General features: G+C 70.8%; 43 protein-coding genes (1 of these 43 running past the window's edge). 16 read left to right on the top strand and 27 right to left on the bottom strand.

All coding sequences use genetic code 11. The features are described from left to right. From V6U90_RS14235 to V6U90_RS14170, 14 genes are all read right to left on the bottom strand, one after another. On the bottom strand, window positions 1-1,277 hold a 1,277-nt coding region (locus tag V6U90_RS14235; RefSeq protein WP_334435598.1), incomplete at its 3' end, for a beta-ketoacyl synthase N-terminal-like domain-containing protein. A 749-nt stretch (window positions 1,278-2,026) separates the two neighbouring features. Beyond that, window positions 2,027-2,764 (bottom strand): ABC transporter permease, encoded by a 738-nt coding sequence (locus V6U90_RS14230; RefSeq protein WP_334435595.1) that lies wholly within the window; start codon window positions 2,762-2,764, stop codon window positions 2,027-2,029. An 11-nt stretch (window positions 2,765-2,775) separates the two neighbouring features. Continuing rightward, window positions 2,776-3,798 (bottom strand): ABC transporter ATP-binding protein, encoded by a 1,023-nt coding sequence (locus V6U90_RS14225; RefSeq protein ID WP_334435593.1) that lies wholly within the window; start codon window positions 3,796-3,798, stop codon window positions 2,776-2,778. A 277-nt stretch (window positions 3,799-4,075) separates the two neighbouring features. After that, entirely contained in the window at window positions 4,076-5,077 is a 1,002-nt protein-coding gene (locus V6U90_RS14220) for an LLM class flavin-dependent oxidoreductase (RefSeq protein ID WP_334435590.1), read from the bottom strand. A 55-nt stretch (window positions 5,078-5,132) separates the two neighbouring features. Continuing rightward, window positions 5,133-6,476: a condensation domain-containing protein gene (locus V6U90_RS14215; RefSeq protein WP_334435587.1), complete on the bottom strand. Its 1,344-nt coding sequence runs from the start codon at window positions 6,474-6,476 to the stop codon at window positions 5,133-5,135. Window positions 6,477-6,607: 131 nt separating this feature from the next. Then, window positions 6,608-8,839, bottom strand: coding sequence for an MMPL family transporter (locus V6U90_RS14210; protein WP_334435584.1), 2,232 nt, complete (start codon window positions 8,837-8,839; stop codon window positions 6,608-6,610). A gap of 51 nt (window positions 8,840-8,890) precedes the next feature. Next, complete coding sequence (locus V6U90_RS14205) at window positions 8,891-10,318, bottom strand: hypothetical protein (protein WP_334435582.1); 1,428 nt, start codon at window positions 10,316-10,318, stop codon at window positions 8,891-8,893. A gap of 1 nt (window position 10,319) precedes the next feature. After that, window positions 10,320-11,081 (bottom strand): class II aldolase/adducin family protein, encoded by a 762-nt coding sequence (locus V6U90_RS14200; protein WP_334435580.1) that lies wholly within the window; start codon window positions 11,079-11,081, stop codon window positions 10,320-10,322. A 7-nt stretch (window positions 11,082-11,088) separates the two neighbouring features. Next, window positions 11,089-11,790 carry a dihydrodipicolinate reductase C-terminal domain-containing protein gene (locus V6U90_RS14195; protein ID WP_334435577.1) on the bottom strand — a complete coding sequence of 234 codons (702 nt, stop codon included), beginning with the start codon at window positions 11,788-11,790 and terminating at the stop codon, window positions 11,089-11,091. Window positions 11,791-11,797: 7 nt separating this feature from the next. After that, the gene (locus V6U90_RS14190; RefSeq protein ID WP_208814264.1) at window positions 11,798-12,055 is read right to left on the bottom strand and encodes an acyl carrier protein; all 258 of its coding nucleotides are present in this window, start codon (window positions 12,053-12,055) and stop codon (window positions 11,798-11,800) included. A 5-nt stretch (window positions 12,056-12,060) separates the two neighbouring features. Continuing rightward, window positions 12,061-13,548 carry a class I adenylate-forming enzyme family protein gene (locus tag V6U90_RS14185; RefSeq protein ID WP_334435574.1) on the bottom strand — a complete coding sequence of 496 codons (1,488 nt, stop codon included), beginning with the start codon at window positions 13,546-13,548 and terminating at the stop codon, window positions 12,061-12,063. 1 nt (window position 13,549) lies between these two features. Continuing rightward, window positions 13,550-14,461 (bottom strand): alpha/beta fold hydrolase, encoded by a 912-nt coding sequence (locus V6U90_RS14180; RefSeq protein ID WP_334435572.1) that lies wholly within the window; start codon window positions 14,459-14,461, stop codon window positions 13,550-13,552. 228 nt (window positions 14,462-14,689) lie between these two features. Continuing rightward, window positions 14,690-17,824, bottom strand: a complete 3,135-nt coding sequence (locus tag V6U90_RS14175; protein ID WP_334435569.1) for a non-ribosomal peptide synthetase — start codon at window positions 17,822-17,824, stop codon at window positions 14,690-14,692. A gap of 45 nt (window positions 17,825-17,869) precedes the next feature. Next, window positions 17,870-18,700: a hypothetical protein gene (locus tag V6U90_RS14170; protein ID WP_334435567.1), complete on the bottom strand. Its 831-nt coding sequence runs from the start codon at window positions 18,698-18,700 to the stop codon at window positions 17,870-17,872. A gap of 574 nt (window positions 18,701-19,274) precedes the next feature. Between V6U90_RS14170 and V6U90_RS14165 the strand changes: the two genes are divergently transcribed. From V6U90_RS14165 to V6U90_RS14155, 3 genes are all read left to right on the top strand, one after another. Further along, window positions 19,275-19,826, top strand: coding sequence for a hypothetical protein (locus V6U90_RS14165; protein ID WP_334435565.1), 552 nt, complete (start codon window positions 19,275-19,277; stop codon window positions 19,824-19,826). Between the two features lie 279 nt (window positions 19,827-20,105). After that, window positions 20,106-21,548, top strand: coding sequence for an acyl-CoA carboxylase subunit beta (locus V6U90_RS14160; RefSeq protein ID WP_334435563.1), 1,443 nt, complete (start codon window positions 20,106-20,108; stop codon window positions 21,546-21,548). Between the two features lie 134 nt (window positions 21,549-21,682). Further along, window positions 21,683-22,042, top strand: a complete 360-nt coding sequence (locus tag V6U90_RS14155) for a hypothetical protein (protein ID WP_334435560.1) — start codon at window positions 21,683-21,685, stop codon at window positions 22,040-22,042. A gap of 412 nt (window positions 22,043-22,454) precedes the next feature. Here V6U90_RS14155 and V6U90_RS14150 read toward each other — a convergent pair whose 3' ends face one another. The 7 genes from V6U90_RS14150 to V6U90_RS14120 form a co-directional block, all read right to left on the bottom strand. Beyond that, the gene (locus tag V6U90_RS14150; RefSeq protein ID WP_334435558.1) at window positions 22,455-22,964 is read right to left on the bottom strand and encodes a flavin reductase family protein; all 510 of its coding nucleotides are present in this window, start codon (window positions 22,962-22,964) and stop codon (window positions 22,455-22,457) included. A gap of 113 nt (window positions 22,965-23,077) precedes the next feature. Beyond that, the gene (locus V6U90_RS14145; RefSeq protein ID WP_334435556.1) at window positions 23,078-24,160 is read right to left on the bottom strand and encodes an SDR family oxidoreductase; all 1,083 of its coding nucleotides are present in this window, start codon (window positions 24,158-24,160) and stop codon (window positions 23,078-23,080) included. Further along, the gene (locus tag V6U90_RS14140) at window positions 24,157-24,606 is read right to left on the bottom strand and encodes a type II toxin-antitoxin system RatA family toxin (RefSeq protein WP_334435554.1); all 450 of its coding nucleotides are present in this window, start codon (window positions 24,604-24,606) and stop codon (window positions 24,157-24,159) included. The genes V6U90_RS14145 and V6U90_RS14140 overlap by 4 nt, the downstream gene beginning before the upstream one ends. Then, the gene (locus tag V6U90_RS14135; RefSeq protein WP_334435551.1) at window positions 24,599-25,861 is read right to left on the bottom strand and encodes an aspartate aminotransferase family protein; all 1,263 of its coding nucleotides are present in this window, start codon (window positions 25,859-25,861) and stop codon (window positions 24,599-24,601) included. The genes V6U90_RS14140 and V6U90_RS14135 overlap by 8 nt, the downstream gene beginning before the upstream one ends. Before the next feature lie 31 nt (window positions 25,862-25,892). Beyond that, window positions 25,893-26,147 (bottom strand): acyl carrier protein, encoded by a 255-nt coding sequence (locus tag V6U90_RS14130; RefSeq protein WP_334435548.1) that lies wholly within the window; start codon window positions 26,145-26,147, stop codon window positions 25,893-25,895. Between the two features lie 11 nt (window positions 26,148-26,158). After that, window positions 26,159-27,145, bottom strand: a complete 987-nt coding sequence (locus tag V6U90_RS14125) for a hypothetical protein (protein WP_334435545.1) — start codon at window positions 27,143-27,145, stop codon at window positions 26,159-26,161. After that, a complete protein-coding gene (locus V6U90_RS14120; RefSeq protein WP_334435542.1) occupies window positions 27,142-27,768 on the bottom strand; it encodes a hypothetical protein in 627 nt (208 codons plus the stop codon). Before V6U90_RS14120 ends, V6U90_RS14125 begins: the two co-directional genes overlap by 4 nt. 409 nt (window positions 27,769-28,177) lie before the next feature. On the opposite strand from V6U90_RS14120, the gene V6U90_RS14115 reads away from it, so the two are divergent. The 3 genes from V6U90_RS14115 to V6U90_RS14105 all read left to right on the top strand — a co-directional run bounded on the left by V6U90_RS14115 (window position 28,178) and on the right by V6U90_RS14105 (window position 30,196). Then, on the top strand, window positions 28,178-28,492 hold the full coding sequence (locus V6U90_RS14115) for a DUF5988 family protein (RefSeq protein WP_334435539.1): 315 nt from the start codon (window positions 28,178-28,180) through the stop codon (window positions 28,490-28,492). Window positions 28,493-28,622: 130 nt separating this feature from the next. Next, window positions 28,623-29,477, top strand: a complete 855-nt coding sequence (locus V6U90_RS14110) for a metallophosphoesterase family protein (protein WP_334435536.1) — start codon at window positions 28,623-28,625, stop codon at window positions 29,475-29,477. Further along, the gene (locus V6U90_RS14105; protein WP_334435534.1) at window positions 29,474-30,196 is read left to right on the top strand and encodes a 4'-phosphopantetheinyl transferase family protein; all 723 of its coding nucleotides are present in this window, start codon (window positions 29,474-29,476) and stop codon (window positions 30,194-30,196) included. Before V6U90_RS14110 ends, V6U90_RS14105 begins: the two co-directional genes overlap by 4 nt. A gap of 66 nt (window positions 30,197-30,262) precedes the next feature. On the opposite strand, the gene V6U90_RS14100 is transcribed toward V6U90_RS14105, so the two are convergent. Further along, the gene (locus V6U90_RS14100; RefSeq protein WP_334435531.1) at window positions 30,263-33,037 is read right to left on the bottom strand and encodes a helix-turn-helix transcriptional regulator; all 2,775 of its coding nucleotides are present in this window, start codon (window positions 33,035-33,037) and stop codon (window positions 30,263-30,265) included. A 75-nt stretch (window positions 33,038-33,112) separates the two neighbouring features. Further along, on the bottom strand, window positions 33,113-33,451 hold the full coding sequence (locus V6U90_RS14095) for a hydroxyisourate hydrolase (RefSeq protein ID WP_334435528.1): 339 nt from the start codon (window positions 33,449-33,451) through the stop codon (window positions 33,113-33,115). A gap of 309 nt (window positions 33,452-33,760) precedes the next feature. On the opposite strand from V6U90_RS14095, the gene V6U90_RS14090 reads away from it, so the two are divergent. Continuing rightward, entirely contained in the window at window positions 33,761-33,928 is a 168-nt protein-coding gene (locus tag V6U90_RS14090) for a hypothetical protein (protein ID WP_334435525.1), read from the top strand. Between the two features lie 139 nt (window positions 33,929-34,067). On the opposite strand, the gene V6U90_RS14085 is transcribed toward V6U90_RS14090, so the two are convergent. Next, window positions 34,068-37,217 (bottom strand): AfsR/SARP family transcriptional regulator, encoded by a 3,150-nt coding sequence (locus V6U90_RS14085; RefSeq protein ID WP_334435522.1) that lies wholly within the window; start codon window positions 37,215-37,217, stop codon window positions 34,068-34,070. 739 nt (window positions 37,218-37,956) lie between these two features. Then, the gene (locus V6U90_RS14080) at window positions 37,957-40,206 is read right to left on the bottom strand and encodes a DUF262 domain-containing protein (protein ID WP_334435519.1); all 2,250 of its coding nucleotides are present in this window, start codon (window positions 40,204-40,206) and stop codon (window positions 37,957-37,959) included. A 178-nt stretch (window positions 40,207-40,384) separates the two neighbouring features. On the opposite strand from V6U90_RS14080, the gene drmD reads away from it, so the two are divergent. From drmD to V6U90_RS14065, 3 genes are all read left to right on the top strand, one after another. Beyond that, entirely contained in the window at window positions 40,385-43,627 is a 3,243-nt protein-coding gene (gene drmD, locus V6U90_RS14075; RefSeq protein WP_334435516.1) for a DISARM system SNF2-like helicase DrmD, read from the top strand. Next, the gene (locus V6U90_RS14070) at window positions 43,627-47,739 is read left to right on the top strand and encodes an Eco57I restriction-modification methylase domain-containing protein (protein WP_334435514.1); all 4,113 of its coding nucleotides are present in this window, start codon (window positions 43,627-43,629) and stop codon (window positions 47,737-47,739) included. The genes drmD and V6U90_RS14070 overlap by 1 nt, the downstream gene beginning before the upstream one ends. Window positions 47,740-48,113: 374 nt before the next feature. Next, the gene (locus V6U90_RS14065) at window positions 48,114-48,320 is read left to right on the top strand and encodes a hypothetical protein (protein WP_334435511.1); all 207 of its coding nucleotides are present in this window, start codon (window positions 48,114-48,116) and stop codon (window positions 48,318-48,320) included. Window positions 48,321-48,425: 105 nt separating this feature from the next. Here V6U90_RS14065 and V6U90_RS14060 read toward each other — a convergent pair whose 3' ends face one another. Both V6U90_RS14060 and V6U90_RS14055 read right to left on the bottom strand, forming a co-directional pair. Next, window positions 48,426-48,635 carry a DUF397 domain-containing protein gene (locus tag V6U90_RS14060; protein ID WP_442933584.1) on the bottom strand — a complete coding sequence of 70 codons (210 nt, stop codon included), beginning with the start codon at window positions 48,633-48,635 and terminating at the stop codon, window positions 48,426-48,428. Further along, the gene (locus tag V6U90_RS14055; RefSeq protein ID WP_334435509.1) at window positions 48,632-49,531 is read right to left on the bottom strand and encodes a helix-turn-helix domain-containing protein; all 900 of its coding nucleotides are present in this window, start codon (window positions 49,529-49,531) and stop codon (window positions 48,632-48,634) included. Before V6U90_RS14055 ends, V6U90_RS14060 begins: the two co-directional genes overlap by 4 nt. 144 nt (window positions 49,532-49,675) lie before the next feature. Here V6U90_RS14055 and V6U90_RS14050 point away from each other — a divergent pair, with 144 nt between their 5' ends. From V6U90_RS14050 to V6U90_RS14025, 6 genes are all read left to right on the top strand, one after another. After that, complete coding sequence (locus V6U90_RS14050; protein ID WP_334435506.1) at window positions 49,676-50,008, top strand: hypothetical protein; 333 nt, start codon at window positions 49,676-49,678, stop codon at window positions 50,006-50,008. 204 nt (window positions 50,009-50,212) lie between these two features. Continuing rightward, window positions 50,213-50,431 carry a hypothetical protein gene (locus tag V6U90_RS14045; RefSeq protein WP_334435504.1) on the top strand — a complete coding sequence of 73 codons (219 nt, stop codon included), beginning with the start codon at window positions 50,213-50,215 and terminating at the stop codon, window positions 50,429-50,431. Window positions 50,432-50,585: 154 nt separating this feature from the next. Next, window positions 50,586-50,873 (top strand): hypothetical protein, encoded by a 288-nt coding sequence (locus V6U90_RS14040; RefSeq protein ID WP_334435501.1) that lies wholly within the window; start codon window positions 50,586-50,588, stop codon window positions 50,871-50,873. 74 nt (window positions 50,874-50,947) lie between these two features. Beyond that, entirely contained in the window at window positions 50,948-51,292 is a 345-nt protein-coding gene (locus V6U90_RS14035; RefSeq protein WP_334435498.1) for a hypothetical protein, read from the top strand. An 82-nt stretch (window positions 51,293-51,374) separates the two neighbouring features. After that, window positions 51,375-54,887, top strand: a complete 3,513-nt coding sequence (drmA, locus tag V6U90_RS14030; protein ID WP_334435496.1) for a DISARM system helicase DrmA — start codon at window positions 51,375-51,377, stop codon at window positions 54,885-54,887. A 1-nt stretch (window position 54,888) separates the two neighbouring features. Beyond that, window positions 54,889-55,786 carry the 5' end (the start) of a DUF1998 domain-containing protein gene (locus tag V6U90_RS14025; protein WP_334435494.1) on the top strand. It continues 947 nt past the right edge of the window, so 898 of the gene's 1,845 nt are visible here — the first part of the coding sequence; the start codon lies at window positions 54,889-54,891; its stop codon lies beyond the right edge, outside the window.

The raw sequence follows: 55,786 nt of genomic DNA, 5'->3' as shown, positions 1-55,786 counted from the left end.
AGCAACTCCACCGCGCCCACCGACCAGTCGATGTGCGGCGACGGCTCGTCCACGTGCAGCGTCTTCGGCAACACACCGTGCCGCATCGCCTGGACCATCTTGATGATGCCGCCGACCCCGGCCGCCGCCTGGGAGTGGCCGATGTTCGACTTGATGGAACCAAGCCAGAGGGGCCTGTCAGCCGGCCGGTCCTGCCCGTAGGTGGCCAGCAACGCCTGCGCCTCGATCGGGTCACCGAGCCGGGTACCCGTGCCGTGGGCCTCGACCACGTCGACGTCGGAGGCCGGCACGCGGGCGTCGGCGAGCGCGGCGCGGATCACCCGCTGCTGCGACGGACCGTTCGGTGCGGTGAGGGCGCTGGACGCGCCGTCCTGGTTGATCGCGGTGCCCTTGACCACGGCGAGGATCGGGTGCCCGTTGCGCTGGGCGTCGGAGAGCCGCTCCAGCAGCAGCATGCCGACGCCCTCACCCCAGCCGGTACCGTCGGCTCCGGCGGCGAACGCCTTGCACCGCCCGTCCGGCGACAGGCCGCGCTGCCGGGAGAACTCGATGAAGGTGTCCGGGGTGGACATGACGGTGACGCCACCGGCCATGGCGAGGTTGCACTCCTCGCTGCGCAGTGCCTGGACGGCCATGTGCAGCGCGACCAGCGACGACGAGCAGGCGGTGTCGACGGTGACCGCCGGGCCCTCCAGCCCCAGGTGGTACGCCACCCGGCCGGAGGCGATGCTGCCGGCGCTGCCGTTGCCCAGGTAACCGGCCAGGTCGTCCGGTACGACCTGGACCCGGGTGCCGTAGTCGTTGTACATCACGCCGATGTGCACGCCGGTCTTGGTGCCGCGCATTGCGGCCGGGTCGATGCCGGCGGATTCGATGGCCTCCCAGGCGGTTTCCAGCAGTAGGCGCTGCTGCGGGTCCATGGCGAGGGCCTCGCGGGGTGAGATCCCGAAGAAGTCCGGGTCGAAGTCGGCGGCGTCGTGCAGGAAGCCGCCCTCCCGGGTGGTGCTGGTGCCGGGGTGGTCCGGGTCGGGGTGGTAGAGCGTGTCGACCTGCCATCCACGGTTGACCGGGAATCCGCTGACCGCGTCGGTGCCGCTGCTGACCAGCTCCCAGAGCTGCTCGGGGGTGGCGACGCCACCGGGGTACCGGCAGGCCATACCGACGATGGCGATCGGCTCGTGTTGTTTCTCCTCGACCTCACGCAGCCGCCTGCGGGCCTCGCGGAGATCAGCGGTCGCTCGCTTCAGATAGTCGAGAAGCTTTTCCTCGTTTGCCACCTACGCCACCCCTACCGACGTTGAATCAGCGTCGCCGCGACCCGCGCGCTGCGCTGGAACTGCCCGGAAATAGACGTACGGCCCAGAGTCGGTTGACCTGGACCACTATTTCTTGCCCACTTCCGACCGAAATTGGAATTCGTGGATCGTCACTATCCTGCAGTCTTCAATGTATTCGGGGCGGGTGGCCAGACAACCCCTACCGGACCCCCGTTGACGCGCTGACCAGCAGCGCGGTGACGCGGGGGAATAGGGGGCTACCGGGTCGTGGGTGGGGCCGGTGGGCAGCCGGGTCGGGGTGGGCGGCGGAACAGGGGCGGACGACGCGGCGACCCGCTGGTCGACAACCCGCAGTGGGACTACGGTTCGCCGCCTGTCGAGCTGCACCGTCTGTGCCAGCAGGTCAGGGTCGGCGGGCCGGCGGTCGCGCCGACCGCCCGGCTCGTTTTTTTGTTTTCCTGGAAGTCGGGGTGTCAGCCCGGCCGGACAGCCCGGTTTCCTGAAAACGGAATGGATCACGGGGGCCACCGAACCGGCCTAAGGCAGGTGGGTGCCCGGCTGGCACGGTGCCGCGACGGTACACAGCGGCGCCTTACCGGCCATGCCGTAGCGGGCCAGCGGTTGGTCAGCCAGGAGGCGTAGCGTCCCGGGGGCGGAACGGTGTCAGGCCCGTCCCGGGTGGGACGGGCCTGACCGGTCAGGGGTGGCGCTCCGGTGCGGATCGGTTCACCCGCTGCGCGTCGTACGGGTCAGCTGACCCGCTCCGCGCCGCGCTGGTACCGCCAGACGACCAGGGCGCCGGCGGCCACCGACCAGGCAGCCAGCACGATGGCGGCCATGCCGAGTTCGGTGTTGCCGAAGAGCGGCCCACGGCCGATCTCGCCGATCCAGTACGTGGGCAGCGCCTTGGCCATGTTCCGCATCCAGTCCGGGAAGACCGCGATGGGGATGAGCAGGCCACCGAGCAGGGAGGTCAGGGTGAGGATGCCGTTGACCGCGGTGGGCAGGTTCTGCGCCGAGACGAACTGGCCGACGACCAGTCCGATCAGGGCGAAGGGCAGGGTGGCCAGCCAGGTGCCGAGCACGATCTGGGCCCAGTCGGCGGCGGAGAACTGGACGCCCTCGACGAACCGGCCGAGCAGGCAGATGACCGCGATCGGGGTGATCGAGATGAACATCGCGATCAGCACCTTGGTGGCCAGGTACTCGAAGGTGCTCAGTGGGGTGAGCCGGAGCTGGCGCTGCCAGCCGGTGGAGCGTTCCACTGCGGTTCCGGCGGTGGAGGCGAGCGCGGCGAAGAAGGCGCCGAGCGCGGCCAGGGTGGGTACCAGGTAGGCCGAGAACGGCTTGTCGGTGCCCTCGATGTTGCCGGGGAAGATGTTGACGTAGATGAAGAACAGGATGGTCGGCATGCCGACCGTGAAGATCAGGTAGCGCGGGTTGCGCAGGGAGCGCTTGCCCTCCAGGGCGAGGTAGCCGAATTTCATGGTTCCTTCTCCTACTGGTCCGGGGTCGACCGGGTCAGGGCCAGGAACGCTTCCTCAAGACCCGCCGCCCTGATCTCGATGTCCCGGGCCTCGGGGTGGCGGGCGGTGAGTGCCCGGATCGCGGCGTCCGAGTCCGAGCAGGCCAGTTCGACCAGGTCGGCGCGGATGTCGACGGAGGCGACCCCGGGCAGCGCGGCGAGCGCCTGCGGGTCGGCGCCGGGCAGGCAGGTCTTGATGATGCGGTTGGAGACCAGGGCCTTGATCTCGGCGACCGAGCCGTCGGCAGAGATTTGGCCGGAGCGCATGAAGACCACCCGGTCGGCGAACTCCTCGGCCTCGGCCAGGTAGTGGGTGGCGAAGAGTACGGTCTTGCCCCGGGTGGTGAACTCCCGCATGGAGTCCCAGAACGCGCGCCGGGCGCTGACGTCCATGGCGGCGGTGGGCTCGTCGAGCACCAGCAGGTCGGGGTTGCTGACCAGGGCGATCGCGAAGCGTACCCGCTGCTTCTGGCCGCCGGAGAGCTTGGTGCAGCGGCGCTGGGCGAGGTCGGCGACGCCGGCCAGGCGCAGTGCCTCCATGACCGGCAGCGGCCGGTGGTGCAGGGAGGCGATCATGTGCACCGTCTCGAAGACGGTGGAGTCCTCCAGCAGGTGGGCGTCCTGGAGCATGGCGCCGATGCGGCCCTTGACGACTGCGCCGCGCGGGGTGTCGCCGTAGACCCGGACCTCACCGGCGTCCGGGCGGGTCAGGCCGAGCAGCATGTCCACGGTGGTGGACTTGCCGGCACCGTTGGGCCCGAGCAGCGCGACCACCTGGCCGGCGGGGATGGTCAGGTCGATCCCGGCGACCGCCAGGACGTCGCCGTAGCGCTTGGTCAGGCCGGTCAGCCGGAGCGCGGGCGGTCCGGCGTCGGCGGGGGTGTCGACGGTGACCGCCGCCGGGGCGGTCACCTCGACGAACTCGGGTACGGAATTGTCACGGTCAATTTCTGCCAGTGCACTGTTGCTATTGCCAGCGCGTCCACGGTCAGCCATGGGAACCATCTCGCAGCCTGTCAATCGATTCGCAGCGCGAATGATCGGTGTGACCAGGGCGCTTTATCGAAAGCTGCCACTGATCCGGAACGTCTTTCCGCCCGAGAATAGGGGATTTCGTCGCTTCCCCGGACCCCTTGCGGACCATTATCTCCGGTCTCCCGGACCCCTAGCCGCGGCTACCGCCCCAGCCAAGCGGCGGCAGCGGTCGTCCGCGTCCAGCCACGCGACAGCAGCGGTCGCCCGCGTCCAGCCACGCGACAGCGGTCGCCCGCTGCTAGCCGCGCAGCAGCGCCAGGACCCGGTCGACGTGCTGGTAGTCCTCCTGGCTGTAGACCGAGCCGAGCATGATGGTGCGGATGCCCAGGTCCAGGTAGCGGGCGAGGTAGCCGGCGACCTCCTCGTAGCTGCCGACGAGCAGCGGGATGGAGCCCTTGTCGCTGCGGTACGCGCCGGTCCAGTAGACGTCGTCGTAGGTGTCCCCGTCGGTGGCCAGGGTGGCCAGTCGGCGGCTCCACTCCGAGTCGGACTTCTTGCGCATGGCCATCTTCAGCCGGGTGTACCGGTCCTCGACGTAGCGTTCCCGGGCGATCTCCCAGGCCGCCTCGCTGCTGTCGCGGGCCAGCAGACCCACCCGGATACCGACGGCCGGGCCGCCCTGGCGGGGGGCGAGGAACTCGGCGGCGAACTTCTCCACCGGCTCGGGGTGGGTGACGGTGATGTCACCGACTGCCTCGGCTGCCTTCCGGGCCGCCTCGGAGGCACCCGCGACGAACACCCGGGGCATCAGGTCCGGCGGCAGGGCGGTGTGCGAACGCAGCCCCTGGAACCGGTAGAAACGGCCGTCGTGGTCGAGGGCCTCGTTGGAGGTGAGCAGGGTACGCAGCACGGTCATGTACTCGACCGCCCGGTCGTACCGGTCGTCGTGGGCGACGCTGTCGCCGACCTGGAGCAGCTCGTCGGGGGCCGCACCGGTGATCAGGTTCAGGTCGATCCGGCGGCCGTGCAGGGTGCTCAGGGTGTGGATCAGCTTCGCGGCGGTGAACGGCGGCAGGGCGTACGGCTGGAGGGCGACCAGCGGCACCAGCCGGGTGGTGGCGTGCAGCAGCGTCGTACCGATCAGCCACGGGTCGAGGTTGCGGTGGTTGTAGAAGGCGAGCAGGCCCTCGAAGCCGTACTTCTCGGCCCGCTGGAACGCCTCGGTCAGGTTGGGCAGGGTGTTGCGCTCGTCGGGGTGCGGTTCGAGGGCGGTGCCGTAGACGTCGAAGTCGTAACGCACGTCGGTGTCCTCCTGGTCGGAAGCGGTAGATCGGAAGCGGGAGAGGTGAACGGGGTCAGACGGTCGGGGCGAGCACGGTCGCGGCGGCGTCGGTCAGCGCGCCCACGCTGACCTCGGGGCCGTCGTCATGGGCCCGCCGCAGGACGGTCTCCATGGCCAGCAGCAGCGGTTCGCCGAGCGCCCGGTCGACGTAGGCGGTGTCCAGGCGGACCGACAGGGTCAGTGACTCGCCGGGCTGGCCGGCGGCGGTGACCGCGCAGCGTCCGCCCTGGTACGGCCAGCCGGCCAGCGGTCGCAGGGCGAAGTCCCGGCCCGGGTCGGGGGCCACGTCGGGCACCCGGGGCCAGGGGCCGCGCGCGTCGTTGAAGGTGAACGTCGCACCGAGTACGCCGTCGGCGCTGCGCCCGTCGGCGCGCAGCCCGACGTCGAGGTCGGCCGGGGACCAGTACGCGCTGCGGTAGGTCTTCAGCGACTGTTCCTGCACCCGGCGGGCCAGGGCGGTGAACGGCTGGTCCGGGTCGAGGTCGGTGACCAGCGGCCCGAGCTGGGCGAGCACCCCCACGTAGTCGGCCATCCGGGGCAGGTGCCGGTTGGAGGTGACGAGCTGGAGGAAGAGGTCACGTTCGCCGACGGCCGCGCCGAGGGCCACCGCGACCGCGCCGAGCAGGAGCGCCGAGGAGTTCAGTTCGGTCTTCTGGGCCAGGTTCTCCAGCCGGGCGGCGGCCGGGGCGGAGGTGAGGGCAAGCTGGTACGCGCCGTGGTCGGTGCCGGGGCGGGGTACGGCGAACGGCAGGGCCGCCCGGGCGGCCTCGGCCCGCCAGTACGCCACGGCCCGTTCGCCGCGCCGCCGGGTGACCGGGTCGGCCTCCTTCAGGGCCAGTTCGCGGGGTTGCAGCGGCGCCGGGCCGGATTCCACCGCGCCGAGGAGCACCCGGACGGCGGAGGCGTCGACAGCGAGGTGGGAGATGGCCGCGACGACCCGGTACGGGCGGTTGTCGCGGGTGACCACGGCGGCGCCGAAGGGCAGCCCGCCGGTGAGCGAGAGCGGCGTGGCCCGCAGCCGGTCGACGACCTGCGCGACGTCGGCGTCGGGCCGGTCCCCGGCGGGGACGATCTCGACCGGGAACTCTCCGTCGGCGAGCAGCCGCTGACGCAGCAGCCCGTCCGGACCGTCGGTGAGGATGGTGCGCAGCCCCTCGTGCCGGGAGACGGCCGCGCCGATGGCGGCGAGCACGTCGGCGAGTTCCGTGCCGTCCGGTACCGGCCAGGACGGGACCGCGTTGCCGTACCAGCCGTCCTCGGCGTAGCGGCGCAGGCCGTCGCGGAAGCCCTGCTGTCCCCAGGTGGCCGGCCCCTCCCAGGCTTCGGTGCCGGTGAACCGGGCTGACTCGTGGTGCATGACGCGGACCTCCGGGTGGCGTCGGACGGGGATCGAGGAACGGACGGGGATTCAGGACGGACAGGAAGTCAGGACGGACAGGAAGTCAGGACGGGCGGGATTCAGCGCGGGCAGGGGCAGGACTGCCGGGATCAGCGGTGGCCGGCGGGTTGCGGGACCGGCTGCCCGGCCGGCTCGGTGTCGCTCTCCCGCAGCCCGAAGCGGGCGTGGAAGCGGCGCAGCGGGCCGGGGGCCCACCAGTTGGCCCGGCCGGCGAGCCGCATGAACGCCGGCACCAGGGCCCCCCGGACCACGGTGGCGTCGAGCAGGACGGCCAGGGCCAGCCCCAGGCCGAGCATCTTCATGAAGATGACGTCGGAGCTGAGGAAGGAGAGGAAGACGATGCCGACCAGCAGGGCGGCGGCGGAGACGATGGAGCCGGTGCGTTCCAGGCCGTGCGCGACGGCGGCGGTGTTGTCGCCGCCCGCGTCGTACTCCTCCTTGATCCGGGAGAGCAGGAAGACCTCGTAGTCCATGGAGAGACCGAACGCGATGCAGAAGATCATGATCGGCATGGTCACCACGATGTAGCCGGTGACCACGAAGCCGCCGAGCGCCTCGACCAGGTGCCCGTCCTGGAAGATCCAGACCATCGAGCCGAAGGTGGCGCTGAGACTGAGCAGGTTCAGCACGAACGCCTTGAGCGGTACCACGATGCTGCCGGTGAGCAGGAAGAGCAGCGCGAACAGGCTGACCGCGATCACCCCGAGGGCCCAGGGCAGCTTCGCCAGCAGCCCGTCGACCGCGTCCTCGAGTTGGGCCGACGGCCCACCGACGGCGACGTCGAACGGGGCGTCGGTGGCCCGGACGTCGCGGACCAGTTGCCGGCCGGCGTCGGTGAACGGTTCCACCGAGGGCACCACGGAGAGCCAGGTGGCGTCGGCGGCGGCGAACCGGGCGGTGGCGGCGGCACCGTCGGTACCGGTCAGCGGGGCGCCGTCGACGTACGAGCCGGCCAGCGAGTCGACCCGGGTGACGTTGGGCAGCCGGGACAGCGCGGCGGCGTACCCGGCGAGGTCGGTGCGCCGGCCGGCGGGGTCGCCGGTCCGGTCGGCCACCACGGTCAGGCTCTGCGCCTCCCGGCTGGGGTAGTCGTCGGCGAGGATGTCGTGGACCCGGTGCGAGCCGGCGTCGCGGGGCAGCGCCTGCGCCCCGGCGAAGCCCACCTTGATGCCGAGGAACGGCCAGGCGAGCAGCGCCAGCAGCGCGATGACTCCGGTGGCGACCGGCAACGGCCGGCGCATCACCACGGTGGCGATCCGGTGCCACATGCCCCGCTCGACCGGTCGGGGGGCCCGGCGGCGCAACGACCACCGGTCGACCCGGGGGCCGAGCAGGTACAGCACCGCCGGGAGCACGGTGACTGCGGCGACCATGGCCAGCAGCACCACCGCGATACCGGCGTAGGCGAACGAGCGTAGGAAGTACATCGGGAAGAGCAGCATGGCGGCCAGGCAGAGGATCACCGTGACGGCCGAGAAGACCACGGTACGGCCGGCGGTGCGCAGCGTCGTCCCGATGGCCTCCCGGGGGCTCGCGCCCCGGGCCAGTTCCTCCCGGAACCGGCTGATGATGAAGAGGCTGTAGTCGATGCCGAGACCGAGGCCGAGGCCGGTGGTCATGTTCATGGCGAAGACGGAGACGTCGGTGAACCAGGTCAGCACCCGCAGCACGGCGAGCGTGCCGACGATCGACAGCAGGCCGAGCAGCAGCGGCAGGGCGGCCGCGACCAGTCCCCGGAAGACGATCACGAGGACGATCAGGGTGACCGGGATGATGATCAGTTCGGCGCGTACCAGGTCCCGCTGGGTCTGGTCGGTGGTCTCCACTGAGACCGGTCCCCGGCCGCCGTAGCTCAGCGACAGCCCGTCGTAGCCGGTGCCGTAGTCGGCCATCAACTCCCGGGTGGCGTCGATGACCTCGCTCTCGTCCCCGCGTAGCTGCACGAAGACCAGCGCCGAGTCGCCCCGCTCGGAGCGCAGCGCCGGTGGCCCGCCCAGCGACCAGTACGACGTGGCCTGGCTGACCCCGGCCCGCGCGGCCAGGTCGGCGGTGAACCGGGTACCCCGGTCCCGGGTGGCCGGGTCGTCGGCGCCGGCCGGTGTCCCGACCACGATGACGACGCTCGGCTCGCCGGAGCCGAACCGCTCGGCCAGCAGTTCCTGCGCCCGGGTCGATTCCGCCGAGGGGACGACGAACCCACCGGGCAGCAGGTCCTGCTTGACCCCGGCGCCGAGGAGCCCGGCGGCGACGCAGAGGAACAGGGCCAGGCCGAGAACGATCCGGCTGCGGTCCGTGGCCCAGCGGGTGCAGTGGCCGATCACGGGGATTCCCTTTCGCAAGGTTCGGGGTCCGGGTCAGGGCCGGAGGATGCCCTAGGGGATCGCCGGACCGGAGCGGGCGTTCGCCAGCCAGGTGGCCGCGACGGTGTCGTTCTTCTCGTCGCGGGCGGATTCCGAGGAGTTGCCGAAGGCCTGCACCACCAGGGGGATGAACCGGCCGTTGGCCAGGTCCGCCACCCGACGGTCGTCGTACCCGCCGAAGATGGTGGTGGCGCAGCCGGCCTGGGCGGCCAGGTGGTGCACCCCGGCGCAGGTCACCCCGGCGGTCAGCAGCATCTGCCGGTAGACCACCGGGTTGCCCTGGGTGCCGGCCTCACCACGCATGCCGAGGATCATGAACGCGGCGGCCTTCGCCGCCAGCGGCTGGTCGCCGAACATGTCGATCAGCGCGGTCGGTTCCGGGTCCGGGATCAGCCTGGTGAGCCAGCGGTCGTTGGCCTGGTCGAACCAGCGGGACTGCCAGCGGCCGTCGCGCCTGGCCACCAGCCGCAGTTCCAGCTCCCGCCACACCGGGACCGGGGTGGCCTCGGTGACCCGGTGCAGGAACGCGTCCAGCACCGCCAGCATCGACGGGTCGAGTTCCGTACCGTCGAAGGCGCGGGCCGACCGGCGTAGCAGGATGTTCTCCACCGCCTGGTCGGCGGTGTGGCCGCCGAGCATGGCCCGGAAGTTGAGCCGGTGCTGCCGGCCGGGGTCGGACGCCCGGTGCACCCGGCGGATCCGTTCCATTGCCGGGGTCAGCATGGGTGCCTGCTCGGTGCCGAAGAGCCGGCTGGTGTCCAGCGACTCCAGCGGGGTGCCGACCTCCAGGTCCGGGATGCTGTCGGCGAAGTCGCCCTCGACGACCGCGGCGCCGAGCAGCAGCTCGTCCCGGGTCAGCCCCAGCTCCTGGTGGATCAGCTCGTGCGGGATGCTGTCCGGCAGGTGGATGTACGCCCCGGCGGCGACCACCACCGACGCGACGTTGCCCAGCACGTTGCCCGCGTCCAGCAGGCAGTACCGGTAACCGCGTACGCCGTACCGCTGGATGGTCCGCCAGGCGACCCCGACCAGCAGCAGGGCGTGCTGGCGGGGGGCCAGCCGCAGGGCGGTGGCGGCCTGCTCGGCGGAGCGGCCCAGGTCCACGCAGCCCTGCTGACGGGCGTCGAAGTACTGGAAGACCCACCGGCCGTCGACCTGGGTGATCCACACCATCTCGACGGGGTACATGGCGCCGGCCGAGGGCGCCCGGCGGGCCAGGCCACGCGGGGTGACCCGGTAGCCGAAGGCCAGGTCGGAGAGGCGGCCGAGCAGGTCGGGGTTGCGGGTCGGGGCGGGGCCGGTGGACAGGTCCGGGGTGAGGCTGCACGGCACCTGCCGGCAGAACCGGTTCACCGCCGAGGCCGGGTGCTCCAGCTGCTGGAGTTCCTGCACCCGCCGCATGAGCGCGGTGGAGCCGAACACGTCGGCCGAGTCGGGCATGTCAGGCCCCCCATTCCGCGGATTCGGGGTGCCGGACCTTCACGGCCCGCACCGCGTGGTCCCAGTAGCTGCGCACGGACAGATCGCTGTAGATGTACTGCCGCTTGCCGGGGATGTCCTCCGGCTTGGACACGTGGAACGGCCGGCCGGTGGAGAGCGCCATGATGTGCAACTGGCAGCAGCGCTCCAGGACGTGCGCGCCGACGGCGGCGTGCCGGATCGTCTTGCCCACCGCCACCCCGCCGTGGTTGCGCAGGAAGGCCGCCGGGTTGTCGCCGAGCGCCTCGGCGACCGCCTGCCCCACCTCGTAGGTGAGGATGGTGTTGCTGGTCAGGGTGAACCGGGGCACCTGGTCGAAGAAGAGCGCCCCCTCGTGCGAGAGGGGCAGCAGCTCGGTGTCGAGCGCACCGAAGACCAGGGTGTTCGGCGCGTGGCTGTGCACGATCGCGTTCACGTCCGGCCGGGCGGCGTAGATCGCCTGGTGCAGCGGGAGTTCCGGGGGCGCCATCGGGTGCGGCTCGATCCGGTGGTCGACCGCGGCCACCACCACGTCCGAGGGGGTCGCCTCGTTGAAGCCGCAGAGCGCCGACTTGATCAGGAAGGTGTCGCTGCCGGGGATGCGGGCGGACACCTGACCCTGGTTGAAGTCGTCGTGACCGCCGTCGGAGAGCATCCGGGAGGCGAGCGCCACCGAGACCGCGAGCTTCCGCTCCGCCCGGGACATCCCGGTGGTCGCCGGGGCGGCCACGTCCAACACTGTCATGGGAATTTCACTCCTTTCCGTCGTCCGTAGCCGACGTGGTGAGTAGCCACGTGTAGAAGTCGTCCATCGAGTGCAGGGCGGCCGGCCGGTCGGTGAGCCAGAGCGCGGCCCGGACCGCGACCGGGGCGTACGCCGCCCAGTCCCGCACGGCGTGCCGGACCACGAGTTCCTCGTCGCCGAGGGCGAGCCGGACGTCGTGCTCGCAGACCGGCATGCCGGCGCGGATCGATTCGATCCGGACGTCGAGCGCGCCGTCGGCTCCCCCGGTGGCCCGGTCCGCCAGAGCGAGCGCGGTGGCGCTGGGCCGGTCCTTCTTGTACGTCGGGTGCCGGTCCACCACGGTCACCGAGCCGAGCCCCTCGGCGTGCAGCCGGCCGAACATCGGCCCGAGGTGGCTGGTCAGTCCGCGCTGGATCCAGTTGCCGAGGCTGAGGTTGTCCGCCCGCAGTACGGGGATCAGCTCCGCCAGCGCCGCCAGCCCGGCCCGGTGTTCCGGGGTCAGCCCGGAACTGGCGCTGAGCAACGGAACCTTGTTGGTGTGGCAGTAGCCGAGCACGTCGGGCAGGGCCGGGGCCAGCGAGACGTCGACCAGCACGTCCGGTACCCCGCCGGTCCACGCGGCCCGGGTCCCCCGCAGGGTGACCTCGACGCCCATGGTGCCGGCGGCGGCCACGATCCGGCTGCCGAGCCGTCCGCCGGCCCCGATCACCCCGAGACTAGGCATACTGGACGTCGCGCTGCTCCGTGATGTACCGGGCCATCTGCTCGAAGCTGCCGAGCACCGACTCCGGCAGGTCGTCCTCCCACTCGATGCCGAACATGTCCTCGACGGTGACGAGGAAGTTCAGCATGCGCAGGGAGTTGAGCCCGAGGTTGCGGATGGAGTCGTCACCGGTCTGCGCCGGGTCGGGCTGCACCTCCCCCTCGGTGATGTCGGTGACGACCTTCATCAAGTCCGCGATGATCTCGTTCATTTCCCCTACTCACCAATAGTCGACAGGGCGGAAGAACTGATTTTTCCGGCGGCGTTGCGCGGCAGGCTCCCCGCGATCGTGATGCGCTGCGGGAGCTTGTAGACCGCCAGCCGGCCCCGGCAGTGCTCCACCACCGCGGCCCGGTCCACCGTCGTGCTCTCCACGTACGCGGCCAGCAGCTCGCCGGAGGCGGACTGCTCGCCACGGACCACCACCTCGGTCACCCCGGGCAGTTCCCGGATGACGTTGGCCACCTCGGTGGGGTCGATCTTGCGGCCGGCCACGTTGACCACCTGGCCGAGCCGGCCGACCAGCCAGAGCCGACCCGCCTCGTCCAACCGGCCCAGGTCCTTGCTGCGCAGGAAACCCTCGGCGGTGAGGCTGTCGGCGAACACCGGTTCCCCCTCGTCCAGGTACCGCGAGGCCATCGACGCGGTCCGGACCAGTACCCGGCCCCGGCCGTCGGCCTCGTCGACCCCCGCCACCGGCTCGATGACGATCTCCACGCCGTGCAGCGGTACGCCCACCGAGCCCGGCGCGGAACTGTCGTTGAAGGTGACCGGGCCGACCTCGGCCAGGCCGTAGTAGTCGCAGATCCGCAGCCCGGTCAGGTCCTGCCAGGCGTCGGCGGTCTCCGGGGACAGCGGGGCCGCCGAGCTGACCGAGAGCCGCAGGCCCCGGCCGAGGTCGCTGCTGCCCCGGACCAGCCCGTCGAAGACGAACGGGAACGCGGTCAGCACGGTCGGTTCGACCTTGCGGATCGACCGGGCGATCGACGACGGGATCGGGCGGCCGGCGTGCAGCACCAGCGTGGCGCCGGAGAGAAAGACGCTGAGCAGGGACGTGTTGAAGGCCAGCCCGTTGTTCAGGGTGGCCAGGCAGAGCACGGTGTCCCGCTCGGTCAGCTCGGCGCTGCGCCGCCAGGCGTTCGCGGCGTTGACCGCGGCCTGCTGGGTGAAGCCGAGGCAGCGGGGCATACCGGTGGTGCCGCTGGTGAACCGGCCGAAGCCGATGCCGTCGAGCCGGTCGTTGCGCCGGGTCGGGCCCAGTTCGGACCACCAGAGCTTCGGCCACGGCGAGTCGGTCGCCGGCATCGTGGTCCGGTCCAGCGCGGAGTCCACGCTGGCCAGGACCGCGCTGGCGCCGGTCGCCTCGGCGATCCGGGCGCACTCCTCGGCGGTCCAGGTCTTGTCCGCGACCAGCGGTACCGACCCGCCGGTGATCGCCGCGTAGAGGGCCACCACGTCGTCCGGGCCGTTGCCGGGGACGAAGAGGACCGGCGGTCGGGGGTCCCGGCCGTGGAACCACGCGGCGCCCGCCTCGATGGCGGCCAGGAACTCCCGGTACGAGTAGCCGGCCCCCGTGCTGTCCACCACGGCCGGCTTGTCGCCGTACGTGGCTGCGGCGGCCCGCAGGACGTCCAGGATCGCCGAGCCGGTGGCGGCCTCCGCAGTGGCCGGCTCGGCGGTGAGTGTGCTGTCGAGGGTCGACACGTCAGCCCCTGGCCCCGGCGAGTACGACGGTCGGCTCGTCCGCCACCGCGTGCCGGGCCTCGATCTCGGTGACGAACTCGGCGATCAGCCGCTCGAACTCCTCGGTCGCCTCGAAGTAGGGCAGGTGACCGACCGACGGGACGACCACCGCCCGGGAGTCCGGGATGATCCGGGCCAACTCGTTCAGGGTGTTGCCGCTGGTGTAGAAGTCCTGCTCGCCGGCCATCAGCAGGGTCGGGCAGGTGATCGAGGTGAGCTTGCGCCCGTCGTCCTTGGTGGTCAGCGAGGCGCGCAGGTTCTTCGCCGCCTGGGCGGGCGAATTCAACGCCAGGAAACGTTCCCGCAGGGCCAGGTAGGTCGCACTGCCGCCGGCCTCGATGGTGCGGTCGGAATAGATCAGCGGGTACATGACGTCGAAAAGCGAACGAACGCCGCCGGCTTCGACGGCGTTGATCCAGGATTTGATGATGTACTTGCGCCGCCGGCCGCCGAACGGGTTGAACATCGGGCCGACGGAGACCATCCCGCGCAGTTTCTCCGGGTGGGTCACCGCATAGTCGCGGGCGATCAGCGTGGCCACCGACGTACCGACCAGATAGACCTGGCCCAGATCCAGCTTCTCGATGAGTTCGCCGAGATCCGAGATGTGCGTCTCGATCCCCAGGTCCTCCTTGGCCCGGCTGGACGCACCCTGGTTGCGCAGGTCGTACGTCACCACCCGGAACTTCTCGGCCAGGCGCGAGGTGAAGTTCTTCCACAGCGGGCAGATGATGAAGAAGTTGTTGACGAAGACGAGGGTGGGAGCGTCCTGCGGCCCACGGGACTCGTAGTAGAGCTTGGCCCCGTCCGACGTCTCGATTGCACCTCCGGCGTCGTAATCGACCTGGAGGCCTTCCACTTCCTGAATTTCCATGAGCCGCGTCGCCCTTTCCGGTTTGTACGCTCCCCACTCTCCTTCGAGGAAAGGCTAGGGAGCGGCACCACAGGGCGGACACCCCACATGTCCGGCGGCTCACCCCTATCTCAGGGGGCCACCCCGACCACGCGACAACGTCGGGGATATTGCCGTTGACCAGCGTGTGGACGCGGCAATATCCCCGACGTTGTCGATGAACCAGGGTCGAAGGTCCCGTATCTGTGCCTACTCCTGCCCGGCCGCCCGGACCAGCCCGGCGAGCGCCGTCGGGGTGGGGTTGGCGAAGAGGTTCGCCAGCCGGAGGGAGACCCCGGTCTCCTCCTCGACCCGCTGGATCAGCTTGGCACCGAGCAGCGAGTGCCCGCCGTGGGCGAAGAAGTTCGTGTCGGCCAGTACGTCCGACCGGCCGAGCAGTTCCCGCCAGATCCCGACCAGCCGGCCGACCAGTTCGTCGTCGTACTCGGTCGGCGTGACCTCGACCGACGACTCGGTACGCCGTTCGGCGGCCAGCCGGGTCAGCGTCGGGTAGTCGACCTTCTGGCTGACGTTGGTGGGCAACGCCTCGATCACGAAGAACTCCTGCGGCACGCTGGACTGGGGTAGCTGCTCCCGGGCGTGTTCCCAGAGCGAGTCGACGATCTCCTTCTCCGCCTCGGTACCGGCGGCACCGGACTCGATCCAGGCGACCAGTACGCCGTCCGCGCTGGGGTCACCGACCAGCACCACCGCCGCCGCCTTCACCTCCGGGTGCGCGGCGAGGACCACCTCGACCTCACCCAGCTCGATCCGGTTGCCACGCAGCTTGATCTGCCGGTCCCCCCGGCCGAGCACCTCCAGGGTGCCGTCGGGCAGCCAGCGGGCCAGGTCACCGGTGCGGTAGTACCGGCCGTAGTCGGGGTGCTCGCCGAACCGCTCGGCGTTCAGGTCGGGGCGTTCGTGGTAGCCGATCGCCACGCCCGCCCCGGCGATGCACAGCTCACCGCGTACCCCGACCGGCAGTTCCCGTCCGGCCGGGCTGGCGATGAAGACCTGCGTCTCGCGCAACGGCCGACCGACCGTGACCCGGTCGAGTCCGTCGGTGGTGACCTGACCGGAGGTCGACCAGATGCAGGTCTCCGTGGGGCCGTACACGTTGCGCAGGTCCACGCCGGTGTGCGCCAGCCGGCGGGCCAGCGCGGCCGGCAGGGCCTCGCCGCCGCAGAGCGCGATGCGGCCGTCGAGCGCGTCGGCCGCGTCGTCGACCACCAGCCGCCAGCTGGTCGGGGTGGCCTGGGCGATCCGTACGTCGTGCCGGCGCAGCAGCTCGGCCAGGACGCGGCCGTCGGTGCGGGCCGGGTCCGGGGCGACCACCAGCCGTCCGCCGCTGACCAGCGGCAGGAACAGCTCCAGCATGGAGATGTCGAAGGTGAACGTGGTGCTCCAGAGCACGCCGTCACCGGGGGCCACGGCCAGCTCGTCGACGAAGTGCGCGATGAGGTTGGCCAGGTTCCGGTGCGACAGCAGCGTGCCCTTGGGCTTGCCGGTGGACCCGGAGGTGTAGATGAGGTACGCGCAGCCGGCCGGGTCGGGTTCGCTGAACTCCCGCACCGGCTCGTCGCTGCCAGCGGTCACCGGCTGCATCGGCAGCACCGTGCAGTCCGGGCCGACCGGGAGGGTCACCCCGGGGGCGACGAGTGCGGCCCGGGCGCCGGCGTTGGCCAGCGTGTAGGCGATCCGCTGTTCCGGGTGGCCGGGGTCGATCGGCAGGTACGCGGCACCGGCCAGCCAGACCCCGAGCACCGCTGCGGCGAGTTCCGGGCTGCGCGGCGCGGCCACGCCGACCACGTCCCCGGTGCCGGTACCGGCGGCGACCAGTGCCTGCTGCGTGGCGGTCGCGGCGGCCCACAGGTCGCGGTAGACCACCGACCGGTCGCCGTCCTCCACGGCCACCGCGTCCGGGCTGGTACGGCAGCGGTCCGCGACAGCGGTCAGCACGTTCACCGGTTCCGGCAGTCCACCGGTACGGTTGGCCGCCCCGATCACCGTACGGTCGGTGTCGCTCCAGCCGCTCAGCTCGCGGACCGGACGGTTCACGTCCTCGGCGACCTGGAGGAAGAGCGCCTCGTAGCGGCGCAGCAGCAGGTCGACCTCGGTCCGGTCGAACGCCCCGGTGTGGTACGCGGCCCGGATCGTGATGTCGGTGTCCGAGGGGAGGATGAAGAATTCCAGGTCGAACTTGGAGAAGCCGTTCTCGACCGACAGCCCCTTCAGGCCGGCCTGCTCGAAGCGGGACGGGTCGACCCCCTTGGCGTAGTTGAACACGTGCTGGAACAGCGTGTTCCGCCAGGACGAGCCGGCTCCGCGCGGCACCTCCAGCAGCAGGTCGTCCACGGGTACGTCGGCCTGCGACAGCGAGGTGAGGAAGGTGCTGCGGGCCTTGCGGACCAGCTTGGCGAAGCTCTCCTCGACGTCCAGCTTGAGGCGCAGCGGCACCACGCTGACGTGGTAACCGATTGCCTTCATCTCGGTCGGCGGCCGGCTGTTCACCGGGGAACCGACCACCATGTCCGGACCGGCCCCGTGCTGGGCCAGCAGCAGGTAGTACGCGGCGAGCAGGATGACTGCCTCGGGCGCGCGCAGTTCCTTCTGGAGCCGCCGGACGATCTCGACGGCGGCGGGTGGCAGCGGCCGGGTGATCGTCTCACCGATCAGCGTCGGGTCGTCGTCCGGCTCGTTACCCACCCAGAGCCCGAACTCGGTCTCGTCGAAGTTCTGCAACTGCTTGCGCCAGAACTCCAGGCTGGCTGCGGTCGGCTCCACGTCGTGGGTGATCGGTACCGGCCCGAGCACCTCCGGCGGCAGCGGGTTGCCGCGCTTGAAGGCGATGTAGACGGCGGAGAAGTCGCCGAGCAGCACCCCGGAGGAGAGCGCGTCGAAGATCAGGTGGTGCACCGCGAGGCAGAAGACGTCACCCTGCTCGGTGCGGAAGACCCGGGCCCGCAGCAGCGGCCTGCCGGTGAGCGCGAAGGCCGCCCCGACGAACCGGGTCACCGCCGGCTTGACGTCCGCACGGGCCACCTCGACCTCGTCGAGGGCGATCTCCAAAGACCCGGCGGGCATGATCCGCTTGGTCAGTCCGGCGCCGTGCTCCTCGAAGACGGTACGCAGGATCTCGTACCGGTCGAGCAGGAAGTCCAGGGTCCGGCGCAGGGTGGGCAGGTCGAGGCGCCACTCCGTGGAGAAGGCGAAGGAGAGGTTGTTGACACCCGTCCCCGGGACCATCTTCTCCAGCAGCCACAGGGCTTCTTCCTTGCGGCTGGCCGCGACCCGGTCCGGCGCCGCCGCCACGGCCACCGACGGGTGGCTCTCTCCAGGTGTCATCGGGTGTATCTCCTCTTTCCCGGCTCGGCTCGGCGACTGTCCGGCTCAGCTCAGCAACTCGACGATGGTGCGGGCGACCTCGGGACTGCTCAGCAGCGTGGCGTGCGGGATCTCGAAACGGATCTCCTTTGCCACCAGGGCGGCCCGCTGCTCCTCGGACACCAGGTTCAGGCCGTTCGTCGGGGTGTTCGAGCTGATGGCGATCGGCTTGCGCTCCTCCTCGCCCACCGGTCCGGCGGCGGCCCGCACCTGGGCGCCGGCAACCAGGTAGCGGGCGAACGCGTCGAAGGCGACCAGCAGTTCGGCGCCGTGCCGGGGGTCGATGCCGGCCCGCTCGAAGCCGATGTGCCCGATCTCCTGGAAGACCGTGCTGATTGCCGCCTGGAGGGCGGTGATGTCGTGCGAGTTCTCCTGGTAGAGCCGGTCGGCGGTGCCGAAGGCACTCTGCCGCTCCGGCTCGGACAGCAGTGGCGCGAACCGCTCCAGGGCCCGCTGGAACTGCATGTGCAGGGTCATCGGGACGGGAATCTCCGGGTCGACCAGGATGATCGTCGGGATGTCCTGCTGCCATTCCCGGATGCCCCGGGCGATGGCGGGTACGAACGCCGCGCCCGCGCAGAAGCTGAGAATGCCCCGGATGTGCTTGCCGCTGCGCTTCAGCTCGGCCAGCCAGTCCCCGACGTAGGCGGCTCCGGAGACCTCACCGGTGAGGTCCATCGACGGCATGGTCTCCCACAGCCCGAACCCGTCGCCGATCAACGGCGCCAGGTCGACGAAGCCCGCCTCACCCCGACCGGTGATCGGAAAGTCGATCCCGATGACGATCGAGTCCGACTTCCCGTCCGAATACACAACCCACGAGTTTGCGCCCTGCATGATTCCCTCCCCGGGAAGCAGATTCAACGTCGCACGTCATCCGGGCCCACATACCACCGGCCGGCCCACTGCGACACCGCCTCCGGGTGCCCGGTCGACCGGTGATCAGTTGTTCCCGGTCAACCGATCCGGTTCGTGAAGCCGGTTCGGCGGAAGTAACGACGGCAGCAATTTGCCGGTCGACGCTCCGACTGTTTCCGACATTCGCGAATGATGGCCTGGGTGTCTACGATCGGTCACTGTAGTCAGCGGTCCGGGAAGCCGTACACCCCTACTCGGCGCACCGGACCCGGCGCACCCCTACGCGTCGTGACCAGCCAGTCCGGGTCGGGACGGGCACTGTGGACCGGTGGTCGGGACGGCGGCCCGGACCAACGGTCGGGCGGCGCCGGCGGGGCACCGGGCCGGACCTGCCGGACGGCGGCGGAACGGCCGGTCCCTCCGGGGCACCCCGACGCCGCACAGGTTCCACCGTCCGGGTGGAATTCGCAAGGCCAAAGACATTGAGGGGTTGCCGGACCGCCGGTTCATTTCGTACGGTTTCCCCTATAGCGCGCCGCCACCCACCGGTGGTATGGATACGGCGTTCACGACCACCTCCACTGCCTTTCTTCAGATCGGGGCGACCACGATGAACGAGACCCACCACGCGGCACACAGAAAGTCGAAACGCTATTTCATCCAGCATTTCGTCGAGATGTGCATCGCGATGTTCGTCGGGATGGTCGCGCTCGGTCCGCTCTGGACGGTCACCTTCTCGGCGCTCGGGTTGCCCCGGCTGCACGACAACGCCGAGCTGCACGCGCTGGTGATGGCCACCAACATGACCATCGGCATGTCCGCGTGGATGCGGTTCCGGGGTTGCAGCTGGCCGGCGATCGCGGAGATGGCGCCCGCCATGTACGTGCCGTTCGTCGCCCTCTTCCCGTTCATGTGGGCGGATCTGATCAGCCGGGGGACGATGTTCACCCTCGGGCACGTGCTGATGCTGCCGGCCATGTGGCTGGTGATGTTGCGTCGCAAGGACGAGTACATGCACAGCCACAAGCACCACAAGCAGCAGCGGCGCGCGGCAGCCGAGCCGGCCGTCGCCCCGGAACCGACCGCGCAGCAGGGATCGGCGTAGCCGCCGACGGCGGCCGGAGCGGATCGGGGGCGGTGCCCCCGGGGCCGCCCCACCTGGGGTCGGATAAGGGTTTCCGCCGCTCCCGGCCGACCGTAACCTTCCGGATCACGACGTGACATGTCGCTTCGGTGACCGGATACCCGCCGCACTCCACCGGGCGACGCCGACCGGCCGACGCCCCGCCGGTGCCCGGCAGCCGCCGAACTGACTGATTCCCTGGAGGACCCCCGTGTGCACAGACCTGCGTTCCGCACCCGCCGAGCCGTGGGGCGAGCGGCGATGACGGTGCTCAGCAGCGCGGTCGGCGTGACCGGCCTGCAGGACACCGACCTCGACCCCCGGCACCCGGGCGTACGGCTGGCGCAGCTGCTCGACTTCGGCACGTTGCGGTTGATGCACGAGCCCGACGACAGCGGTGTCACCGCGGTACGCGGACAGATCGCCGGCCATCCGGTGATCGCCTACTGCACCGACGCCACGATCATGGGTGGGGCGATGGGTGCCCGGGGCTGCCGACACATCGTGCACGCCATCGACGTGGCGGTCCGCGACCGGGTACCGGTGATCGGCCTCTGGCACTCCGGTGGCGCCCGCCTCGCCGACGGGGTGGAGTCGATGGACGGCGTCGGGCGGGTCTTCTCCGCCATGGTGCGCGCCTCCGGTCGGGTGCCGCAGCTCTCGGTCGTGCTCGGTCCGGCGGCGGGCGCCGCCGCCTACGGCCCGGCGCTCACCGACATCGTGGTGATGTCCAGGGGCGGCCGGATGTTCGTCACCGGTCCCGAGGTGGTCAGGAGCGTCACCGGCGAGCAGATCGACATGGAGGCGCTCGGTGGCGGTGACGCCCACTCCCGCAGGTCCGGGGTGGCGCACATCGTGGTCAACACCGAGGAGGAGGCGTACCGGCAGGCCCGGCACCTGGCCGAGCTCTTCGCCCGACCCGGCCGGTTCGACGTACCCACCACCGACGGCGACGCCGACCCCTCGGCGCTGCTGCCGGACTCCCCCAAGCGCGCCTACGACGTACGGCCGCTGCTGAAGCACCTGCTGGACGCGTCGGAGACCGGGCCCACCCTGATCGAGCTGCAACCGAAGTGGGCGTCGAACATCGTCATCGGCCTGGGCCGGCTCGCCGGCCGGACGGTCGGGGTGATCGCCAACAACCCGCTCCGCAAGGGCGGCTGCCTGGACTCGCTGAGCGCCGAGAAGGCGTCCCGTTTCGTGCGGATGTGCGATGCGCTCGGCGTACCGCTGGTCGTGGTGGTCGACGTACCCGGTTACCTGCCCGGTGCCGACCAGGAGTGGGACGGGGTGATCCGGCGCGGGGCGAAGCTGCTGCACGCCTTCGCCGAGTCGGTGGTCCCCCGGGTCACCCTGGTCACGCGCAAGTCGTACGGCGGCGCGTACATCGCCATGAACTCCCGGTCCCTGGGGGCCACGGCCGTGTTGGCCTGGCCCGACGCGGAGGTCGCGGTGATGGGTGCGGAGGCCGCCGTCGGCATCCTGCACCGGAGGAAGCTGGCCGCGGCCAGCGAGGAGGACCGTCCGCAGCTCCTCACCGAACTGGTGGTGGAGCAGCAGCGGATCTCCGGCGGCGTACGCCGCGCACTCGACCTCGGCGTCGTCGACGAGGTGATCCAGCCGGTGGAGACCGTCCGGCGGATCGCCGAGGCGCTGGCCGCCGCTCCGGCCGGCCGTGGGCATCACGGCAACATCCCCCTGTGACTCCCGGCGGCGGAGACCGGGACGCCGGACATGGCGGACAATCGGGTGAGGTGCGCTCCCGATGGTCGCTCCGGTGTACCCAGCTCCGCCGCCGGGTCATCAGCGCCGTCGGGCCGAGAACCGGAGGGGAATACGTGCGAGTACTACCGGTACCGGGTCTGACCCCGACGGTCCTGGCCGACGGCCAGCTGGAGCTGCGCTCCGATCTGACCGGCGAGTCCCTGCGCTGCCATCCGGCCTGCACGGCCATCTGGATCGCGTTGCGCCAGCACGACGGCGACTGCGTCGCCGCGGCCGAAACCCTCGCCCGTGCCTGGGAGACCGACATCGAGACCGTCCGGTCCGATCTGGACGCCTGGGTCGACCTGCTGCGGGCGGCCGGTTTCGTGCGCTACTGGGAGACGGCCGAGACGAGGGCCCCGGCCGCGCCGGTGGTCCGGCGGACCGGACCGGCGCGCCGGCGCCGCCGCCCGCACGTCCCGCCCCGGCCCTGACCGCTGCCGGCCTGGCCGCTTCTCCCTGCGGGCCACCACGTCACTTCGTAACGCGGAGTAGGGGCCAGTCCGGCGGTCGCCAACCTGACCCTCGACGCTTTGCTCTGCTTCAACAACGGAAACACCTGCGCTGAGCTGGGGTTCTGCTATCCCGGTCGGTCCGGCGGGGCGGCGAGCCGGTGACGGAAGGTTACTGTTGCCTCCGCTGAAGCAGAGCAAAGCGGGCACAGGTGGGTGGGTGACCGCGATGGCCGCGACCGCCCGTAGGGCCAGCCGGCCACCCGGTGGGGCATCATCGAACCACCAGCGACTGGCGGCACGCGCCGCCGAACGCGCAAGCCGGTAGGCCGTACCAACGATCCGGCCCGGTCGAGGCGATCGACCGGGCCGGGCAGGTGGTGCGGTGGGGCACTCAGTGGGCGGGCCGGGTGTAGTGCCCGTCGTGGTAGAGCAACGGTTCGCCGGCCGGCTCGTGGCTGCCCAGCAGCGGGGCGGCGATCACGATGGCGTGGTCGCCGGCCGGGACGAACTGGGTCACCCGGCAGAGCAGCCAGCCCAGGGCCCCGTCGAGCAGCGGCACGCCCCGTGGGCCGTACCGCCAGTCCCGGTGGGCGGCGAACCGGTCGATGCCGTGGGTGGCGAAGGTGCCGGCCACCGCCGACTGGTCCGCCCCGAGCAGGTGTACGCCGATGTGCCCGGCCCGGACCATCGCCGGCCAGCTCGACGAGTCCCGGTTCAGGCAGACCGAGACCAGCGGCGGGTGCAGGGACAGCGAGGTGAACGAGGTGGCGGTGAAGCCGGCGGGGGGATCGCCGGCGACGGTGACCACCACGACACTCGACGCTTGGCGCCGGAACCAGGTCCGGAACAGCTGGTCGTCGACCGGCTGACCGATGGGTGCTTCGATCTCCACGGTGGTCATTCCACTCCCACCTGGTTCCGATGCTTCGGCATGGGGGCTCCTTTGCGCAGACGGTGGCGGATCGGCGACGGTGGCGGCACGACAGCGGGCCGGGAGGGTCCGACCGCCGCGCCTCAGACCGTCGAGAGCTGACGCTCGTCCCGGCGGGACCGGTCGAGCCAGAACGAGATGACCGGGTCCAGGTAGTCCGCGTACGCCGGGACCGGCGCCGTGGTCCCGGTGGGCGGGAGCACGTTGCCGTCCTCCAGGTACGGACGGTAGGTAGCCATCACCCGGTCGAGCACCCGGGGATTCGGCATCCGCACGTTCCCCACCTGCCAGCTGTCCAGCGACCGCCGCAGGAAGTCGTACTGGCGCATGCCGAGCACGGCGACCTGACTCATGATCGGCCGGCCCTCGATCAGCCGGTGCCGGTTGAGCACCGCCACGACCTGCGGCACCAGGTCGGTCATCAGCGGTGCCGCCGACCCCGCCGAGGCGACCACGTCCCGGGGTCCACGACCGGCGAGCTGGTCCACCATGAGCTGGAACAGTTCCTCGGCCACCCAGTCGACCGGGACGATGTCCATCCGGTGGTTCCGGCCGGCCGGGATGACCGGGAGTTCGTACCGCTCGATGAGGCGCACCAGCGGGTAGATGCCGTGGAACCGGGAGATGCTGCCGGTGCGGCTGTGCCCGACGACCAGACTGCACGCGAAGACCGAGAGGGTCAGGTCGGCGAAGTCGGCCCGGAGCATCCGCTCGGCGGCGGCCTTGGACTCCTCGTAGGTGTTGCGATAGCGCCAGTTCTCGGTGGCGGTGAACGCCGAGGAGACGTAGATGAACCGGGTGGCCGCCGAGGTTCGCCGGGCCAGGGTGGCGACGTGACGGGTCACGTCGACGTTGGCGCGTACCGCGTCGGCCAGCGGCAGGGTCCAGCTCACGTTCGCCGCGACGTGCGCGACCAGAGTGCGGTGTACCCGCCCCAGCCGGTTGGCGAGGGCGGCGACCGCGGTGGCGTCGCTGAGGTCGCAGACCTCGGCGCGGAGTACCACCCGGAGCACCGGGTCGGCCCGCTCCAGGAACCGGTCCCGGGACCGGTTGCTGGAGAAGACCCCGACCAGTTCGGCGTTGCCGGCGAGTGCGGTGAGCCGCTGGGCCAGTTCGCTGCCAAGCGCCCCACCGAGGCCGGTGACCAGGATCCGTCCGCCGCTCATGCGACCTTCTCAAGGGCGGTGAGCTGCTCGCCGATCGCGGCCAGCATGCCCCGTGAGTTGGCCTCGATGGCCTGGGCGCCGAGCGGGTCGAGGACCGCCGAGAGCGACGGGATGCCCAGGTCGAACTCCAGGGTCAGCTCGACCCGGACCCGGTCCCCGAGATCGGTGAGTTGCCAGTCGCCCCGGAACACCGCCAGGTCGCCGTCGACCTGGTTGAAGGTGATCCGGTGCGGCGCGTCGAAGACGTCCCGCTCCTCCCAGGTCATCTCGGTGCCGTCGAGCAGGACCCGCCAGGCGCTGACCGCCTCGCGGCCGGACCGTTCGAGGATGTCGACGCTGAGCACGTTCGGCATCACCGCCGGGTAGCGCTCGAATGCGGACACCACGTTCCACACATCGTCGATCGCCGCGCCCCGGATGTCGTGTGCGGCGTGAACTCTAGGCATGGTCACCTCTGTCTAAGCTCGGAGAAGTCGCCGCCGCAGCCGGCAGCGACGCGGCATTCACCGCCCCGACGAAGGCGTCGAGGCCGTCGATCAGCTCGGCCCGGTCGATGACCACCGGCGGGTAGATCCGGATCACGCTGGGGCGGCTCAGGCAGAAACTGATCAGCAGGTTCCGGCGGGCCGCCTCGATCACGACGTTGCCGGCGAGCGCCGGGTCGTCCAGTTCGACGCCGATCATCAGGCCCTCACCCCGGACCTCGCGGACCCGGGGGTTGCCGGCCAGCCCCTCGGCCAGCCTGGTGCGGGCGGTCAGCCCGAGGTCGCGTACCCGGTCCAGCAGATGCTCGTCGCAGACCAGGTCGACGACGGTCTCGCCGACGGTGGCGGCCAGGGCGCCACCGGCGAACGACGAGGCGAGCACGACCGGGTCGGTGGCGGTGGCACCGATGGTGGCGCTGCTGAACACCACGGCCGAGACCGGTAGCAGGCCGCCGCCGAGGGTCTTACCGACCAGGAGCAGGTCCGGCCGGCAGTCGTCGGCGGAGCGCCAGCGCCGGCCGCACCGGCCGAGGCCGGTCTGGATCTCGTCGAGGACCAGCGGCGTGCCGGTGGTGGTGCAGACCTGGCGTAGCTGCTCCAGGAACTCCCGGGCCACCGGGCGGATACCGCCCTCACCCTGTACCGGTTCGATGAAGACACCGGCGATCCGGCCGGTGGCGAGCAGGTCGCGTACCGGGCCGATGTCGTCGGGTTCGAGGAAGTGGACCTTGTTGCGCAGTCCGAACCGGTCCCCGCCGCCGGCCGCGTCGGAGAGGCTGAGCGCCCCCATGGTCTTGCCGTGGTAGGAGCGGCGGAAGGCCAGGAACTCGTCCCGGCCGGTGGCCAGCAACACCATCTTGACCGCCATGTCGACGGCCTCGGCACCGGTGTTGGCCAGTACTGCCCGGTCCAGGTTGGCCGGGGTGGCGTTGATGAGCGCCTCGGCGCACCGGGTGGCGGCGTCGTTGCCGAGCACCTTGCCGGAGAGTCCCATCAGGTCCAACTGCTTGGTCGCTGCGGCGGTCACCGCGGGATGCCGGTGACCCAGCAGGTGCAGCCCGAAGGAACCGAAGTCGAGCCAGCGCCGGCCGCTGGTGTCGACGATCCAGGCGCCCTCGGCAGCCACCTCGCCACCGAGCAGGCCGGAGAGGCGGCGCATCAGCGCCTCGGACCTGCCGAAGGCGGCGGCGTAGCGGGTCAGAAAGCCGGTGCTCACGGTCGACCGTGCTCCTTCGGTGTCCGGGGTGTCACGCGGGTTGCCCGGCACCGGCGGTGTCGAGTTCGCGGGTGAGGAGGTCCACGACGGCGGTGTCGGAGACCAGGGCCGGTACGACGTCCGGATCGATCTCGATGCCGAACTCGTTCTCCAGTGCGATGACGAAGCGCAGGTGGCGCAGTGAGGTCCAGCCGTCGACCGTCTGCGGGTCGAGCCGCTCCGGCAGGTCGGCCAGCGCGCGGTCGAATACGGATGCGAAGACTTCGCGGACGCGTTGCTGGATCATCGGTCTCTCTCCTACAAGCTGACCTTGGGCAGGATCTTGGTGGTCAGACGGGCGGGTACGGTCCGCCCGCCGCAGCTGTGCCGGGCCAGCGGCTCCCCTGCCGCCAACGCGGTCGGCACCAGCCGGTTGGTCCGTAGCGCCTGGTCGGGGTCCCGGAAGACCGGATTGGCGCCGGGGACCATGGCGGCGAAGAGGGCGAAGATCGGGTCGAGCACCTTGGTCAGTCCGTCGGTGTCCTCGATCTCGACCCAGGCGTGCACCATCTCCATCCCGACCACCCAGCCCATCCGGGTGGTCGCCGGGACGCCCGCCTCGACGCAGAGCTGCCGCAGCCAGCGGCTGGCCGACGCGCAGCTGGCCACCCTCCGGTCGAGCATCAGGTCGACGTCCGCCTGGAGGTCCTCGGGCAGCTTGACCCAGCGCAGGTCGGTGCCGAGGAACTCGCGCATCGCCGCCCGGGCCCCGGCGGACCGCAGCGGCAGCAGTTCCCCCCGGGTCTGGAGGGTCGCCGAGATGCCCAACGCCGGGCTGGCGGAGACGACCGTCTCGTCGTCGCCGGCGTCCGCCGGTTCGGTGGCGTAGTCGGTGAGGTCGCCGTCGTACTCCTTGGGCAGTGGCCGGGCCAGCACGCTGCGTGGCGCGTCGCCGCACCCGTCCGGTGCGTCGCACTCGACCCGGGCCGAGAAGGCTGCGGTACGCGGGACGAGTTGCGCCTCGGTACGGGCCCGCATCCAGCGCAGCGCGAAGACGAAGACCTGCTCGGACATGCTCTGGCCGGTACCGGCGTAGAGGCCCAGGTTGAACAGGTCACGGGAGTCGAATCGTTCCCGGCCCAGCTCACCGGTGCCGGGGAGCCCGTGCCGGACGAGGTCGGTCAGGGTGGCGTCGTCGCAGCCGAGCAGTTGCCCGGCCTCCGCCCGCCCGGTGTCCGCCCGCCGGTGCCGGGCCGGGATCGGGTAGAGCAGGGCGAGTGAGCGGTGCAGCCCTTCGGCGCTCATACCCGGCTCGGGCAGTCGCGCCACATGGTGGTGACCACCGCGCCGGTCGGCAGTGTGTACCGCTCCCGGACCCGCCAGCCGAGCAGTTCCTTGACCTCGGCCATCTCCGGTGAGGTCGCCTCCAGGTAGCCGGGCCGGCCGATCCGGTCGATCCGGGCGGTGGCGGCGCGCATGAGCAGATAGCCGGCGCCCAGCGAGTCGGGCCGGGAGCCGATCAGCCAGAAGTGGGCGTGCGCCTGCTTCGGGTGCAGCCGGTCCAGCGCGTTCGACACCGTCAGGCTGCGCGCGGTGACCCGGGGACCGGCCAGGATGATCGCGACCGACCGGAGTACCCAGCCCCACCAGGGCAGTCCCCGCTCCCCGTCCGGGAAGACGATGATCACCCCGTCCAGCCGTTCCCCCCGGTACGCGCCGAGCAGCACCGCCTTCCGTCCCCGGGCGATGAGCACCTCGGCGTAGTAGAGCGCGGTGAGTACCAGCCGACGGTGCCAGGACCGGGTCGGACCGGTCGCCTGCCAGATCGGGTCGTCCATGAACGCGGCGGTGAAGACGCGGGCTGCTGCAAGATTGTCGCCGCGATCCAGATCGCGGGCCTTCAGTTGGTTTTCTGTCGCCACGCTCATCGGGTCCCCTGACTCCCTGACGTGTCGTTCGCAGGGCGCCGGATTCAATGTCCTGCTGGTCCTGCTACTTTTCGGGTGAGCAGCAGAACATCACCGCGTCTGATGCGTGTCAACGAAAAGGCATTCGTTTAGGGGCCGGGGGCCGGCTTTCCGGGGCGATTGTTAGGGGTCATTCCACTGCTCCGGAGGGCCACCCGGGAGACGATTTCGTCACCGTTGGTGACGGAACGGGCACGGATACGGTACCGGGGGGCGGGCTTTTCCGCCGAAGGCGTCAGGGGTGCCTAGGGGATGTCTCCCGCCGCCAATTCCGGTGATCCTTGACACAGGTGGGTAGTGGCCAGGCGACCCTGCCGGCACCCGCCCTACCGAGGTAGTCGAGAAACCATGCGACGCGAAGGCGGTTCCCATGCCCGAAAGTAGCAGTTTCAGCTCGTCGGCCCCCACCTCCACGCTACTGGCACCGCCCCGGGCCGGCCAGCTCGGCGCCAACCGGCCGGCGGACCAGGTGGCCGCCGCCCGGCGGATCGACGGGGTGTCGGTGGTACTGGAGGGCGGCCCGGCCGGTCTGCCCCGCACCCTGGTGGTCACCGCACCGCTGGCCGCCGAGGGCCGGCTGCGGATCAGCCACCACGGGGGATACGAACACTTCGAACGGGTCTTCACCCCGGGCGGACGGTCCAATGTGTTCCGCTGGACGAGTCGGACGAAAATCGCCGAGTAACACCGATCCGATCGGGCCGGGGATACATGGAAAAGGCGTCGACCCCTAACCGCCCTTAATGTCGGCCGGGCCACCCTAGAACCAAATTGCAGCCGTTCCGGGGCAATTTTTCGGCCCATACGCTCGCCCGGTGAGTACCAATGACGCCAAGGGCGGCAACCTGCTGGCGATCAGTGACCTGCACGTCGGTTATCCCGCAAACCGGGAGATCGTCGCCGGCCTACGCCCCACCTCCGACCAGGACTGGTTGATCGTGGCGGGGGACGTCGGCGAACACGTCGCCGACGTGGCGTGGGCCCTCGGCCTGCTCAGGGAACGGTTCGCCACGGTGGTCTGGACACCCGGCAACCACGAACTCTGGACCCCCCGGGACGACCCGGTCCAACTGCGGGGCGAGCAGCGCTACCAGCACCTGGTCGGGCTCTGCCGTGACCTCGGGGTGGTGACGCCCGAGGACCCGTACCCGGTGTGGACCGGTCCGGGCGGCCCGGTCGTCGTCGCCCCGCTCTTCCTGCTCTACGACTACAGCTTCCGGGCGGCCGGCACCAGCAAGCAGGAGTCGCTGGCCTGGGCGCACCGGTCGGGGGTGGTCTGCACCGACGAGTTCCTGCTGCATCCCGATCCGTACCCGGACGCGGACACCTGGTGCGCCGCCCGGGTACGCCAGACCGAGCGCCGGCTGGACGCCCTGGATCCGGCGCTGCCCACCGTACTGGTCAACCACTTCCCGATGACCCGGGAGCCGACGGAGGTGCTGCGCTACCCGCAGTTCGCCCAGTGGTGCGGCACCACCCGGACCGCCGACTGGCACCGGCGCTACCGGGCCCGGGCCGTGGTCTACGGACACCTGCACATCCCGCGTACGACCTGGGCCGACGACGTCCCGTTCGTGGAGGTCTCCCTCGGTTACCCGCGGGAACGCGAGATGTACGGACGGCATGGCGACCACCTCAGAGTGGTCCTCCCTGCGGAGGAGAATGCATGATCGAATCCATCCTTCCGGCCTACGTGGTGGCCGTCGACATGTTCGACGACCCGCCTGACGCCCGACTCTTCGACGCCGAGGAGCGGGTGGTGAGCCAGGCGGTGGAGAAGCGCCGCCGGGAGTTCACCACCGCCCGGTTCTGTGCCCGGCGGGCCCTGGCGCTGCTCGGCCGGCCACCGGCACCGATCCTGCCGGGGCAGCGCGGTGAACCGCGCTGGCCGATGGGGATCGTCGGCAGCATCACCCACTGCGCCGGCTACCGGGGCGCGGTGATCGGCGAGGCCGAACGGGTCCGGACCATCGGCATCGACGCCGAACCGAACGCCGCGCTGACCGAGGGTGTGCTGGAGGCGGTCTCCCTGGGCGCCGAACGCGACGACATCCGGACGCTGGCCCGGGAGCATTCCCGGGTGCACTGGGACCGGCTGCTGTTCAGCGCCAAGGAATCCGTCTACAAGGCGTGGTACCCGTTGGCCCACCGGTTCCTGGACTTCGAGGAGGCACTGATCAGCATCGACCCGTTGGCCGGTACCTTCTCCGCCCGGTTGCTGATCGACGGGCCGATGGTCAACGGCCGGCAGTTGACCGGCTTCACCGGCCGGTGGCTGGCCTCGGACGGCCTGCTGCTGACCGCGATCGTGGTGCCCACCATGCTGGCGGCCCGGCACTCGCCGGTCCGGCTCACGCCGGCCACGCCGGTCGTCCCGGCTCCGGCCTGAGCCGGACGGGTGGTACGCGCCGGACGGGTGGTACCCGTCCGGCGCGTACCGCTGTGCGGAGGACTGTCAGCCCGCGCCGGAGAAGTCGAGTTCCAGGTCGGCCGGCAGTTCACTGCGCCGGGTCACGTTCAGCTTCCGGTACGTCCGGGTCAGGTGCTGTTCCACCGTGCTGATCGTGATGTAGAGCTTCTCGGAGATCTCCCGGTTGGTGTAGCCCACCGCGGCCAGCGCGGCGACCCGCCGTTCGGCGTCACTGAGCAGGGCGGTGACCCCACCGGGGGCGGGTTGCTGCTGCGCCGGGTTCGGGCCGTCGTCCCAGGCGGCGTTGCGGGACAGTACCCGGATCAGCCGCTGGGCCTGGCACTCCTCGGCCAGGGCCCGGCCGCGTCGACCGATGGTGCCGGCCCGCCGCGACTCGCCGAGGGCGTAGTAGGCCTCGGTCAGGTCGACCAGGGCGCGGGCCATCTCGTACCGGTCGCCACCGGCCTGGAGCAGGTCCGCCGCCTGGCGGAGCAGCATCGGCCGGTGCCGGACGTGACTCACCGAGGCGAGCTGCCGCAGGGTGATCCCGTGTACCCGGGCCATCTCCTTGCCGCACCGGCCGAGCTGGTCCTCGATCAGCCGGCGGGCCTCGTCCGGGCGACCCATCCGCAGGTACACCTCGGCGGCCTCGGTCCGCCAGGGCACCAGCCCCGGCACGTCCAGCTCCCAACCGCCCATCAGCTTGCCGCAGAGCTGGAAGTCGCGCAGCGCCAGCGGCAGGTGCCCGGCGGCCAGGCTGTACCGGCCCCGCGCGTGCAGGTAGTGCAGGCCGTACCGGGTCTGGAACATCGCCTCCGGTACCGGCTGGTCGAGCTGCTCGCGGACGTCGTCGAAGCGGCCCATGGCGGTCGCGGCGAGCATCAGGTTGGCCAGCGGGAGGCCCACGGCCACCCCCCAGCTACTCGGCGGCATCAGCCGCAGCGCCTGCCGGGCGTACCGCTCCGCACCGGGCAGGTCCCCGAGCCGCATCGCGATCTCCGAACGGACCGCCAGCAGCCGGGCCTGCCGGCTCGGCGCGCGCCGGTTCTGCGCCTCCTCGACGAACAGGTCGCACCAGGGCGCGGCGCGTTCCGCCTGCCCGCCGTAGACCAGGGAGAGCAGGGCACTCTCCACGGTGTCCAGGGTCATCTCGTCGAGTCGGGAGCCGCGCAGGATCCGCTCGACCTCGGTGGCGAGTTCGCCGGTCAGGCCCTTGGTCAGCACGGTGGCCAGGGAGCTGGCGGCCTCCAGCCGACGACTGGCGGCCACCGTGGTCACCGCGGCCGGGGCCTGCCGCAGGTGGGTCAGGAACGGCGGGTACGAGCAGCGCAGCCAGGGCCGGGTGATGGCCAGTTCGGCGACGGTGTCCGGGTCCAGGCCGATGCCGGTGTCGTTGAGCTTCTCCAGCACATCCCGGGCCTCGGCGAACCGGCCGTGCCAGAGCAGCACCTTGGCCAGGACCACCGTGTCGCCGCCGCGCAGCAGGCCACGCCGCATGGCGTCGATGAGCTGCGGCAGGTAACCGGCGGCCAGGCTCGGGTTGATCCGCCACTCGGCACGGACCAGGGTGGTCATGATCCTCGCCTGCCGCTGCTCGTCGACACAGGACCGCCAGGCGAGCTGGAGGCACTCCACGGCCGACGGGACCCGGCCCTCGCGCAACGCCTGCCGGGCCGCGTCCTCCAGCACCGCGATGCCCCACGGCTCGCCGACGTGACCGGCCCGGACCAGGTGCTCCGCCACCACGCAGGGCGCGGCGCCCCGGTCGTAGGCGAGCACCGCGGCCCGGCTGTGCAGGGCGATCCGCTCGTCGTTGTCGAGTTCGGCGAGGACCGCAGCCCGGGCCGCCGGGTGCCGGAACCCACCCGGGGTGAGCACACCGGCCGCCGCGAGCGCCCGTACCGTGCGGACCGCCGACTCGGTGTCGACGTCGAGCAGCCGGCTCAGCGAGTCGGACTCGCCGAGCACGGCGACCCCCCGGGCCACCCGCAGCACGTGCGGGCCACCCCGGTGCAGGCAGGCCACCACGGCCTGGGCGTACCGGTCACCGACCGCCACCTCGGCCGGCGGGTCGGCGTCGGCACCGGTGGCCTGCTGGTGGTCCTCCAGCAGGGCGCCGAGCAGTCGCGGGTTGCCGCCGCTGAGGGCGTACCACTCGGCGGAGAACCGGGCGGCGGCGGCCTGGCCCACCACCGACTCGGCGGTACGACGTACCCCGCCAGCGGTGAGCGGGGCCAGCCGGATGGTGCTGCTGTAGCCGGGGCGGAGCAACTCGTCACGGAGCAGCGGCTCGCCCGGTTGGCCGTACTCGGCCCGGCTGAACAGCATCAGCACCCGGGCCCCGCGCACCCGGCGGGCCAGGTAGGACAGGCACACCATGGAGGCCTGGTCCGCGTGGTGCAGGTCGTCCACCACCAGTACCAGCGGGCTCTTCTCGGCCAGGTCGAGCAGGACGGTGCAGAGCGCGTGCACCGTCTGGATGTCGATCTGCCCCCCGTCCGGCTGACCGGTCCGGGTGGCGCCCCGGATCCCCTCGGCGAGCAGTTCCATCGCCCGGGTGCGCTCCTCGGCCCGCAGCGGGGCGTCGTGCACCAGCTGGCTCAGCACCCCGAACGGCAGGTCCCGTTCGGTACGCGCACCGGCCGCCGTGACGGCCAGGGCCCCCTGGTCGACCGCCTGGTCGACGAAGGCGCTCAGCAGTTCGCTCCGGCCGGTCGCCACGGCGCCGGTGACCATGGCCACCCGGCCCCGACCCGCGATCACGGCGGACAGTAGTTCGTTGAGGGAGGAGACTGCCTCATCCCGCTCGACCAGTCTCAACCTGTGCCTCCTTGGCAACACGATGTTGTCCGACTCGTTGTGGTGGGGGAGCTTCGACTCAGGCGGTGCGGTAGGTCACGCACGCGTGCCGAAGTACATGGAGTACGAGTACGGCGTGAGCAGAACCTGGATGTGACAGGTACGTGCTCCGCTCCGGGCGCGGAAGATGACCGCGATCTCCGGGTAGGCCGCGTCGATGCCCAGACATGCGAAGTACCGGTCGCTGTCGAAGACGATCCGGTACGGTCCCCCCTCCATCTGTTCCCGCGTCCACTCGTTGATCTGACCGTCGGTGTCTGTCTCGGCCGTACTGATGTGCTCCCATCCCGCTTCGGCCGTGCGTTCCAGCCGGGCCCGGATGCCCACCGCTGGTCGACCGTAGATACCGTCCAAAACCTGGGCGGAGACGCTCATCTGCACTCACTTGACTTGTCCGACCCGCCGGTACGGCGGCCATCATCAACGAACGGGCGAGCCGGACCTTCCGACTCTCTACGTCGTACAGACTTCGGTGTCCCCTTATCGGTGCGCCTTCAAGGGGCTATCCGGGCGTGAAGGGGTTGCGCCGGGGCGGCCGGTCCACGGGTGGGGTCGGCACGCGCCGGATGCCATGAGTTAAACCCAGGGATAACCGATCGATTAGCTGATGACCTACGTTGGTACACAGCGACGGCCAGGCGCCTGTGGCGCGGGGCCGGATCGGACCTAGGAGAGTAGGCAGGAATGCGACGCACCACCCCCAAGGCCGCAATCAGGATCTGCGCGATCATCGCCGCTGCGGCTGCCGCCTTCACCCTTGCCGGCACGACTGCGGCTTCGGCCGACCCGACCTCGCCGACCTCGACCGTCACCAGCCCTCCACCGCAGAGGGACAACACCCCCTGGGGGTGAGCAGCGCAATAGGTCCGATGTGGACCGTCGCTACCCGGTACGCACGGGTGGGCGGCGGTCCACAGTCGTATCCAGGAGCCGGCCATCGTCGGGTTATCCGTCGGCCATCCCCCGGGTTATCCGGCCACTGATCCGCAGGTCAGGGGGTTGCGGGTCGGCCCCGGTCCACCACACCCGACCCGACGTTCGCCCCCTCCGGGTCGCCCGGCAACTGCCGGGGCAGGACCGGGATACGCAGCTCCCGGCGGCGGTCCAGCGGCCGGACCGCCGCTGCCAGTCGCTCGTCCTCGCCGGCTGCGGCGGCGTACGCGTCGGTCAGCATGGCGAGCACCCGGTACTCGAACAGCGGCGCCTGGATGGCCCGGAACAGCCCCAGCGCGCGGTGCAGATGCACCACCGCCTGCGGCGGGTTGCCGCAGGCCAGGGCGAGTTCACCGAGCGCCAGCGAGACCCGCGCCTCGATCAGCCGCTCCCCCGCGGTACTGGCCAGCCGCAACGCGGTCTGCAACGCCGTACCGGACTCGATGGTCTCCCCGGTCCGCAGGTGCGCGATGCCCAACCCGTGCAGCGCGTACGCCTCACCCACCGGATCACCGATGTCCTGCACGACGATCAGCGCCTGCCCGAACGCCTCGGCGGCGGCACCGGGCTCGCCGGCCTGGAGGTAGGCGTCCCCCAACCGGTGCAGCACCTGCGCCTCGACCCGGCGGCTACCGGCCCGCCGGCTCAACTCCAGGGCCTCGGGCAGCAGCCGGCGCGCGGTGTCGATGTCCCCGGTCTCCAACTTGATCTGCGCCAGGCTGTGCAGCACGTACGCGGCGGCGACCAGGTCACCGCCCTGCCGGAAGATCTCCAACGCCCGCTCGTACCGGTCGGTGGCCGCCTCGAAGTTGCCGCACATCCGGTCGATGAAGGCGATGTTGCGCATCACCAGCGCGGCCCCCTGGCAGTCCGCCGAGTCCCGGAACAGCTCGGCGGCGGCCTCCAGCCGCTTGCGTGCCTCGTCGAACCGCTGCTCCACGATGTGCAGCGACCCGGTCGAGTAGAGCATCGCGGCGGTGGCCCGGTCGTTTCCCTCCTGCTGGGCGGCGGCCAGGGCGATCCGGTGGGTCTCCCGCCAGTCGTTGAGGTAGATCCGCGACTCGAACAGGGTCACCGCGGTGAGCGCCAGGTCCCAGCAGTGCTCGACGAAGCCGGCCCGGGCGGCCTGCCGGACGGCCGCGACGATGGTCAGCCGCTCCCGTTCGAACCAGGACAGCGGCGGGTCGACGAGCTGGGCCACCAGCCGGTCCGGCAGCGGCCAGCGCCGGGCATCGCTGTGCAGCTTGAGGTAGTCGCCCCCGTACACGCCCCGGTGCGCCCGCTCGCAGACCAGCAGCAGCGCACCGAGTACCCGCTCCAGCGCGTCCTGCCGGTCGGCGGTGGACTCCTCGGCGGCCAGGCGTTCCCGGGCGAAGACCCGGATCAGGTCGTGGAAGCGGTAGTGGCTGTGCAGCCCGTTCCCGGTCCCGACGGTCTCGATGAGCTGCGCGTCGGCGAGGTCGTCAAGCAGGTCCTGCGCCTCGGTCAGGGGCTGGTCCAGCAGGGCGGCACCGACCCAGCCGGAGAAGTGCGGGAAGTCCAGGACGGCGAGCAGCCGGAACAGTCGCCTGGCGTCCTCGGCCATGCTGTCGTAGGTCAGCGAGATGCTGGCCCGGATCCCCATGCCGCTGTGCTTGAGCTCGTCGAGCCGGCGCGCCTCGTTCTCCAGCCGTTCGACGAGCTGACCGACGCTCCAGTGCGGGCGGGCCGAGAGCCGGGCACCGGCGATCCGCAGGGCCAACGGGAGGTGCCCGCACAGCTCGGCCAGTTCGGTGGCCGCCCCGGCCTCCCGGGCCACCCGGGGCGCCCCGGCGATCCGGGAGAGCAGCTCGACCGAGTGCCGGGTGTCGAAGACGTCCAGGTCGATGTGGATGGCGCCGGGCAGCCCGGTGAGCCGGCTCCGGCTGGTGATCAGCACGGCGGAGTGCGGCGTCCCCGGCAGCAGCGGCAGGATCTGGTCCTCGCCGCCGGCGTTGTCCAGCACGATCAGCATCTTGCGGTCGGAGAGCAGGTCGCGGTACATCTCGGCCCGCTCCTCCAGGCCATGCGGGATCCCGGTTCCCGGTACGCCCAGCACCCGCAGGAAGCGTTCCAGCACCTGGGTGGGGCTGACCTGCTGGGAGGTCCGGCCGTGCAGGTCGGCGAAGAGCTGCCCGTCCGGGTACCGGGCGGCGACCCGGTGCGAGACGTGCACCGCGAGCGTGGTCTTGCCGACGCCGGGCTTGCCGGCCATCACGATCACCGGTACGGCGAGGTGCGCCGGGTTCTCGGCGGCCAGGGCGAACTGCTGCTCGATCGCGTCGGTCTGCTTGGCCCGGCCGGTGAAGTCGGCGATGTCGGTGGGCAGCAGGCAGGGCACGACGGCCGCCGGTTCGGCCACGCCGGGCGCGGACGGCCGGCGGGGCGGGTCGGTGGGCGTGGCGGGCGTGGCGAGACCGGCCTCCAGCGGGGGCGTGGCCAGATTGAGCCGGGCGTCGGAGGTGAGGATCGCGTGCTGGAGCTGCTGGAGCCACTCGTTGGGCTCCAGGCCGAGTTCGTCGATCAGCCGGCGCCGGGCCACCCGGTACGCCTCAAGGGCCTCGGCCTGCCGCCCGGACCGGTAGAGCGCGAGCATCAGCTGTCCGCGCAGCCGCTCCCGCAGCGGGTACTCCTCGACCAGGTCGGTCAGCTCGGCGACCAGGTCACGGTGCCGGCCCAGTTCGAGTTCGAGTTCGAGGCAGTCCTCGTTGACACTGATCCGCCGCTCGGTCAGCCGGGTCACCGCCGACTGGATCAGCCGGCTGTCCAGCCCTTCCATCGCCGTACCGCGCCAGAGGCCGAGCGCGGAGCGGTATTGCCGGACCGCCTCCTCCGTACGGTTGTCGTCCCGGGCCTGCCGGGCCTGGGTCAGCAGCTCCTCGTAGCGGTGCAGGTCCAGGGCGCCATCGTCGACCCGGAGCAGGTAACCGCCCGACCGGGTGACGATCGCGTCGGGGTAGCCGTGGGCGGCGAAGAGCCGGCGCAGTGCGGAGACGCAGATCTGCACCTGTACCCGGGAGGTGGGGGGTAGGTCCTCCCCGTAGATGGCCTCGACCAGTCGGGCGATCGGAACGAGACGGTTGGCTTCGAGCGCGAGGCTCGCGAGCACCACCTGCTGTCGGTGACCTCCCAGATCGAGACGATTGCCGTTGGCGACAACCTCCAGCGGGCCCAGGATACGTAACTCCACGTGCGCCTCCTCGGGCGAGAGGTCGCGGGGAGAGGCAGCCGGGAAGGTCAGCATCGCCAACCCTCCACACGCCTGACAGGCGGAGGGATGCCTGTCCCACCGCCGGGCTTCGGGTCGTGACCAGAACCCGAGCTACGGACCACCGCTTGCACAGTCACGGATGTCTTTCCCCCCGTACCGCTGCAAGGCTACGAATTTGGTCAGCCGGTCGCTAGTCGAGGCAGCAGGTCAGGTCTTATCGCCCAACCAAGACTGCCCGAACCGCCAATTGTGGAAACAGGTTCGTTACTTTTGTTGTTATTAGCCTGATCGTAACGTGGCTATGCTCGCTCAGCCCGGAAAAAATGCGAATAGCTTTCACGTACTGCCATGTCTGCTTACCTGAGCAGGGCGGACAGGATAGACACCGCCCGTGAGCAGCAGTTATAACGTCCTGCACAAATCTGATTACCAAAAGTCAGGTAAAACCACGACGCCCACCAGCGGCGCGTACGCTGCGTATCTACTTCGTCATTCCCGGTTGCCAACGCAGATGCCCCCCGCAATACCCGGCACACCCGGAACAACGGTAGCCGGTTGGGCCGGGTTCACCAGGGCCTGTTCACCCATTCCACCGGCTTCCACGAGAACCATCTGTGCTTTCGGCCACCAGCGGCCACCCCACCCGGAGAATTTCTGATCAGTCAAATTTCCCGGCAGCACGGGTCGGGGCGGCGCACTGCCGGGGCACCGAACCCCGCTACCGCCGCTCCAGGATGACCCGTTCTGCGGTGAGGTCAGCCCGGGTCGACTTGAAGCCGGCGGTGGCGACCGCCTTACCCAGCGAGTTGCTGGTCGAATACCAGTAGGGCGGATGGTTACGGGCAGACGGCGGCAGCGCCGCCCCCAGGATGTCCTCGATCTCGGCGAAGGTCAGTGGAAGCGAGTCCACTGTCTGTGCCCGCAACCAGTCGATGAGCGGCTGATATTTGCCCGGAGGCGACGTGTCGTGCCCGGGATCATCCGGCAGCTCATCGACAGCGGGGGTGCTCTCCTTCTCTGCGGAGACGAGAGGCACCGCGCCCGCAGTGCCCTTCGGCGCCGGCCAGATGTCGACGACGACCTGCGCCAACTCCCGGGTACGGGTCCGGATGGTGTCCTCGTTCCAGGAGTCCGGTGCACCGAGCACCAGATCGGCGTTGAGTTTGAGGGTGGTGTGCTTCAACAGCTCGGTCCGCTTGCCGGTGGCACCGAGTCCCCGCTCCTGCGCCTCTTGGTCGGTCCACGGACGGTTGGACAGCGCCGGGTTCAGTTTGCTGGTGACCAGGGTCAGGTTACCGAGCGTGTGGATGAGCAGATCCCGATCAACGGCCGCCGCCTCGTCCACCCCGGCCGACCAGTGCTCGCGCCAGGCCTGGGGCATGAGGTGTTCCACGGTCAGGTTGCGCGGACACCAACTGTGCTCGCTTTTCTCCGTCCGCCGGTGGTCCTCGATCGCCTCGATCAGCATCCGGAGCCGGGCCCGCAGCAGTGCCTTGTAGAGCGGGGCAGTCTCCAACGCCTCCATCACCTGCGCGTCGGTGGGCCAGAAGCGCGAGTCTGCCTGCTGGGCGAGCAGGAAACGCTCGGTCACGTCACCGGCGGCGGACGGACCACACGTGCGCAATTCCCGCAGCAGCTCCAGCATCAGACGGTTGATGTCCTTGCTGGTGAGGCGGCAGATGGCTCGACGGATGAGCCAGCTCTCCAGCACACCGAGAGCCTTGTCCCGCTGGTCCGGCGACAGTACGTCGGCTGGCCACCGGAGCAGCCACAGCAGGATCGGGGTGACCACTGCCGAATCCAACGCCTGGAGCACCCGGTACCTGAACCGCCCTACCGCGGAATCCGCCGACCAGGAGTCCAGGGAGGCATAGTTGCGGGCATCCTGACTCAGCTCTGCCAGAAGCACCGCAAGCTCGGGTTGCCCGTCGTGCAGGTGCTCACGGAACGCGACGAAGATGCGGTCCGATGGCACCTCCCGTGCGGTACGCATAATCAACCAGTAGTTGACGAAAATGTCGATGCGGGGCACGTACTGGCGGCCCCGGGCGACCTTCTGCCGCCAGTAGTCGGTGTCCAGGTCCCGCCACCACTGCTGATAGAGGCCGGTGACGTCGAGCCCTTGGGTCAGGGCCACCTGGAAGACCAGGTTCTTGATCAGATCCGCTGCCAGCAGCGGTGCACCCCGGTGGTTCAGCGTCTCGAAGATGACCTGTGCGTTGTCGCCCGGCTCCAGGTCGATCACCACGAGCTTGAGGTGTTCCCGTAGCGCCTGGGCCAGGGCCCGGATCCGGGCGGCCGCCTTGTCGGGGTCACCGGTCACCTCCGCCCAGTCCTCGACGGCCCGGACGAAGTAGGCATGTGCGCGGACCACCGTGGCGTCGGCGAGTTCCGCCGGGAGAACTGGCCCACCTGCCGATGGTGCTGGCTTCCCACTCGTCATGGCCGCCCGGAACGCGTCCTGGTCGCGGTCGGTGGGCCAGACCTTGAACACCTCGTCCTGGTCTTGTGAGATAACCGGCTCGTTACGGACCAGGATGCGCAACGCTTGCGCGTCCATCGATGCGCCGTACTGGGTGGCCACCCGATGCGCAGCGTTGAGCAGCAGTTGCAGCGTGGTAAGACGCTGCTGCCCGTCGATGACGTGCCGGGCCATGATGTACCCGGACGACGCGAACGGCTCGTCCAGCACGATCGCGCCGAGAAAGTGCGGTATGACCTGCGGCCCCCCGAAGCCAGTAGGTGCCGGCAGCAACTGCTCGGCGACGGCGCGGACGTCCTCCCAGAGCGGAGCCCACTGGTCTACCTGGTTCCACACGTACGGTCGCTGGAACAGCGGGACGACGTGGCGCACGTGGTAGCCGAAGATCGCGGTGGGGGTCAGCGTCTTTGCCTGCATGCTCGTCCTCGGGTGGTAGGCGTACGAGTTGCGCACGATCCTCAGCAGGACCGGACGCGGGCGGTGCATCAAGCCGATGTAGACAATCCGACGTGGACTGTCCTTTTGGTACTCGGAGGCGTGCGGCTACTCTGCCTCTCTGTGTTCTGGCGGTGCCCCATGCTATGCCGGCGCCCGGACCGGACGACCGTCGAGAAGCGTCGGAGTGGAGGCACGTACCAGTGAATCGGGCCGATTGGTCACTGGCGTGACGGGCGTTACGGCGAAGCGGTCCCCGGACTCGGGAAAGGCGCCCAAAGTCGGCGACATCCCCGCACCGGGCCAGCTCGTCACGGTCCGGAACCGCCGCTGGGTGGCCGCCGACGTGGTACGCAGCGCGGTGGCCAGCGGGGATCCGCACGTCTTCACCGGTCACCCGCCACACCTGGTGACCCTGGTCAGTGTCGAGGACGATGCCCGCGACGAGGAACTGCGGGTGATCTGGGAGCTGGAACCCGGCCGGATGGTGCACGACAACGCCGTACTCCCCGATCCGGCGGGCGGATTCGACGACCCGGGCCAGTTGGCCGCCTTTCTCGACGCGGTGCGCTGGGGGGCCATCGCCTCCGCCGACCGCACCGCCCTCCAGGCACCGTTCCGTAGCGGGATCGAGATCGAGGACTACCAGCTCGATCCGGTGGTCCGCGCGCTCTCCATGCCGCGTACCAACCTGCTGATCGCCGACGATGTCGGCCTCGGCAAGACCATCGAGGCCGGCCTGGTCATGCAGGAGTTGATGCTCCGGCACCGCGCCCGCACGATGGTCATCGTGTGCCCGGCCGGGCTGACCCGGCAGTGGCGGGACGAGATGCGGGACAAGTTCGGCCTCGACTTCCGCATCGTCGACACCGCCCTGCTCAAGACCCTGCGCCGGTCCCGTGGCCTCTACGCCAACCCGTGGACGCACTATCCACGGCTGATCGTCAGCATCGACTGGCTCAAGCGCCCCCGACCGCTGCGGCTGCTGCGCGAGGTCCTCCCGGTCGCCCCGCGCTATCCCCGCGCGTTCGACCTGCTGGTGGTCGACGAGGTGCACACCTGTGCGCCGTCCGGTCGCGGCCGGTACGCGGTCGACTCGCACCGCACGACGGCGGTGCGGACCCTGGCCCCGCACTGCGAGCACCGGCTCTTCCTCTCCGCTACCCCGCACAACGGTTACCCGGAGTCGTTCAGCGCCCTGCTGGAACTGCTCGACGACCAGCGTTTCGCGCGGGGGGTCAAGCCCACCGAGGAGCAACTCGCCCGGGTGATGGTGCGCCGGCTCAAGAGTGAGCTGCCGCCGAGGTGGGACGGCACCCCGCGCTTCCCCGCCCGGCACCTCAACTACCTGGAGGTCGACTACCCGGCGGCCGAGCGGCAGGCGCACGACCAGCTCAACCGGTACGCGGCCAGCCGCCGCAGCGGCGCGCCCGGCCGGGCCGGGGAACTCGCCGCCGACTTCGTCACCACCCTGCTCAAACGCCGGCTGTTCTCCTCACCGAAGGCGTTCGCGGAGACCGTCGACACCCATCTGGCCACGATGACCGCCCGGTCGGACGGTACCGACGCCGACGTGATCGACCGTGCCGGGGCAGCGGCGGGTGAGCGGGTACTGCAACCGATGATCGAACGGCTCGCCGAGACCGCCGAGGACGACCAGGCGTACCGGGAGGCCGAGGCGGACGCGCTGACCGCCGTCCGGCACTGCGTGGCGCCTTTGTCCACGCAGGAGCGCGCACTCCTGACCGAGCTGCGCACCTGGGCACGGGCCGCCCAGGACCGGCCGGACGCCAAGTTCGCCGCCCTGCGCGGCTGGCTGGATCCAATCGTGCGGCCGGACGGCGGCTGGTCCACCGACCGGGTCATCATCTTCACCGAGTACCGGGACACCCAACGCTGGCTGCACGAACGGCTGCTGACCGCCGGGTATCCGCCGGAGCGGATCGCACTGCTCTACGGCGGGCAGGACGGTGACGAACGCGAGCACGTCAAGAACGTCTTCACCGAGGATCCCGAGCTGGACCCGGTACGGATCCTGCTCGCCACCGACGCGGCCAGCGAGGGCATCAACCTGCAACGGCACTGTCACCGGTTGTTGCACTGGGAGATCCCGTGGAATCCCAACCGCCTCGAACAGCGCAACGGCCGGATCGACCGGCACGGCCAGCGCGCCCCCCGGGTCGAGGTGCTGCACTTCGTACCGGCCGGCTGGCAGCACGTCGACTACACCACCGGTTCGCTGGAGGACGAGCTCGCCTTTCTGCGGCTGGCCGTGGAGAAGGTGGAGGCGATCCGGACCGACCTGGGCAGCGCGGGCGAGGTGATCGCCACCCAGGTCGAGCAGAAGATGACCGGGAAGCGTACGGACTGGCAGGTCACTGACGCCGAGATCGGCCGGCGGGCCGGCCGGGCCCGGCTGCGGGTGGAACGTGACCTGGCCCGGGACCTGCACCGGCTGACCGAGACGTTGCAGGGCAGCCGGGCCGAGCTGAACCTCACCCCGGCCACCGTGGAACGGGTCGTCCGGACCGCCCTGCGGCTGGCCCACCGCCGGGATCTGATCGACGCACCGACCCCGCCCGGCGCCACCGGCACCTGGTTCCGGCTGCCCGAACTCCCCGGCGCCTGGGCGGCGGCCCGCAACGACGGGCTGCTGCACCCGATCACCGGCCGGGAACGACCGGTCACCTTCGACCCGGATGCGGCGGCCGGGCGTACCGACGTGGTCCTGCTGCACCTGGGCCACCAACTCGTCGGGATGTGCCTGCGCCTGCTCCGGGCCGAGCTGTGGGCCCGGGCGGGTGCCCCCGGCGACGGTCGCTCCGGGGCGGCCAGACTGAGCCGGGTCACCGCCCGGGTCGTACCCGGGGACCTGCTGCGCACCCCGGCGGTAGTGGCACACGGCCGGGTGGTGATCACCGGCGCGGAGGGCACCCGGCTGCACGAGGAGATCGTCACGGCCGGCGGGCTGATCGAAGCCGGCCGGTTGACCCGGCTCCGCCAGGAGGAACTGGACAAGCTGCTCGCCGCCGCCACCGAGCAGGCGCCGGCCACCGCCGTGCAGGACCAGCTCACCCGGCTCTGGCCGGCGCTCGCCGGACCACTCGCCCAGGCCCTCGCCACCCGCGCCGGCCAACGCACCCGCAGCCTGCTCGGGTTGCTCACCCGGCGGTGTGACGAGGAGGTCGCGGCGATGGAGGCGGTCCTCGCCGAGCTGGCCACCGCCATCGAACACCGGCTCGACGACACCCCGTCCTGGGAGCAGCCGTCGCTGTTCACCCTGGAACGACCGGAACGCGACCAACTGCACGCCGACCGGGACGCCCTGCGGGCCCGGCTGCGCGACATCCCGGCCCAGCAGGAACGGGAGACCCGGGCCCTGCGACGCCGGTACGCCGACCCGACCGACCGGTGCTTCCCGGCCGCCGTGACCTTCCTGGTGCCCGCCGCCCTCGCCCGAGGTGACCGCTGATGCCCGCCACCACCCCGCCCCGCACGGCCGGCGCCGGTCGCCACAGGGGCCCGGCCCGGCCGTACGTGCCGAGCACCGCCGAGCAGCACGCCGAGTGGCTCGGCCTGCTCCGGCCGGACGGGCCGTTCCTGACCGTCCCGGTGCTCGCCGAGGCGCTGCCGCAGGGTCTGGACACCGTGCCGGAGACCGTCCGGGCCCGCATCCGGCGGGGCTGGGCCGAGGTGCAGGAGTCACCGGATCTACTCGGCCCGCCCTGGACCGAGCTGATCCTCACCGAGTTGCTGCGTTACCCGGACAGCGCCCGTACCGATGGCAGCAGCCTGCCGGCGGAGACGGTGACCGGCGGTTTCCGGCCGGACCTGGTGCTGTCCGGCCCGCAGCCCGGCGGCGGGCGCGCGGCCCGGCTGCACGTCCACCGGCATCCGGTCGGCACCCCGCTGACCACCGCCCGGGGCGGCCAACCGGCGCTGACCGAGCGGGCCGCGCAGCTCTGCCGGGACACCGGTACCCCACTGGCGTTGCTGACCAACGGGCAGCACTGGGCGCTGGTGCACGCCCGCCCCGGCGAGCCCACCGGCACCGCCGTCTTCGACGCCGACCTGTGGCTGGAGGAGCCGGCGCTGCTGCGTGCCTTCGCCACCCTGCTCGCCGCACCCCGGGTGCTGACCCCGCCGACGCACCCGGACGGCACCCCGTCGACCAGCCTGGCCGGGCTCTTCGCGCGCAGCGCCGACGCCCTCACCCAGATCACCACCACCCTCGGCGACCAGGTACGCCGGGCCGTGGAACTCTTCGTCGCCGAGCTGGCCCGGCTGGACCGCGAGTCGGCCGGTACGCTGCTCGCCGACATCGACGGCCGGGAGATCTACCGGGGCGCACTGACCGTCCTGATGCGCCTGGTCTTCCTGCTCTACGCCGAGGAGCAGCGCCTCCTGCCGGCCGGTGACCCGCTCTACGACGCCGCGTACGCCGCGTCCACCCTCTACGACCAGCTCAGCGCCGTCCGGGACCTGCACGGCGACGAGATCGGCGACCGGCGGACCGCCGCTTGGCCCCGGCTGCTCGCCCTCTTCGCCGCCGTGCACGGCGGCTCCGAACATCCGGACCTGCGGATTCCCGCCCACGGGGGGTCGCTCTTCGACCCGGCGCGGTTCCGCTGGCTGACCCGGGCAGCGGTCACCGACCGGGTGGTCCACGAGATGCTGGACGCGCTGCTGATCCTGCGGCACCGGGGCCGGGCCGCCGAGCGGCTCAGCTATTCCAGCCTCGGCGTGGAGCAGATCGGCCACGTCTACGAGGGGTTGTTGGAGTTCTCCTGCGTCCGGGTGGACGTCCCGCACGCCGGGCTGATCGGCAAACACGAGCCGGAGCTGCCGCTCGCCGAGCTGGCCGACGCCGCCGGCCGGGGCGAGGAGGCGCTACGCGCCTGGCTGACCGAACGCTGCGGCCTCACCGCCCGGCAGGTGGACCGGGCCAGGGCCGCCGCGCCCAGCCCGCACGAGCTGGCCGCGCTGCATGCGGCCTGCGACAACGACGCCGAGCTGGCCGACCGGGTACGCCCCTGGTGGGGGCTGCTCCGCACCGACCTGCGCGGCCTGCCCACGGTCTTCCCGGCCGGTTCGGTACTTTTCACCCAGGCCGGTGACCGGCGGGCCACCGGCACCCACTACACCCCCCGGGAGCTGGCCGACGAGGTGGTCCGGCACACCCTCGCCCCGCTCTGCTTCGCGCCCGGCCCGGCGCAGGGCATCGTGGACGAGGGGGTCTGGCGGGCCAAGACCGCCGATGAGCTGCTCAAACTGAAGGTGCTCGACCCGGCGATGGGCTCCGGGGCGTTCCTCGTCTCGGCCTGCCGCTATCTCGCCGAGGTGGTCGTCCGGGCCTGGGACCGGGACGGCCTGCCAGCCGACCTGGCCGCCAGCAACCCGTCCCGGGACGACCTGCTGCTGGCCGCCCGACGCCGGGTCGCCGCGAGGTGCCTCTACGGCGTCGACCGCGACGACATGGCCGTCGAGCTGGCCAAACTGTCGCTCTGGCTGGTCACCCTGGCCAAGGGCAAACCGTTCGGCTTCCTCGACCACGCCCTACGCTGGGGTGACTCGCTGGTCGGCATCACCTCTCTCGACCAGCTCACCGCCTTCCACCTCGACCCGAAGACCGGGCTCTTCCAGAACAACCGGCTGCTCGGCACGATCGTCGACGAGTTGCACGAGGCGGTCGACGAGATCACCCGCCTGCGGGAGTCGATCGAGTCGAGCGTGGTCGAGGACACCCGCGACGCCGCCGACAAGGCCGCCAAGCTCGCCGAAGCGGAACAGCTCGGGTACGGCCTGCGGCTGGCCGCCGACGCGGTGGTCGGCGCCGCGCTCTCCACCGCCGCCCGCGCCCCGCGCCGCTCGGCGACCCTGGACAGCGCCGGCTCCGAGCGGGACGGCAGCTACGACGACCGGATCACCAGCGTCAGTGACAAGGTGTACGCGGTACTCCGCGACCGGGCCGACTCGGAGCTGGAACACCAGCTCCGGGCACAGGTGACCGGCTGGCTGCGCGGCGAACGCCCGGCCCCGATCCGGCCGCTGCACTGGCCGTTGGAGTTTCCCGAGGTGGTCAACCGGGCCGGCTTCGACGCGGTCATCGGCAACCCACCCTTCGTGGGTGGACAGCGTCTCGCCGGCTCGATTGGCCCCGACGTACGCGAATACCTGGTCGAGCGGATCGGCCGGGGCCGGCGGGGCAGCGCCGATCTCTGCTCCTACTTCCTGCTCCGCAACCTGAGCGTGGCGAGGCAGGGTCGGGTCGGCATCATCGCCACCAACACCATCGCCCAGGGCGACACCCGGGAGGTCGGCCTGGACCAGGCGGTCGACATGGGCTGGTCGATCTACCGGGCCAACAAGTCGCAGCCCTGGCCGGGCACCGCCTCACTTGAGGTGTCGCTGCTCTGGGTCGGCCACGGCGCCGCCGCCGACAGGCCGGTCCTGGACGGCCGCCCGGTGCCGGGCATCACCCCGTCCCTGGACGTCCGCTCCCGGGTCACCGGCAAACCGCACCGGCTGGCCGCCAACGCCGGCCAGGCGTTCATCGGTTCATACGTTCTCGGCACGGGTTTCCTGCTGGAACCGGAGCGGGCCGCTTCATTGATCGACAAGGACCCCCGCAACAGGGAGGTGCTCTTCCCCTATCTCAACGGCGAGGACCTGAACTCCCGCCCGGACTGCTCGGCTCGCCGCTGGGTCATCAACTTCCACGACTGGTCTATGGAGATGGCACAGCAGTACCCCGACTGCTTCGCCATCGTCGAACGCGAGGTGAAACCTTTCAGGGCAACCAACAACCGGGCAGCACGGCGAGAGCGATGGTGGCAGTTCGCCGAGAAAGCGCCCGCACTATATGCGGCTATCAGAGGATTAAATCGTGTCCTCGTCATCGCACGGCTCAGCAAAACAGGTCTTCCCACCCTCGTTTCCACTGGTCAGGTCACCAGTGACCAAGTCATCGTTTTTTCCACCGATGGCTACGAGTCTCTCGCACTCCTTTCCAGCAATCTCCATTTTGCTTGGTGGACCACGAAGGGTGAGTCAAGCCTGCGGTCCGATCCTCGATACACACCGTCGGATGGGTTCGAGACGTTTCCGCAGCCAGACAACGCAACCGACCGGATGACGCAGATCGGGGCGGAGTTGGATTCGTACCGGCGGTCGGTGATGTTGGACCGGGAGTTGGGGCTGACGAAGCTCTACAACCTGGTCCACGACGAGCAGGTCAGCAGCGCGGACATTCGGCGGCTGCGGGATATCCACGTCGAGATCGACGAGGCGGTGGCCGAGGCGTACGGCTTCGGTTTGTCTCTCGGGCATGGGTTCCACCAGACCCGGCAGGGCGTCCGCTTCACCATCGATCCGGCCACCCAGGTCGAGGTGCTTGATTTCCTGTTGGAACTCAACCACCAGCGCTACCGGGAAGAGGCGCCCAAGGGACTGAGTTCTGGCACCCGACGAAAGCCGAGCAAGCGAAGCGGCCCGGTCTCCCGCCCTCGCACTCCCGAGGACGACGAGCCCATGCCGCCCGCCCTGGACGGCGCGCTCTTCCCCCGCCCCGACGCCCTCTTCTGACCAAGATTCACGACGGGCACGTGAGCGGTGGCGTCCGCCTCAGCGGGGAGGGCTTTGCCGCTTCCTGACCGCCACCAGCGTGCCAACCACAGCGGCGATGAGCGGCAGCAGGAAGCAAAGGAGGACGGCGACGTGCCACGGCTTGATTGCACCCATGCCCTGAACCGTAGGCGATCATCGATCGCCCTTCCGAAGCCTGTCGGGTAGCCAACAGCCGTGGGCAGTTACTCCCCTCGTGACGCATATGCCCGGCGGCCTTGCCTACGGGAGTGAACACCTCAGCCACTGACGGCGCACCTCTGCACTGACCGTTTATGGCCCCATGGCCGTGGCGGTCTTTCCTGCGGCAGCACAACTCTGGAAGGGCCCCGTCAGTGAACGACTCCGTCCCCGCCAACGTCCGCTACCTACTGATAACTGTGGTCGGGCTGATCTCCGTGATCGCGGCGATCCTGGCGACGGTGCTCAAGGTGAGCACGGGTACCCGGCTTGCGGACGCGGTCCTTGTTTGTGGCGGCCCTGCCTTCGGCGCCACCTTGGGCCTGGGCCTCACCTTCCTGAGCACGGCCAAGCTCATCTGATCAGCAGCGCGGCTCGCCCGCTGAGTCACGGCTCAGGGGGCGAGTCGCCGTTGAGCACCGGCCAGTAGACCGTGTTGGAGGGTCAGGGGGCGGCACAGCGGACAGTCAGGCTCGCGACGCCTGCCCCGACTTCAGCCCGGTCACGAAGCTGGTCCAGGCGGTGGCGTCGAAGGCGAGCACCGGGCCGGTGCGATCCTTGGTGTCCCGTACGTCCACCGCGCCACCGACGAACCGCACCTCAATGCAGGCCGCGTTGTTGGAACTACGGGAGGACTTGAACCAGCCACGATCAGGGGTGGAGTGAGGGGCGATCACGTCATCTCCTTGGTGATCCGCCGGATGAGGGCCAGCGACTCCTCCGAGCCTAACGCCCGCTCCCGCGCCTCGGCGAAGGTGATCGCGTAGTCGGCCACCCGGCTGGACTGGTCGATGATGTCGCTCGACGTGAGGATCTCCTGCCAGACCAGGTCGGGCAGCCGGGGCGACGGGAACGACAGGATCTGGAACGGGCCACCGAGCGCGGGATGCGCCCCCGCGCTGAACGGCATCACCCGGATCTCGATCTGCTCCGGCCGCTCGCTGATCAGCGTGGCGAGGTAGTCGAGCTGCGCCCGCATCACCGCCGGCCCGCCGATCTGCTGACGCAGCGCGCCCTCGGCCACCACGGTGGTGAGCCGGAGCGGCTGGTCCCCGGTCAACCGCCGCTGCCGGGACATCCGGGTGTTGACCCGCCGATCCATCTCGGTCAGCCGGACATAGGTGTTGCCGCCTCGGATGACCGCGCGGGCGTACTCCTCGGTCTGCAACAACCCGTGCAGCAACTCGTTGTCATAGCTGCGAATGTGATCGGCCCCGGCCTCGTAGCCGAGGAAGCGGAGGAAGTCAGCCGGGAAGAGCTGCGAGAACTGATGCCACCAGGCCCGCTGCATCGCCCCGACCCGCAGCTTCTCCAGCTCGACAGCCTCGCGCGGATCGATCTCGTAGATCTTCACGAGCTGCGCCAGCCGGTCGGCGGGCAGTTTGACCCGGCCGGCTTCCACGCCGGAGACGTACGCCTGGGTGATGCCGCTCGCGCGACCGGCCGCGACCGCCGTCATGCCCAGCTCCTCACGGCGCTCGCGCAGCCGCAGGCCCAGCTCCCATGCCTGCACGGTGGGCGACGCAGGAATACGGCCCGATGTGCGGCGACTGCTCGACGGCTTCGACTTCATCGCGACTCCATGCAGAGGTTGGCTTGGATGACGTACGGACCCTACGACAATGATGGCACGATAACTAGAGGCTTGATATAAACGGCGTGTTGTCCGATGCTCGTTTGCGAGCAGGACGTCTACCGAGCACGAGGGGGCACCGGGATGCTGAACGAGGGTCGGTTGGTCTACCAGGAGCCGGAGGTACGGCACGCGTTCTCGCTGTGCCGGATCGTCGACGCGGGCAGTGTCGACGAGTGGTACGAGCTGCTCGGGGTCGTCCAGGTGACGGTGGACCACCGGTCGCCGGACCGGCTGAGTGACCGGCTACAGCCCTGGGCGCTGGCCACCCTCACCGCCGGCGGCTACGGCTTCGGCCGCTACTACGCCGGCTACTCGACGCTTGACGAGGACGGCGAGCCGGACAAGGCCCTCGGCCACGCCCAGATCGACTGGTCCGGCAGCAGCGTCCTGGTCCCCGCCGACCCGGTCGGGTGACCGCCGACGCGATGACCGAGCGTCCGTCATCGGCCCTTGATCGTCTGCAGTTCAGCTGTACTCGGGTCGGCGTGTCACCCCGCTCAACGACAAACGATCAAGATTCCCCCGATCACGACTGTCGCCATCCTTGGCGTTGCCTGGTCGATGACAAGGTGCCAGCCGACGCACCCAGCTCCAGCGGGTGACTTGCTGGGAGGACCAATGAAGATCGATGTTCGTCTCGCTGCCGAGCTGACCCTCTTCGCCGACCCAGCGGGCACCGACGGGCAGTTCGCGGCATTCCTGGACGAGGTGATGGACCAACTGGCTGCCATCGGCCGGGAGGATGTCGACCTTGCCGCGCGGCTGTCGGACCGGTACGCCGAGTTCGAGACGACCGTCGAAGCGGCTGACTCGACATGGCAGGAGCCGGCTTCCTGATGGACCTATGCACGGCCCTGCACGCAGCCACCGCCCTGGTTCCCGCCGACCCGGTCGGGTGACCGCCGGCCGCCCCGAATCGTTGATCCTCCTCGCAGCGTGAAGGCGCAGCCGTGAACAGGGGAAACAGCCGACCCGGGAGTATGATTTGAGTATGACAAAGCGTGTGACGGTGAGCCTGCCCGACGATGTCGCGGCGTACCTCGACCAGGAGGAGAACGCCTCGGCGGCGGTGGCCGACGCGCTGCGCGCCCGGATGAATCGGGCTGCGGCAACGGCGGAGATGCTCCGGGCGGTCGGGATCGAGGTCACCGACGCCGGCCGCGACCGGGTGCGCGGGGCCCTGCCCCGGCTGACGGCCGAGCAGCGAGCCGAGAACCAGCGCCGCCGGGACATGGTGCGTGCGGGGACCTGGCCGGCCGACGAGAGCGCCGCCGCCTGATGGCCCACGACGCCGACATCGAGATCCGCGCCGTCCTGGACACCTCCGCGATGTTGTCCTACGCCTAGGGGCACGTGCAGGTCGGAGAGTTGCTGGTCGAGGTCGCCGACGAAGGCGCCTACACCGGGCTGCCGACCGTGGCGCTGCTCGACGCGTACACCCGGGTCAGCAGCGGGCCCGCGCGGGCCCGGCTCGGGGTGCTCGCCACCCTGCCCGGCGTCGCGGTGCTGCCGTTGGGCTCGGGCGAGGCGGCCGACGCCGCCGCCGTCGCCAGCCTCGTCAAGGGGGACCTCGGCCGGGCCCACGCGGTCTGGGCGGCACTCGACCACAGCGCCTACTACCTCACCAGCGAACCGCACCTGGCTCCGTCGGTCATCCCCATCGACCAGGTGCACACCATCCCGGTCGACGACATCTGACCAGCCGCCGGTCCGGCCGCACTGCGTATACACAGTGGACGGCGGTGCCACGACGGCGGTTCGACCGGTTACGGTGGCCGGCATGGATGGGGAGAGCGTGCTCGCCGTACCCGATGAGCGGGTGATCCGCGACAAGCTGCACCGGCTGGTCCTGGCCGACCTGCTCGGGCCGCTCGGCGACCCCGACGAGGAGTTCCCCACCCGGGAGGACCCGCTCGAACGGTACGTGCTCGGGCGGCTCGCCCCGAACGGCGTGTCGGTCGACCCGGCCACCCAGGACGAGTTGGGCGACGCGGCGGCACCGGACATCGTGGAGGGTTCCGCCGAGCCCAGCGCCCCGAACGTGCCGAGCCTGGCACCCTCCGCGCTGGGCTTCACCGCCTGCGTGGATGGCGAGGTGACCGCGCTGCGGGTCACCGCCTCCTGGGGGCGCTACGTGCGCACCACCTCCCGGCAGGAGGAGCGCGCCGGGCGGCAGGTCTGGCAGCGCCAGCAGCGGGGTGGCGAGAAGCTCGTGCCGCTCCGCGACGGGCCGCTGCCGGTCCTGGCCCTCGACCCGGCGCAGCCGGAGGTCGTGGTGCGCGGCCGGGCCCGCCAGTTGGCCGGTCACTGGCTGGTCTCGCTGTTCCTGGAGAACCGTCAGCCGGCCACGGCCAAACGCGACGCCGGGCGCTGGCTCTTCCAGGTGGAGCTGAGCGCGACCGGCCCGGACGGCTGGCCGGTCTTCGTGCCCCGGCCCGAGCAGACCACCGGCGGGGACGCCGCCGACCAGGCCGAGCGGCAGCGGCTCGCGATGGCGTACCGGTTCCATCCGGAGTTCGCCGTCGGGCACGGCACGGCGGTCCGCGCCGTACCGGCCGACGACGATCCGCTGAGGGCCGTCGAGCTGATCAGTTGCACGGTCCCGGAGCACGAGGTGCCCTTCACCGACGTACCCGACCCGGACCACGATCCCGACCTGCCGGAGCTGGCCGAGGTGCAGCTCGACATGCGGGCACTCGCCGAGCTGGCCGCCGGGCCGGCACCGGCCCTCACCGCCGCCCTGCAACCCCTGGTCAACGGGTACCGGGCCTGGATCGCCCGCCACCGGGCCGGCGTGACCGACCCGGCCCGGCGGCTCGACGGGTACCGGACAGCCGCCCGGGACGCGCTGACCGACGCCGGCCGGGCCGCCGACCGGATCGCCGCCGGCATCGCCCTGCTCGACGCCGACCCGGTGGCCCGCCGGGCGTTCGCCTTCGCCAACCAGGCGATGTACCTGCAACGGGTGCACACCCGGGTCGCCGCCGACCGGCGGGAACGGCCGGAGGTCAGCCTCGGCCAGGCGTTCGCCGCCGCCGACCAGCCGGTCAACCACCGGTGGCGCCCGTTCCAGCTCGCCTTCATCCTGCTCAACCTGCCCGCACTGGCCGATCCCCGGCACCCGGAACGCTCCGACGACCCCGAGTCGGCGGTCGCCGACCTGCTCTGGTTCCCCACCGGTGGTGGCAAGACCGAGGCGTACCTCGGCCTCACCGCGTTCACCATCGCCGTACGGCGGCTCCAGCCCACGTACGGCGGCCTGACCGCCGACGCCGGGGTGGCCGTGCTGATGCGTTACACGCTGCGCCTGCTCACGATCCAGCAGTTCGAACGGGCGGCCACCCTGATCTGCGCGGCGGAGAGCCTGCGCCAGGCGGACGTGGCGACCTGGGGGCGGGAACCCATCCGGATCGGGCTCTGGGTCGGTGGACGGGTCACCCCGAACCGGATCGACGACGTAAAGGAGTGGCTGAAGCAGCGTCGGTGGCCCGGTCCGAACGGCCGGGGGCAGGGCTCGCCGCACCAGCTCACCACCTGCCCATGGTGCGGCTCCCCGATCGTGGCCGGTCGGGACATCCTGCTGGACGCGACGTACCGCCGCACCCTGATCGTCTGCCCCGAGGTGGACTGCCCGTTCAGCAGCGTCAGCGGGTACCACCTCCCGGACGACCAGCGTGGCCTGCCGGTCCTGGTGGTCGACGAGGAGATCTACCGCCATCCACCGTCGTTGCTGATCGCCACGGTGGACAAGTTCGCCCAGCTCGCCTGGAAAGGTGAGACGGCGGCGCTGTTCGGCCGGGTCAACCGGCGCTGCGAGCGGCACGGACACCTCACCGAGGACATGGAGCGGGCCGACTGGGAGAGACCCACGCACCGGGCGATCGGGGGCGCCCCGGCCGCCCGCATCGTCGACTGTGCCCGGCTCCGCCCACCGGACCTGGTCATCCAGGACGAGTTGCACCTGATCTCCGGTCCGCTCGGCTCCCTGGTCGGCCTCTACGAGACCGCGGTGGACCGGCTGGCGAGCTGGGAACCGAAGCCCGGCCGCTGGGCCCGCCCGAAGGTGGTCGCCTCCACCGCGACGGTCCGCCGGGCACACCGGCAGATCGGCGCCCTGTTCCACCGGGGGACCGAGGTCTTCCCGCCGCCCGGCCTGGACGCCGCCGACAGCTTCTTCGCCCGCCAGCGCCTGTCGGAAGAGCATCCGGGCCGGCGGTACATCGGGATCTGCGCCCATGGCAGCCGGATCAAGTCGACCCTGATCCGGGTCTACGTGTCGGTGCTCGGTGCGGCCCAGAAGCTGCACGAGACGTACGGCCACAATCCGGTCACCGACCCGTACATGACGCTGGTCGGGTACTTCAACAGTCTGCGGGACCTCGGTGGCATGCGCCGGCTGGTCGAGGACGACGTCTCCACCCGTCTCATCCGCGCCGACGAGCGGGGCCTGGCCCGCCGGTACGACCCGCAGTTGCGGGAGCTGACCTCCCGGCTGCCCTCGGACGCCATCCGGCCGCTACTCGACCAGCTCGCCGTCCGGTTCACCGGCGATCGGTCCCGGGACAGCAAGCGACCGATCGACGTACTCCTCGCCACCAGCATGATCGCGGTCGGGGTCGACGTGTCCCGGCTCGGCGTCATGGTCGTCGCCAACCAGCCCAAGTCGACCGCCGAGTACATCCAGGCCACCAGTCGGGTCGGCCGGACCGCCCCCGGCCTGGTCTTCACCGTCTACAACTGGGCGCGCCCCCGCGACCTGTCGCACTACGAACGGTTCGACCACTTCCACGCCAACGTCTACCGGCACGTCGAAGCCCTCTCGGTGACCCCGTTCGCCGAGCGGGCCATCGACCGGGGCCTCACCGGAGTGCTGGTCGCACTCGTCCGCGACCTCGAACCGGGCTACAACGGCAATCTGCGCGCCCAGGAGTTCGACCGGCACAGCCAACTGGCCGACCACATCGTCCGGTTCCTCAAGCGCCGCAGCGACGTCGCCGCCGACAACGCCGTCCGGAACCGGGTCGAGGACGAGTTGGAGGCCCGACTCGACCTGTGGGCGCGGGAACGTGCCCGACCGGCCCGGCGGCTCGCCTACGACAAGCCGTACCGCAGCGACGACGTCGCCGGCCTGCTGCACCGCCCCGAGGAGGGCCGCTGGCGGCCGACGACCTGCCCCACCTCGCTACGCGACGTCGAACCGGGCATCCAGCTCCAACTACAACTCAACGGCGCGGCCGAGGAGGCCCCGCCGCCCTTCCTTCCCCGCGACCACGGGACCCCGGCGGCAACCTGAGATGACTTCACCAGCACGTACCCTCCGGGTCGGCGCGCTGCGCCCCAACCAACTCCTGCACACGTACGGGGTCGGTTCCGTCGCCGACCTGCCCGGTCTGTCGGTCATCACCCTGGGGCTGGACCACTGGGACCTGTCCCGCTCGACCATGCTCACCGAGGACCGGCTGCTGGCGGCGATGCGGAGGAAGCTCGGTCCGCAGGTGCAGGCGCTCCGCCTGCCGCCGCACCTGCCGGAGACCTCCGACCTGTCGGCCGAGTGGGCCCGGGTCGGCGTACCGGTGGCCCTCTTCCCCACCTGGCTGCGCTGCTCGGACACCCGCTGCAACCGGCTCGCCCCGGCCGACGTGGGCTTCTTCGAGCTGCTCTCCTCCCACCTGCCCGACCGGGTGCGGTACGTGCACTCGTGTCGGAGCAACGGCGGAAACCGGCCGACTGCCGTCCCGGCCCGCTTCGTGCTGGCCTGCGACAAGGGCCACCTCGACGACTTCCCGTGGTCCTACTTCGCGCACGGGGGCACCGATCCGGGCGCCGGGCACCCGCTGAAGCTCTCCGAGCGGGGCAGTACCGGTGAGACGATCAACATCCTGGTCTCCTGCGACGAGTGCGGCACCCGACGCCCGATGGCCGAGGCGTTCGGGCTGGCCGCCGAGCGGAACCTGCCCGCCTGCCGGGGCCGGCACCCGCACCTGGGCACCTACGACCCGTCCTGCGACGCGCTGACCCGGACCCTCGCCCTGGGCGCCACGAACAGTTGGTTCGCCATGCAGATACGGGTCTTCAGCCTGCCCCGCGCCGAGCACCCGGTGGACCAGGTCGTAGCCGACAGATGGACTGCTCTCAAAGTGCTGGCCAACCTCGACGCGGCGACCGCCAAGCAGATTCTGCCCACCCAGAGCT

The organism is Micromonospora sp. CPCC 206060 (assembly GCF_036906895.1).
Taxonomy (GTDB): domain Bacteria; phylum Actinomycetota; class Actinomycetes; order Mycobacteriales; family Micromonosporaceae; genus Micromonospora.
This window is presented reverse-complemented; position numbering and strand designations above follow the sequence as displayed.

Coding starts and splice junctions, on each gene's coding strand:
- V6U90_RS14150 (WP_334435558.1), bottom strand. CDS start 22,964: ATGACCACCGTGGAGATCGAAGCACCCATCGGTCAGCCGGTCGACGAC.
- V6U90_RS14180 (WP_334435572.1), bottom strand. CDS start 14,461: ATGGAAATTCAGGAAGTGGAAGGCCTCCAGGTCGATTACGACGCCGGA.
- V6U90_RS14120 (WP_334435542.1), bottom strand. CDS start 27,768: ATGAGCGTGGCGACAGAAAACCAACTGAAGGCCCGCGATCTGGATCGC.
- V6U90_RS14170 (WP_334435567.1), bottom strand. CDS start 18,700: ATGCAGGGCGCAAACTCGTGGGTTGTGTATTCGGACGGGAAGTCGGAC.
- V6U90_RS14145 (WP_334435556.1), bottom strand. CDS start 24,160: ATGAGCGGCGGACGGATCCTGGTCACCGGCCTCGGTGGGGCGCTTGGC.
- V6U90_RS14095 (WP_334435528.1), bottom strand. CDS start 33,451: ATGAGCGTCTCCGCCCAGGTTTTGGACGGTATCTACGGTCGACCAGCG.
- V6U90_RS14125 (WP_334435545.1), bottom strand. CDS start 27,145: ATGAGCGCCGAAGGGCTGCACCGCTCACTCGCCCTGCTCTACCCGATC.
- V6U90_RS14045 (WP_334435504.1), top strand. CDS start 50,213: ATGAAGATCGATGTTCGTCTCGCTGCCGAGCTGACCCTCTTCGCCGAC.
- drmA (WP_334435496.1), top strand. CDS start 51,375: ATGGATGGGGAGAGCGTGCTCGCCGTACCCGATGAGCGGGTGATCCGC.
- V6U90_RS14175 (WP_334435569.1), bottom strand. CDS start 17,824: ATGACACCTGGAGAGAGCCACCCGTCGGTGGCCGTGGCGGCGGCGCCG.
- V6U90_RS14050 (WP_334435506.1), top strand. CDS start 49,676: ATGCTGAACGAGGGTCGGTTGGTCTACCAGGAGCCGGAGGTACGGCAC.
- V6U90_RS14200 (WP_334435580.1), bottom strand. CDS start 11,081: ATGACAGTGTTGGACGTGGCCGCCCCGGCGACCACCGGGATGTCCCGG.
- V6U90_RS14040 (WP_334435501.1), top strand. CDS start 50,586: ATGACAAAGCGTGTGACGGTGAGCCTGCCCGACGATGTCGCGGCGTAC.
- V6U90_RS14140 (WP_334435554.1), bottom strand. CDS start 24,606: ATGCCTAGAGTTCACGCCGCACACGACATCCGGGGCGCGGCGATCGAC.
- V6U90_RS14160 (WP_334435563.1), top strand. CDS start 20,106: ATGACGGTGCTCAGCAGCGCGGTCGGCGTGACCGGCCTGCAGGACACC.
- V6U90_RS14055 (WP_334435509.1), bottom strand. CDS start 49,531: ATGAAGTCGAAGCCGTCGAGCAGTCGCCGCACATCGGGCCGTATTCCT.
- V6U90_RS14205 (WP_334435582.1), bottom strand. CDS start 10,318: ATGCCCGACTCGGCCGACGTGTTCGGCTCCACCGCGCTCATGCGGCGG.
- V6U90_RS14080 (WP_334435519.1), bottom strand. CDS start 40,206: ATGCACCGCCCGCGTCCGGTCCTGCTGAGGATCGTGCGCAACTCGTAC.
- V6U90_RS14090 (WP_334435525.1), top strand. CDS start 33,761: ATGCGACGCACCACCCCCAAGGCCGCAATCAGGATCTGCGCGATCATC.
- V6U90_RS14225 (WP_334435593.1), bottom strand. CDS start 3,798: ATGGCTGACCGTGGACGCGCTGGCAATAGCAACAGTGCACTGGCAGAA.
- V6U90_RS14115 (WP_334435539.1), top strand. CDS start 28,178: ATGCCCGAAAGTAGCAGTTTCAGCTCGTCGGCCCCCACCTCCACGCTA.
- V6U90_RS14190 (WP_208814264.1), bottom strand. CDS start 12,055: ATGAACGAGATCATCGCGGACTTGATGAAGGTCGTCACCGACATCACC.
- V6U90_RS14130 (WP_334435548.1), bottom strand. CDS start 26,147: ATGATCCAGCAACGCGTCCGCGAAGTCTTCGCATCCGTATTCGACCGC.
- V6U90_RS14070 (WP_334435514.1), top strand. CDS start 43,627: ATGCCCGCCACCACCCCGCCCCGCACGGCCGGCGCCGGTCGCCACAGG.
- V6U90_RS14105 (WP_334435534.1), top strand. CDS start 29,474: ATGATCGAATCCATCCTTCCGGCCTACGTGGTGGCCGTCGACATGTTC.
- V6U90_RS14165 (WP_334435565.1), top strand. CDS start 19,275: ATGGATACGGCGTTCACGACCACCTCCACTGCCTTTCTTCAGATCGGG.
- V6U90_RS14230 (WP_334435595.1), bottom strand. CDS start 2,764: ATGAAATTCGGCTACCTCGCCCTGGAGGGCAAGCGCTCCCTGCGCAAC.
- V6U90_RS14215 (WP_334435587.1), bottom strand. CDS start 6,476: ATGCACCACGAGTCAGCCCGGTTCACCGGCACCGAAGCCTGGGAGGGG.